Source organism: Glaciecola sp. G7-5 (assembly GCF_055808975.1).
On sequence record NZ_CM147892.1, the window covers coordinates 2,595,218 to 2,652,888 of the forward strand.

48 protein-coding genes, 2 tRNA genes and 1 pseudogene are annotated in these 57,671 nt (G+C 42.2%); 40 read left to right on the top strand and 11 right to left on the bottom strand.

Translation table 11 applies throughout. From position 1 onward, the window contains the following. The first annotated feature begins 9 nt into the window (after window positions 1-9). Together AC0L6H_RS11435 and AC0L6H_RS11440 are read left to right on the top strand one after the other, a co-directional pair. Window positions 10-94, top strand: a tRNA-Leu gene (locus tag AC0L6H_RS11435). A gap of 30 nt (window positions 95-124) precedes the next feature. After that, a tRNA-Pro gene (locus AC0L6H_RS11440) sits at window positions 125-201 on the top strand. A gap of 21 nt (window positions 202-222) precedes the next feature. On the opposite strand, the gene AC0L6H_RS11445 is transcribed toward AC0L6H_RS11440, so the two are convergent. After that, window positions 223-351, bottom strand: coding sequence for a hypothetical protein (locus AC0L6H_RS11445; RefSeq protein ID WP_473389077.1), 129 nt, complete (start codon window positions 349-351; stop codon window positions 223-225). Window positions 352-634: 283 nt separating this feature from the next. Here AC0L6H_RS11445 and tig point away from each other — a divergent pair, with 283 nt between their 5' ends. The 6 genes from tig (at window position 635) to AC0L6H_RS11475 (ending at window position 9,107) form a co-directional block, all read left to right on the top strand. Next, on the top strand, window positions 635-1,939 hold the full coding sequence (tig, locus tag AC0L6H_RS11450) for a trigger factor (protein ID WP_473389078.1): 1,305 nt from the start codon (window positions 635-637) through the stop codon (window positions 1,937-1,939). 88 nt (window positions 1,940-2,027) lie between these two features. Next, a complete protein-coding gene (gene clpP, locus AC0L6H_RS11455) occupies window positions 2,028-2,651 on the top strand; it encodes an ATP-dependent Clp endopeptidase proteolytic subunit ClpP (protein WP_473389079.1) in 624 nt (207 codons plus the stop codon). Window positions 2,652-2,701: 50 nt separating this feature from the next. Then, on the top strand, window positions 2,702-3,976 hold the full coding sequence (gene clpX / locus AC0L6H_RS11460) for an ATP-dependent protease ATP-binding subunit ClpX (RefSeq protein ID WP_473389080.1): 1,275 nt from the start codon (window positions 2,702-2,704) through the stop codon (window positions 3,974-3,976). 107 nt (window positions 3,977-4,083) lie between these two features. Then, window positions 4,084-6,438: an endopeptidase La gene (gene lon, locus AC0L6H_RS11465; protein ID WP_473389081.1), complete on the top strand. Its 2,355-nt coding sequence runs from the start codon at window positions 4,084-4,086 to the stop codon at window positions 6,436-6,438. A gap of 300 nt (window positions 6,439-6,738) precedes the next feature. Continuing rightward, window positions 6,739-7,011, top strand: a complete 273-nt coding sequence (locus AC0L6H_RS11470) for an HU family DNA-binding protein (RefSeq protein ID WP_473389082.1) — start codon at window positions 6,739-6,741, stop codon at window positions 7,009-7,011. Between the two features lie 206 nt (window positions 7,012-7,217). Next, on the top strand, window positions 7,218-9,107 hold the full coding sequence (locus AC0L6H_RS11475; RefSeq protein WP_473389083.1) for a SurA N-terminal domain-containing protein: 1,890 nt from the start codon (window positions 7,218-7,220) through the stop codon (window positions 9,105-9,107). Window positions 9,108-9,247: 140 nt separating this feature from the next. On the opposite strand, the gene AC0L6H_RS11480 is transcribed toward AC0L6H_RS11475, so the two are convergent. Next, window positions 9,248-9,421, bottom strand: a complete 174-nt coding sequence (locus tag AC0L6H_RS11480; RefSeq protein ID WP_473389085.1) for a hypothetical protein — start codon at window positions 9,419-9,421, stop codon at window positions 9,248-9,250. 127 nt (window positions 9,422-9,548) lie between these two features. Further along, a complete protein-coding gene (gene rpsT, locus AC0L6H_RS11485) occupies window positions 9,549-9,812 on the bottom strand; it encodes a 30S ribosomal protein S20 (RefSeq protein WP_473389086.1) in 264 nt (87 codons plus the stop codon). Window positions 9,813-10,031: 219 nt separating this feature from the next. On the opposite strand from rpsT, the gene murJ reads away from it, so the two are divergent. From murJ to AC0L6H_RS11550, 13 genes are all read left to right on the top strand, one after another. After that, window positions 10,032-11,597 carry a murein biosynthesis integral membrane protein MurJ gene (gene murJ / locus AC0L6H_RS11490; protein ID WP_473389087.1) on the top strand — a complete coding sequence of 522 codons (1,566 nt, stop codon included), beginning with the start codon at window positions 10,032-10,034 and terminating at the stop codon, window positions 11,595-11,597. 122 nt (window positions 11,598-11,719) lie between these two features. Further along, entirely contained in the window at window positions 11,720-12,646 is a 927-nt protein-coding gene (gene ribF / locus AC0L6H_RS11495) for a bifunctional riboflavin kinase/FAD synthetase (RefSeq protein ID WP_473389089.1), read from the top strand. A 17-nt stretch (window positions 12,647-12,663) separates the two neighbouring features. Then, the gene (gene ileS, locus AC0L6H_RS11500; RefSeq protein WP_473389090.1) at window positions 12,664-15,489 is read left to right on the top strand and encodes an isoleucine--tRNA ligase; all 2,826 of its coding nucleotides are present in this window, start codon (window positions 12,664-12,666) and stop codon (window positions 15,487-15,489) included. Further along, window positions 15,482-15,985, top strand: coding sequence for a signal peptidase II (gene lspA / locus AC0L6H_RS11505; RefSeq protein ID WP_473389091.1), 504 nt, complete (start codon window positions 15,482-15,484; stop codon window positions 15,983-15,985). Before ileS ends, lspA begins: the two co-directional genes overlap by 8 nt. Beyond that, window positions 15,975-16,439, top strand: coding sequence for an FKBP-type peptidyl-prolyl cis-trans isomerase (gene fkpB, locus AC0L6H_RS11510; protein WP_473389093.1), 465 nt, complete (start codon window positions 15,975-15,977; stop codon window positions 16,437-16,439). Before lspA ends, fkpB begins: the two co-directional genes overlap by 11 nt. Before the next feature lie 9 nt (window positions 16,440-16,448). Further along, on the top strand, window positions 16,449-17,393 hold the full coding sequence (gene ispH, locus AC0L6H_RS11515; RefSeq protein WP_473389094.1) for a 4-hydroxy-3-methylbut-2-enyl diphosphate reductase: 945 nt from the start codon (window positions 16,449-16,451) through the stop codon (window positions 17,391-17,393). 243 nt (window positions 17,394-17,636) lie between these two features. Beyond that, a complete protein-coding gene (locus AC0L6H_RS11520) occupies window positions 17,637-18,284 on the top strand; it encodes a prepilin-type N-terminal cleavage/methylation domain-containing protein (RefSeq protein WP_473389095.1) in 648 nt (215 codons plus the stop codon). Beyond that, on the top strand, window positions 18,284-19,171 hold the full coding sequence (locus tag AC0L6H_RS11525; protein ID WP_473389097.1) for a PilW family protein: 888 nt from the start codon (window positions 18,284-18,286) through the stop codon (window positions 19,169-19,171). The genes AC0L6H_RS11520 and AC0L6H_RS11525 overlap by 1 nt, the downstream gene beginning before the upstream one ends. After that, window positions 19,168-19,731, top strand: coding sequence for a pilus assembly protein PilZ (locus AC0L6H_RS11530; protein ID WP_473389098.1), 564 nt, complete (start codon window positions 19,168-19,170; stop codon window positions 19,729-19,731). The genes AC0L6H_RS11525 and AC0L6H_RS11530 overlap by 4 nt, the downstream gene beginning before the upstream one ends. Window positions 19,732-19,744: 13 nt before the next feature. Beyond that, complete coding sequence (locus AC0L6H_RS11535) at window positions 19,745-23,836, top strand: PilC/PilY family type IV pilus protein (protein ID WP_473389099.1); 4,092 nt, start codon at window positions 19,745-19,747, stop codon at window positions 23,834-23,836. A gap of 50 nt (window positions 23,837-23,886) precedes the next feature. Next, entirely contained in the window at window positions 23,887-24,354 is a 468-nt protein-coding gene (locus tag AC0L6H_RS11540; RefSeq protein WP_473389100.1) for a type IV pilin protein, read from the top strand. 262 nt (window positions 24,355-24,616) lie between these two features. Further along, complete coding sequence (locus AC0L6H_RS11545) at window positions 24,617-27,259, top strand: TonB-dependent receptor plug domain-containing protein (protein WP_473389101.1); 2,643 nt, start codon at window positions 24,617-24,619, stop codon at window positions 27,257-27,259. A gap of 138 nt (window positions 27,260-27,397) precedes the next feature. Further along, window positions 27,398-28,933: a tetratricopeptide repeat-containing sulfotransferase family protein gene (locus AC0L6H_RS11550; RefSeq protein ID WP_473389102.1), complete on the top strand. Its 1,536-nt coding sequence runs from the start codon at window positions 27,398-27,400 to the stop codon at window positions 28,931-28,933. On the opposite strand, the gene AC0L6H_RS11555 is transcribed toward AC0L6H_RS11550, so the two are convergent. Together AC0L6H_RS11555 and AC0L6H_RS11560 are read right to left on the bottom strand one after the other, a co-directional pair. After that, window positions 28,913-29,476, bottom strand: coding sequence for a GspH/FimT family pseudopilin (locus tag AC0L6H_RS11555; RefSeq protein ID WP_473389103.1), 564 nt, complete (start codon window positions 29,474-29,476; stop codon window positions 28,913-28,915). The genes AC0L6H_RS11550 and AC0L6H_RS11555 overlap by 21 nt on opposite strands. 91 nt (window positions 29,477-29,567) lie before the next feature. Beyond that, window positions 29,568-30,248 (bottom strand): GspH/FimT family pseudopilin, encoded by a 681-nt coding sequence (locus AC0L6H_RS11560; RefSeq protein ID WP_473389104.1) that lies wholly within the window; start codon window positions 30,246-30,248, stop codon window positions 29,568-29,570. A 103-nt stretch (window positions 30,249-30,351) separates the two neighbouring features. Here AC0L6H_RS11560 and nadE point away from each other — a divergent pair, with 103 nt between their 5' ends. Continuing rightward, window positions 30,352-31,194: an ammonia-dependent NAD(+) synthetase gene (gene nadE, locus AC0L6H_RS11565; RefSeq protein WP_473389106.1), complete on the top strand. Its 843-nt coding sequence runs from the start codon at window positions 30,352-30,354 to the stop codon at window positions 31,192-31,194. 6 nt (window positions 31,195-31,200) lie between these two features. Next, on the top strand, window positions 31,201-31,542 hold the full coding sequence (locus AC0L6H_RS11570) for a P-II family nitrogen regulator (RefSeq protein WP_473389107.1): 342 nt from the start codon (window positions 31,201-31,203) through the stop codon (window positions 31,540-31,542). Window positions 31,543-31,665: 123 nt separating this feature from the next. On the opposite strand, the gene AC0L6H_RS11575 is transcribed toward AC0L6H_RS11570, so the two are convergent. Next, window positions 31,666-32,151 carry an FKBP-type peptidyl-prolyl cis-trans isomerase gene (locus tag AC0L6H_RS11575; RefSeq protein WP_473389108.1) on the bottom strand — a complete coding sequence of 162 codons (486 nt, stop codon included), beginning with the start codon at window positions 32,149-32,151 and terminating at the stop codon, window positions 31,666-31,668. 61 nt (window positions 32,152-32,212) lie between these two features. Beyond that, window positions 32,213-33,175 carry a tRNA-modifying protein YgfZ gene (gene ygfZ, locus AC0L6H_RS11580; RefSeq protein ID WP_473389109.1) on the bottom strand — a complete coding sequence of 321 codons (963 nt, stop codon included), beginning with the start codon at window positions 33,173-33,175 and terminating at the stop codon, window positions 32,213-32,215. A 190-nt stretch (window positions 33,176-33,365) separates the two neighbouring features. On the opposite strand from ygfZ, the gene AC0L6H_RS11585 reads away from it, so the two are divergent. Next, a complete protein-coding gene (locus AC0L6H_RS11585) occupies window positions 33,366-33,644 on the top strand; it encodes an FAD assembly factor SdhE (RefSeq protein WP_473389110.1) in 279 nt (92 codons plus the stop codon). 608 nt (window positions 33,645-34,252) lie between these two features. Beyond that, window positions 34,253-35,179, top strand: coding sequence for a MaoC family dehydratase (locus tag AC0L6H_RS11590; RefSeq protein ID WP_473389112.1), 927 nt, complete (start codon window positions 34,253-34,255; stop codon window positions 35,177-35,179). 25 nt (window positions 35,180-35,204) lie between these two features. Here the strand turns inward: AC0L6H_RS11590 and nadB are convergent, their stop codons facing one another. Beyond that, window positions 35,205-36,851, bottom strand: coding sequence for an L-aspartate oxidase (gene nadB / locus AC0L6H_RS11595; protein ID WP_473389113.1), 1,647 nt, complete (start codon window positions 36,849-36,851; stop codon window positions 35,205-35,207). 208 nt (window positions 36,852-37,059) lie between these two features. On the opposite strand from nadB, the gene rpoE reads away from it, so the two are divergent. The 11 genes from rpoE to AC0L6H_RS11650 all read left to right on the top strand — a co-directional run bounded on the left by rpoE (window position 37,060) and on the right by AC0L6H_RS11650 (window position 47,165). Then, window positions 37,060-37,638: an RNA polymerase sigma factor RpoE gene (rpoE, locus tag AC0L6H_RS11600; RefSeq protein ID WP_473389114.1), complete on the top strand. Its 579-nt coding sequence runs from the start codon at window positions 37,060-37,062 to the stop codon at window positions 37,636-37,638. A 179-nt stretch (window positions 37,639-37,817) separates the two neighbouring features. Then, on the top strand, window positions 37,818-38,438 hold the full coding sequence (locus tag AC0L6H_RS11605; protein WP_473389116.1) for a sigma-E factor negative regulatory protein: 621 nt from the start codon (window positions 37,818-37,820) through the stop codon (window positions 38,436-38,438). A 5-nt stretch (window positions 38,439-38,443) separates the two neighbouring features. Further along, a complete protein-coding gene (locus tag AC0L6H_RS11610; protein WP_473389117.1) occupies window positions 38,444-39,556 on the top strand; it encodes a MucB/RseB C-terminal domain-containing protein in 1,113 nt (370 codons plus the stop codon). A gap of 10 nt (window positions 39,557-39,566) precedes the next feature. Continuing rightward, the gene (locus tag AC0L6H_RS11615) at window positions 39,567-40,055 is read left to right on the top strand and encodes a SoxR reducing system RseC family protein (protein ID WP_473389119.1); all 489 of its coding nucleotides are present in this window, start codon (window positions 39,567-39,569) and stop codon (window positions 40,053-40,055) included. Between the two features lie 345 nt (window positions 40,056-40,400). Then, a complete protein-coding gene (lepA, locus tag AC0L6H_RS11620) occupies window positions 40,401-42,197 on the top strand; it encodes a translation elongation factor 4 (protein WP_473389120.1) in 1,797 nt (598 codons plus the stop codon). Next, window positions 42,197-43,066 carry a signal peptidase I gene (gene lepB, locus AC0L6H_RS11625; RefSeq protein WP_473389121.1) on the top strand — a complete coding sequence of 290 codons (870 nt, stop codon included), beginning with the start codon at window positions 42,197-42,199 and terminating at the stop codon, window positions 43,064-43,066. Before lepA ends, lepB begins: the two co-directional genes overlap by 1 nt. 50 nt (window positions 43,067-43,116) lie before the next feature. Next, complete coding sequence (rnc, locus tag AC0L6H_RS11630) at window positions 43,117-43,791, top strand: ribonuclease III (protein ID WP_473389123.1); 675 nt, start codon at window positions 43,117-43,119, stop codon at window positions 43,789-43,791. Then, complete coding sequence (gene era / locus AC0L6H_RS11635) at window positions 43,788-44,693, top strand: GTPase Era (protein ID WP_473389124.1); 906 nt, start codon at window positions 43,788-43,790, stop codon at window positions 44,691-44,693. The genes rnc and era overlap by 4 nt, the downstream gene beginning before the upstream one ends. A gap of 66 nt (window positions 44,694-44,759) precedes the next feature. Beyond that, complete coding sequence (pdxH, locus tag AC0L6H_RS11640; RefSeq protein ID WP_473389125.1) at window positions 44,760-45,401, top strand: pyridoxamine 5'-phosphate oxidase; 642 nt, start codon at window positions 44,760-44,762, stop codon at window positions 45,399-45,401. Between the two features lie 56 nt (window positions 45,402-45,457). Continuing rightward, the gene (locus AC0L6H_RS11645; RefSeq protein WP_473389126.1) at window positions 45,458-46,237 is read left to right on the top strand and encodes a TatD family hydrolase; all 780 of its coding nucleotides are present in this window, start codon (window positions 45,458-45,460) and stop codon (window positions 46,235-46,237) included. Between the two features lie 250 nt (window positions 46,238-46,487). Further along, complete coding sequence (locus AC0L6H_RS11650; RefSeq protein WP_473389127.1) at window positions 46,488-47,165, top strand: choice-of-anchor E domain-containing protein; 678 nt, start codon at window positions 46,488-46,490, stop codon at window positions 47,163-47,165. A gap of 77 nt (window positions 47,166-47,242) precedes the next feature. Here the strand turns inward: AC0L6H_RS11650 and AC0L6H_RS11655 are convergent, their stop codons facing one another. Next, window positions 47,243-47,941 (bottom strand): AhpA/YtjB family protein, encoded by a 699-nt coding sequence (locus AC0L6H_RS11655; RefSeq protein ID WP_473389129.1) that lies wholly within the window; start codon window positions 47,939-47,941, stop codon window positions 47,243-47,245. 70 nt (window positions 47,942-48,011) lie between these two features. Between AC0L6H_RS11655 and AC0L6H_RS11660 the strand changes: the two genes are divergently transcribed. Both AC0L6H_RS11660 and serB read left to right on the top strand, forming a co-directional pair. Beyond that, window positions 48,012-48,968: a chemotaxis protein CheV gene (locus AC0L6H_RS11660; RefSeq protein ID WP_473389130.1), complete on the top strand. Its 957-nt coding sequence runs from the start codon at window positions 48,012-48,014 to the stop codon at window positions 48,966-48,968. Between the two features lie 130 nt (window positions 48,969-49,098). After that, window positions 49,099-50,199, top strand: coding sequence for a phosphoserine phosphatase SerB (gene serB / locus AC0L6H_RS11665; RefSeq protein ID WP_473389131.1), 1,101 nt, complete (start codon window positions 49,099-49,101; stop codon window positions 50,197-50,199). Between the two features lie 74 nt (window positions 50,200-50,273). Here the strand turns inward: serB and AC0L6H_RS11670 are convergent, their stop codons facing one another. Next, window positions 50,274-52,742 carry a PilZ domain-containing protein gene (locus AC0L6H_RS11670; RefSeq protein ID WP_473389133.1) on the bottom strand — a complete coding sequence of 823 codons (2,469 nt, stop codon included), beginning with the start codon at window positions 52,740-52,742 and terminating at the stop codon, window positions 50,274-50,276. Window positions 52,743-52,919: 177 nt separating this feature from the next. Here AC0L6H_RS11670 and radA point away from each other — a divergent pair. After that, window positions 52,920-54,301, top strand: a pseudogene (gene radA / locus AC0L6H_RS11675) (DNA repair protein RadA). A 94-nt stretch (window positions 54,302-54,395) separates the two neighbouring features. Here radA and AC0L6H_RS11680 read toward each other — a convergent pair. Continuing rightward, window positions 54,396-55,568, bottom strand: a complete 1,173-nt coding sequence (locus AC0L6H_RS11680; protein WP_473389134.1) for a thiolase family protein — start codon at window positions 55,566-55,568, stop codon at window positions 54,396-54,398. Between the two features lie 258 nt (window positions 55,569-55,826). Here AC0L6H_RS11680 and phaC point away from each other — a divergent pair, with 258 nt between their 5' ends. Then, window positions 55,827-57,608, top strand: coding sequence for a class I poly(R)-hydroxyalkanoic acid synthase (gene phaC, locus AC0L6H_RS11685; protein ID WP_473389135.1), 1,782 nt, complete (start codon window positions 55,827-55,829; stop codon window positions 57,606-57,608). Window positions 57,609-57,671 lie beyond the last annotated feature (63 nt).

The window sequence follows — 57,671 nt, forward strand, 5'->3', positions numbered from 1 at the left end:
AACAGTTTTGCGGGAGTGGTGGAATTGGTAGACACGCTGGATTTAGGTTCCAGTGCTTCACGGCGTGAGAGTTCAAGTCTCTCCTTCCGCACCATCTAAAGTTTATACATATCAAAAGAAATCTCGGTGAGTGGCGCAGCTTGGTAGCGCACTTGGTTTGGGTCCAAGGGGTCGTAGGTTCGAATCCTATCTCACCGACCATTTTTTTTATAAATCGTTAACTCAGCGCTCTCCGACGTCAACTAAGCGCTCTCCGACGTCAACCAAGCGCTCTCCGACGTCAACCAAGCGCTCTCCGACGTCAACCAAGCGCTCTCCCACGTCAACCAAGCGCTCTCCCTCGTCAACCAAGCGCTCTCCCTCGTCAACCAGGCGCTCTCCCTCGTCATCTCAGCGAAGGCTGAGATCTCCTAAAAACATCCCCAATTTCGCAATATATAGGTTTTTTTCACTTAAAGCCTTATAACTTCTCGACTATACGAAAATCACTCTGTATAATCTGGCGTCCTTTTTTTAAACTCATGCACCTTTTGAAGTTGTTTGGGTGCCATGCATAGGCGAAAATTTTTTCACTAACTTTTTCGTTATGATAGATAACACAAAAGCGCAAATAGCGCATAGTTGAGGTAGAAGAATGCAAGTGTCAGTCGAGACGACTCAAGGCTTAGAACGCCGTCTTACCATTACCGTTCCAGCAGAATCAGTAGATACTGCTGTTAAGTCGCGTTTACAACAATTAGCAAAAACACAACGTATTAACGGTTTTCGTCCAGGTAAGGTGCCAGTTAGCGTTATTAAAAAGCGTTTTGGTAGTGCAGTACGTCAAGAAGTTGCTGGCGATGTTATGCAACAGCATTTTTATCAGGCTATCATGCAAGAGAAAATTAATCCTGCAGGCATGCCTAACTTCGAATTAACCAAAGACGTAGATGGGGAAGCTCTTGAATTTGTAGCAACTTTTGAAATTTACCCTGAAGTTGAAGTTAAAGGTTTAGAAGAACTTAAAATCGACAAGCCCGTAGTAACGATTGGCGACAAAGATTTAAGCGAAATGATGAAAACCTTACAGCAGCAGCACGCTACTTTTAAAGAATGTAAGCGTAAAGCCAAAAAAGGCGATAAGGTCACTATCAGTTTCGTTGGTAGTATCGATGGCGAAGAGTTTGATGGTGGAAAAGCTGATGACTTCCCACTAGAACTTGGCAAAAGCCAAATGATACCTGGTTTTGAAGAGCCGCTAATTGGCGCTAAAACAGGCGATGAAGTGGTTGCTGAAGTGACTTTCCCAGAAGATTATCATGCTGAAGCACTAAAAGGTAAAGCGGCTAGCTTTGCGATTAAAGTTACGAAGGTTGAAGGCCTTAACTTGCCAAAAATTGACGAAGAGTTCGCTGAATTATTTGGTGTTAAAGAAGGCGGCGTAGAAGCGCTTGAAGCTGAAGTTAAGAAAAATATGCAGCGCGAACTAGACCAAACCTTGAAAACTAGCGTAAAAGAAGCTGTAATTGATGCCTTATTGGCCGATAACGAAGTTGACGTACCCAAAGCATTGCTAGATCAAGAAATCAACGCTTTACGTGAACAAGCGAAACAACGTTTTGAGCAGCAAGGTAATGGGCAAAATTTGCCAGAGTTGCCGGCGGACATGTTCACTGAAAACGCTAAACGTCGTGTTTCAGTAGGGCTGTTGATTGGACAAATCATCAAAGAAAATGATGTGAAAGTTGACCAAGCACGCGTTGACGCTTTGATCGAAACAACCGCTTCTGCATACGAAGATCCAAGTGAAGTGGTAGAGTATTACAAAAATAACCAAGAGTTATTGCAACAAATTCAAAATCTTGCCCTTGAAGAGCAAGCAATTGATACCATATTAGAAAAAGCAAAAGTCAAAGAAGTGAAAAAGTCGTTTGATGAAGTTATGAACAAAAAAGCGTAATTTTTTACGTATTTGTTGACTTGACAGCTTATCAACTGATTAAATGCTCGGACTTTCCGGGCATTTTTTTTAACTAAAAAGAGACAAAATGATAAATAATATTTCCGACCCGTCTAATGCACTCGTTCCTATGGTAATCGAACAAACCGCTCGTGGTGAGCGTTCGTTTGATATCTATTCTCGATTATTAAAAGAAAATGTCATATTTTTGGTAGGCCAAGTAGAAGATCACATGGCAAACCTTATTGTCGCGCAGATGCTGTTCTTAGAAGCAGAAAATCCAGAAAAAGACATTTTTCTTTATATAAACTCCCCAGGTGGTTCTGTTACTGCGGGCATGGCTATTTATGATACTATGAACTTCATCAAGCCAGACGTAAGTACGGTTTGTATTGGACAAGCGGCTAGCATGGGCGCATTTTTGTTGTCAGCAGGCGCAAAGGGCAAACGCTATGCACTGCCTAATGCACGTGTCATGATTCACCAACCTTTAGGTGGATTCCAAGGCCAGGCGTCTGATTTTGAAATACATGCAAAAGAAATTCTGTCTATTAAAGAGAAGATGAATCGTTTAATGGCAGAGCATACCGGTCAAAAATATGAGAAAGTGGCAAAAGACACTGACCGAGATAATTTTTTGAGTGCGAAAGAATCAGTTGACTACGGTTTAGTTGATAGTGTTTTAAATAGCCGTGCAGACGTTGGCAAATAATACCTAACGCCCTTATTACAAGGGCATTTGAAAAGTGGAAGGCAAAATTTATGAGTGATAATAGTACCAAAGAGGGTGACAACAAATTATTGTATTGTTCTTTCTGTGGTAAAAGTCAGCACGAAGTACGTAAACTTATTGCTGGTCCATCGGTTTTTATTTGTGATGAATGCGTCGAGCTATGCAACGATATTATTCGTGAAGAAATCAAAGAGATTTCTCCCAAGCAAAAAGCTGATGCATTACCTACACCTACAGAAATTCACGCCCACCTTGATGATTATGTTATAGGGCAAGAACATGCTAAGAAAGTCTTGTCGGTGGCGGTTTACAATCATTACAAACGACTCAAGAATGGTGACGTTCATGAGGGTGTTGAATTAGGCAAAAGTAATATCTTACTGATTGGACCGACGGGCAGTGGTAAAACACTATTAGCAGAAACGCTAGCGCGCCTGCTTGATGTGCCGTTTACAATGGCCGATGCTACCACCTTGACTGAAGCGGGTTATGTAGGTGAGGACGTCGAAAATATTATTCAGAAACTGCTGCAAAAATGCGATTACGATCCTGAAAAGGCGCAGCGCGGTATCGTGTACATTGATGAAATTGATAAAATATCACGTAAATCTGATAACCCTTCTATCACTCGTGATGTTTCTGGTGAGGGCGTGCAACAGGCCTTACTAAAACTCATTGAAGGTACCATTGCATCGGTTCCACCTCAGGGCGGACGAAAGCATCCACAGCAAGAGTTTTTACAGGTTGACACCTCCAAAATCTTATTTATCTGTGGTGGCGCATTTGCCGGCTTAGATAAAATAATTGAACAACGCAGTGCAAAAGGCACCGGCATAGGTTTTGGTGTTGAGGTAAAAGGCGATAAAGAAGCGAAAGGTTTATCGGCTTTGTTCAAAGACGTAGAGCCACAAGATTTAGTTAAATATGGTCTTATTCCTGAATTTATCGGACGTTTACCTGTTGTGACGAGTCTTGAAGAGTTAAGTGAAGACGCCTTGATTCAGATCCTTCAAGAGCCTAAAAATGCAATTACTAAACAGTATGGCGCGTTATTAGCTTTAGAAGGAGCCGAGTTAGAGTTTAGAGAAGACGCTTTAAGAGCGATCGCAAGTAAAGCTATGTCACGCAAAACAGGTGCAAGGGGTTTACGCTCTATTGTTGAAGCGGTGCTTTTAGATACTATGTATGACTTGCCCTCTAATCCGAATGTATCTAAGGTTGTCATTGATGAAGCGGTTATTAGAGGTGAGTCAGAGCCTTTATTAATCTATGAAAACGCAGATAAGAAGGCGGCTTCAGAATAATCTGGAAAGGGCCGAGCAGGCCCTTTTTACTTTTTTCACAATTCAACTTTAAACTTTAGCTGACAATCCCCATATACAACCACAAAGCAATTAGTTAAGAGAGAAAAATGACCACCAGTAGTGTACTCAAGAACATGCCCGTGTTGGCATTACGTGATGTAGTAGTGTATCCCCATATGGTAATCCCGTTGTTCGTTGGTCGTGAAAAGTCTATTCAGTGCTTAGAAGCGGCAATGGACAACGACAAGCGTGTTTTTTTGGTTGCTCAAACCGATGCCGGAATAGACGAACCTAGCACTTCTGATGTGTTTGAAGTCGGCACTGTTGCCACCATTCTACAACTGCTCAAACTGCCTGATGGCACTGTTAAAGTATTGGTCGAAGGTAATGTAAGAGGCAAGGTTGATAACTACGTAGATACCGAGCCATTTTTTGTGGCTGATGTGTCGACACTTAACGATGAGTTGCTAGATGACACTGAGCAGGAAGTGCTAGTGCGCTCTGCTGTCTCGCAATTTGAAGGCTATGTTAAGTTAAATAAAAAGATCCCGCCTGAAGTATTGACCTCTCTCAACGGTATTGAGGATGCTGCGCGTTTAGCCGACACCATGGCTGCGCACATGCCGCTTAAGTTAAATGAAAAACAAAAAGTCCTCGAGATGCAAAGCATTGTTGAGCGCATTGAGTTTTTAATGGCGCTGATGGAAGGTGAGATTGACTTATTGCAAGTCGAAAAGAAAATTCGCACGCGTGTCAAAAAGCAAATGGAAAAGAGTCAGCGCGAATATTATTTGAATGAGCAAATGAAAGCTATTCAAAAAGAATTGGGTGAGTTAGATGATGCACCTGATGAATTTGAAGCGCTGAATAAAAAAATCATTGCTGCCAAAATGCCTGACGAAGCAAAAGACAAAGCAACGGCTGAACTCAATAAATTAAAAATGATGTCACCAATGTCTGCAGAAGCGACTGTCGTGCGCTCGTACATAGAATGGTTGGTGTCAGTTCCGTGGTTCAAAAGAAGCGCGGTTAAACGCGATCTTCAACAAGCTGAGAAGGTCCTTGATAACGATCACTTCGGCTTAGAAAAAGTGAAAGAACGTATTTTAGAGTATTTGGCCGTTCAACAACGTGTTAAAAAATTAAAAGGACCGATTTTATGCTTAGTCGGCCCTCCCGGTGTTGGTAAAACGTCCTTAGGGCAGTCAGTTGCCAAAGCGACTGGGCGTAAGTATGTGCGTATGGCATTAGGTGGCGTTCGTGACGAAGCTGAAATACGCGGACATAGACGCACCTACATAGGTTCATTGCCAGGCAAGCTAATCCAAAAGATGTCAAAGGTTGGGGTGAAAAACCCACTCTTTTTATTAGACGAAATTGATAAAATGTCATCTGATATGCGCGGCGACCCATCTTCAGCGTTGCTAGAGGTACTTGACCCTGAGCAAAACTCATCTTTTAGCGACCACTACTTAGAAGTGGACTATGATTTGTCAGACGTCATGTTTGTGGCGACGTCAAACAGTATGAATATTCCTGATCCACTGCTTGATAGAATGGAAGTTATTCGTTTATCGGGTTATACCGAAGATGAGAAACTTAACATTGCCTTGCGTCATCTTATTGCTAAGCAAATGGAGCGCAACGGTCTTAAAAAGAACGAACTTAAAATTGAAGACTCGGCCATCATAGGCGTTATTCGTTACTACACTCGTGAAGCCGGCGTGAGAAGTTTGGAACGAGAAATTTCAAAAATTTGCCGTAAAGCTGTCAAAAATATCCTACTCAAAAAAGAGAAGGGTACCGTAGTGGTGAACCAAGACAACCTTAAAGAGTATTTAGGGGTACAGCGATTTGATTACGGTAAAGCGGATAAAAACAATCAAATTGGCCAAGTAACAGGACTTGCGTGGACGCAGGTTGGCGGCGACCTTCTAACGATTGAAACAAGTGCCGTTCCTGGAAAAGGAAAAACCACGGCAACCGGTTCACTAGGTGACGTTATGCAGGAGTCGATTAAAGCGGCCATGACCGTGGTGCGTTCGCGTGCAGAAAAACTTCGCATCAACGCTGACTTTCATGAGAAACGTGATATACACGTGCATGTTCCAGAAGGCGCCACGCCCAAAGACGGACCAAGTGCGGGCATAGGAATGTGCACGGCATTAGTGTCTTCTCTTACAGGTAACCCAGTGAAATGTGATGTTGCTATGACTGGTGAAATAACCCTTAGAGGTGAGGTGCTTGCGATTGGTGGTCTGAAAGAGAAATTACTAGCGGCCCATCGCGGAGGCATTAAGACGGTTATTATACCGATTGACAATGAGAGGGATTTAGAAGAAATTCCGGCAAATGTCATCGGTGATTTAAATATCCACCCAGTAAAATGGATTGATGAGGTCTTAGATATCGCATTAGAAAACCCAGTAGATAGCTTTAGTGTGGATACGAAGTCACAATAGGTTATTTAAATGCATTTTTTGTTATTTTTTTCAATAAGCTATTCACATTCATCTCAGTTGTGCTACCTTATTGGGGTAAGCGTTGAAAGCCCAAATATGCAAATATAAAGGGATGGCAGGCGGTTTCTTATTCATAATTATCGTTTTAAATCAAGTGGTAATTTACCTAGAGTAAATTACCATGACAAACTCTAGACGGGCTTTAACGATGTACTGCGCTATTCAAGGATTTAGAATAGCTTACCTCGTAAGTCTGTCGTTTTTTTTAAGTAATATAATAACAACGAAGGGGATCCCATAGTGAACAAATCTCAAATAACTGACCTAATCGCAGAACAAGCTGATATATCTAAAGCTGCTGCTGGCCGTGCATTAGATGCATTTACTGATTCAGTAACGGCGGCATTGAAAGATGGCGATCAGGTTGCGCTTGTTGGTTTCGGCACATTTGCTGTTCGTGACCGTGCAGCGCGCAGTGGCCGTAACCCACAAACTGGTGAGACTATCCAGATTGCAGCTGCTAAAGTACCTGCATTTAAAGCGGGTAAAGCACTTAAAGATGCGTGTAACTAATTAGTCAACAAACATCAAAAGTAGTATTTGAAAGGCGATGAGCGATCATCGTCTTTTTTTTGCAAGTTATTTATGACTTCGTGCAGGGTTTTCCTCGCGTATCGGGGCAAGGGTCGGTATAATCTAGCGTCGAAAAATTTAATCAATAAGTTAGTCATATATAGATTGTAAGGCTACTTCTACTTAACAAAAGGTTGTTGTTAAACATGTTACAAAATATTCGTGAGGGCATTCAAGGTCCTTGGGCGATCGGAATTGTCGCGCTTATAGTCGTTAGTTTTGTATTCACTGGCGTGGGAAGTTACATCTCTTCAAATAATACGAATGCCGTTGCAGTCGTAAATGGTGAAGAAATTGCAGCAGGTACCCTCGAAATTGCCTACAATAACGAACGTGCTCGTTTTGAAAGTCAATTTGGCGAAGCGGCTAACTCATTGTTTAATAGTGAAAGTTACGTAAATCAGTTCCGAAGCGATATACTAGAAAGACTGATTAATGACGAATTGGTCTCACAAAAAGCAGATGAACTTGGCTTGCGTGTAGGTGCCGCTGAGATTAAAAAATCCATTGCCACCTTGCCAGAGTTTCAAGTTGCTGGTGCATTTGATAACGCGATGTATTTAAGTGCGTTAGAACGTGCAGGCTATACACCTAGCGAATTTGCTGAGTATCTACGTGGCCAAATGACACGGCAACAATTGGTCCAAGCTATCAATGGTTCTAGTTTCAGTTTAGAGCATCAAGTAACGCAAATGCTCGCGCTTCAAAACCAAACACGCGACGTGAAAAGCTTGACGATAGATGTTGCCGCTTATCAAGATTCGATTGAGTTAAGCGAAGAAGAAATTCTTAATTACTACAACAACAACTTACCTGACTTTGATACCCAAGAACAAGTGAAACTCGCTTACGTTACTTTGTCTGTTGACGATCTAATGCCAAAGGTTTCGGTAAGTAGTGACGAAGTTGACGAATACTACGAACAAAATATTGCTTTATACACTAGTGAAGAAATCCGCAGAGTATCGCACATTTTGTTTGAAAGCAGCGAAGATGCTGACGCAGCGAAAGCTAAAGCAGAAGCTGTACTTGCTCAAGTTAAGTCAGGTGGCGATTTTGCGACCTTAGCCGAAGAAAATTCTGATGATATTGTGAGCGCAGAAGAAGGCGGTGATTTGGGTGAAATTAACCGCGCCGACTATGAAGGTGCGTTTGGCGATGCTGCCTTTGCACTTAACAACGCTGGCGATGTGTCAGATGTTGTAGAAACTGAATTTGGTTTCCATATCATTAAGCTGACTGAGTACACTGCACAAGAAGTTACGCCTTTAGAAGACGTGCGTGCTGAGATTGAGTCTGAAATACGCACGTCTAAAGCGACCGATGAGTTTTTTGTATTGCAACAAGAGATGGCTAGATTAGCGTTCGAAGAACCTGATTCCTTAGAAGCTGTCGCCGAAGCTACAAATAGACCTATTATCGAAACGGCATTTTTTGAGCGCAACAACCTACCGCCAGCGGTCAATTTTCCGCAAGTTGCTGACCTTGCTTTTTCAAGTGAGTTGATTGATCAATCAGTTAACAGTGATATTTTAGAGTTGCGGGATTCTTTAGTGATGGTGACAAGAGTCGCAGAACATAAACCACAAAGAACAAGAACGCTTGAAGAAGTGCAAGCTCAAATTGAAGTCGCGTTAAAAGCTGAAAAAGCGCAGGAACAAGCGCTTGTTTATGCACAAGATATACAAACAGCAATGTTCAATGGTGAAGATCTTAATGACTTGCTTGCTAAGCAGGATTTGTCTTGGGAAACACACACCGCATTAGCTAGATCATCTAACGAACTACCACCTGCTATGCTCGAAGCAAGTTTTGAGTTAGGACCTGTACAAGGCGCTAATAGTAAGGTTGTGACGCTAAACAACGGTAATGTTGGCGTGGTGCTATTAACCGCGGTGAATAACGATACTGCGTCTTCAGAGACTGATAGAGCGAATATAGAACAAGGCTTAAAGCGTTTGCAAGGCCAGCAAACCTATCAAAACTTTGTTGCAGCGCTTCGTGCGAATGCAGATGTGAAGATAGTAAGAAACTAATGCTAAGTGCTTAAAGAAGGGTATGATTAACTTCTCTTAAGCTATGAGTCTAAAAAACCGCATTCTCTATACTAGGTTTACATGCTTAGTTTGAAATGCGGTTTTTTGTTTTCTTTTTTAGCCAATATTATGTGGCGATGTTAGGCGCGGGTAATGGCCCAGATGAGGGCAAAAAAGCCAACAATAACGGCGCTTAGCACGGCGATATAGACAAACCCTTTGCGTCCATCTTCAAAAGAATAATTGTTGACGTGCAAATAAGTATACCAAATTACGCATAAGGCAAGAGGAAAGAGGAAAATATACTTAATCATGAAAAGGCTCTTTTAATATGTAATGAATAAAGTATACGCTCAAAGCTAAATTTGAGCTTAAAAAAAGGCCTTTGAATTTATTCAAAGGCCTTTATATCTTGTTAGAGGTCCCAAAAGGCTCTCTAGGTTAGGCCATAGCCTTAATTTGTGCGTTTAAACGTGACTTATGACGAGAAGCTTTATTCTTATGAATAAGACCCTTCGCAGCCATTCTATCAAGGATAGGCACTGCAGCAGCATAAGCACTTTGTGCTTCTTCTTTATTGCCTGCGTCAACAGCAGCAATAATTTTTTTGATGCAAGTACGAGTCATGGAGCGACGGCTTGCATTATGCTGGCGGCGCTTCTCAGCTTGAATTGCACGTTTCTTAGCAGACTTAATGTTAGCCAAGGTGTAACTCCTAAAATATTCATGTCAAAATTGAGGGTGCGGATTATCTAAGTTATCCGTCTATTTGTCAACGAATATAGAGGATAATTGCAAAAAAAACTCAACTAATCTTAAATGTCGTTATACTATCAACATATTCTGATTCACGAAAACCATCACAGTAAATGAAGCTACTATTTTGTCTTAGCCCAGATGGGCGCACCAAGCAACGAGCGGTGCATGGCTAAAAAACTAATTAAAGCAGGTGTTATCGTCAGCTCTATGACTTTACTGTCAAGAGTACTAGGCTTAATAAGGGATGTTGTTGTCGCAAATTTACTTGGCGCAAATTCAGGCGCTGACGTATTTTTCCTCGCGAATAAAATCCCTAATTTTTTACGTCGCTTATTTGCAGAAGGCGCATTTGCACAAGCATTTATTCCTGTACTAACCGAAGTGCAAGCGCAAAACGATCATGCTCGCTTAAAACAATTTATTGCTAATGTATCGGGCACTTTAGGTGCGATCGTTTTTTGTACGGCGATTATCGGTGTGCTTGCTTCGTCGGTTCTCGCGGCGGTGTTTGGGGCAGGTTGGTTTATTGATTATTTAAATGGGCAGCCGGGCGGTGAAAAGTATGAGCATGCAAGCATGCTTATTAAGATTACTTTTCCCTATATTTTCTTTATATCCTTAACGGGTTTTGCCGGTGCGATACTCAATACCTTGGGCAAATTTGCGGTGGCGGCGTTTACGCCCGTCTTGTTAAATATTTCTATAATTGCATGTGCATACTTTCTCGCCCCTTATTTATCATTAGGTGCATATGCCTTAGCATGGGGCGTGTTTATAGGCGGCGCGGTACAGTTGTTTTTTCAACTTCCTTTTCTATTCCGGGCAGGTTTACTCGTTAGGCCTAAATGGGGCTGGAAAGACCCTGGGGTGGTTAAAGTTCGCACCTTGATGATTCCTGCGCTTTTTGGCGTTTCAGTAAGTCAAATAAACCTTCTTCTCGATACCTTGATTGCCAGTTTTCTGCAAACAGGTTCAATTAGTTGGCTTTATTATTCTGACCGTTTACTTGAATTTCCCCTTGGTTTATTCGGAATAGCGATCGCCACCGTTATACTACCTGCCTTATCTAAAAACCATGTGACTAATGACAAACAAGCCTTCGCTAGAAACATCGACTGGGCCTTTCGTATTATTGCAATGTTAGGTATACCCGCTAGCGCAGCGCTTATCGTTTTAGCCATGCCATTGATGTTAGTTATATTTCAACGGGGTGCCTTCACCGTTGATACCGCCTATATGGCATCAGTCAGTTTAATTGCGTACGCAACAGGTCTATTCGGATTTATGCTAGTTAAAATCTTTGCGCCTGCCTTTTATTCTCGCCAAGACACGAAAACACCGGTCAAATATGGGATTATGACCATGGTCGCTAACATGGTATTTAACTTAATATTGGCCATCCCTTTCGGCTATGTGGGTTTGGCCATGGCAACAGCACTATCGGGTACGATGAACGCGGTTTTGTTGTATCGCAGACTGTCTTTTTTGGGCGTGTATAAGGTGCCAACCCAAACGTGGTGGTTTCTTGGGAAAATAACATTGGCAGCGCTGCTCATGACATCTGCGTTAGTGTATTACTCTACAAATGTAACTTGGATAGAGAGCACTTTTGTAAAGCGTCTTGAATACTTGTGTATTGCTATTGGGATAGGCGCACTGACTTATGGGCTTTCATTGCTGCTTCTTGGTATTCGTCCTCATCAGTTAATTGGTAAGGAAGTTAAAAAATAGCACTGAGTTATTCACAGCAGATGTGCAAAATAAGCTATCTTTCTGCCTTTAAAGCGTTGGTATTGAAGTGCTTGTCGTTTATAATCTTGCGCTTTGTTGTTTAAGTAAAGTTGTTTATTAGCGTGGAATTAATCAGAGGTTTACATAATATTCGTGCCCAGCATCATGGCTGTGTGCTTACTATTGGTAAATTCGATGGTGTTCACTTAGGCCATCAGGCGGTGCTACAAAGTGTTTTGGAAAAAGCTGAGTCGCTAAACTTACCTGCTGTGGTCATGGTGTTTGAGCCTCAACCTGAAGAGCTATTCGCTCCGCAAAACGCACCTGCTCGCTTGTCATTGTTAAGAGACAAGTATGTTGAGCTCGAAAAGCTAGGCGTGCATCGTCTTTTATGTGTGCGATTTTGCGCGGCTTTCTCGAGCATGTCACCGCAAACATTCATAAAAGACTTATTGGTGAATCAACTCGGGGTTAAATTTTTAGTCGTTGGTGATGATTTTCGCTTTGGTGTAGGTCGCAGCGGTGATTTTGATATGCTTGAGCAGCAAGGTCAGCAATTAGGATTTGATGTGGTGAGTACGCAAAGTTTCACTATGTTAGAAAACCGGATCAGTTCTACGGCGATTAGAACCGCTCTTAAAAACGGCGATTTTGCACTTGCCAAGGCGATGTTAGGACGGCCATTTTCGGTTGTGGGCAAAGTGGTGCATGGTGAGAAAAATGGCAGGAAAATAGGTTTTCCTACAGCCAATATTTTACTAATGCGTCACAAATCTCCGCTGAGTGGCGTTTTCGCAGTCAAAGTAAGTTATCGAGATAAGATATACAAAGGCGTTGCCAATGTAGGCCATAGGCCCACCCTAAACGGTACAAGAATGCAACTTGAAGCGCATTTGTTCGACTTTGTAGGCGATTTATACGCACAACACATCAGTGTTGAGTTTGTTAGCAAAATACGTGACGAAATAAAATTTATCGATTTTCAGGAATTGACAAAACAAATAAATAAAGACGCTGAGCAAGCCAAACGTTTGCTCGCCAATCAATGATTTAACGGAATACTATAATGACCGATTATAAAGCGACCCTTAACCTGCCAGATACTGCTTTTCCAATGCGTGGTAATTTGGCAAATCGCGAACCTGAAATGCTAAAGAAATGGGACAGCCAAGATCTTTACCAAAAAATTAGGCAGGCGAAAGCGGGTAATAAGCCTTTTATTCTGCACGATGGCCCCCCCTATGCTAACGGGGACATACATATTGGTCATGCAGTAAATAAAATTCTAAAAGACATTATTGTCAAATCAAAAACATTATCTGATTTTGACGCACCTTATGTGCCTGGATGGGACTGCCATGGTTTACCCATTGAATTAATGGTCGAAAAAAAGGTTGGCAAGCCTGGCAAGAAGGTGAGTGTAAGTGAATTTAGGGAAAAGTGTCGTCAATACGCCCAAAGACAAATAGAAGGGCAAAGCAAAGATTTTCAGCGCCTTGGTGTGCTCGGTAATTGGAAGCAGCCCTACAAGACGATGGATTTTTCGAGTGAAGCCAATATTATCAGAGCGCTATCTAAAATAGTTCAATCTGGCCACTTAGAAAAAGGTTTTAAGCCTGTCCATTGGTGTACCGATTGTGGTTCAGCCCTTGCTGAGGCGGAAGTTGAATATCAAGATAAAGTGTCACCAGCAATCGACGTTGCTTTTGCTGTGGTAGAAGCCGGCGCGATGGCTAGTGCTTTTGGAATAGAAGAATCTGAATTTGTCCGCATTCCAACGAAGGTAGTCATCTGGACAACTACGCCTTGGACCATTCCTGCAAACAGAGCAATCAGTTTACACCCAGAATTGGAATATGCCTTAGTGGATATGACCTTTGCGTCAGGTACTAAACGTTTAGTGCTCGCTGCAGACTTAGTTGATCAGTGTGCGAGTCGTTATGCTGCCGATTCATACGAAGTAGTGGCAAAATGTGAAGGCAGTGCGCTTGAAAACCAGCGCGTTAAGCATCCATTGTTAGATATTACCGTGCCCCTAATTTTAGGTCAGCATGTGACAACGGAATCCGGCACAGGCTGCGTACATACTGCGCCTGCCCATGGTGTGGACGATTTTATTGTAGGCAAACACTATGACATTGAAGTCTATAATCCAGTAGGACCCAATGGAGTCTATTTAGACGATACCCCTTTATTTGCAGGGCAACATGTATTTAAGGCTAATCAGTCCATCGTTGACGCACTCCAAGAAAATGATGCACTGGTGCTCAATGTTAAGTATGAACATAGTTATCCTCATTGTTGGCGTCATAAAACACCGATCATTTTTAGAGCCACTCCACAATGGTTCATCAGCATGGACAAAAAGGGCTTACGCAAAGCGTCTATTGAGCAAATAAAGCAAACCCAGTGGATTCCTGCATGGGGAGAGAATCGCATTACCTCAATGGTCGAAGGTAGGCCAGATTGGTGTATTTCACGCCAGCGTACGTGGGGGGTCCCCATTTGCTTATTTATTCATGTCGCGACAGGCGAAATTCATCCTAACTCTGAAGCTATTATGGAAACAGTGGCACAAGCTGTAGAAGAAAAAGGAATTCAAGCATGGTGGGATTTAAGCGATGAATCTTTGATTGGTGAAGACAGCAAAAATTATGTCAAGGTTACAGATACTTTAGATGTGTGGTTTGACTCCGGTGTAACCCATTATTTTGTGGTGGATAAACGCGAAGATATTCCGGCTTCTGCGGATTTATATTTAGAAGGTTCAGACCAACATCGCGGTTGGTTTATGTCTTCTTTGATTAGCTCTACCGCAATGCATGGCCATGCACCCTATAAGCAGGTATTGACCCATGGGTTTACGGTAGATGCAAACGGCAAAAAAATGTCAAAATCGGTTGGCAACGTTATTGCGCCCCAAGAAGTTACCAATAAATTGGGTGCAGATATTTTGCGCTTATGGGCAGCCTCAACTGATTACCGAGGAGAAATGACGGTAAGTAATGAAATTCTCAAGCGCTCTGCGGATGCATACCGACGTATTCGCAATACTTGCCGCTTTTTGCTGTCAAACTTAAACGGATTTGATCCCGCTACTGATTTAGTTGCCCCCCAAGATATGGTTGCCTTAGACGCATGGGCGGTAGCCAGAACAAGCCAAGTTCAAAAAGAAATTTTGGAAGCTTACGAACAGTATGACATGCTAATTGTATGTCAAAGTTTAATGCAGTTTTGTTCTATTGATATGGGTAGCTTTTACCTAGATATTATTAAAGACCGTCAATATACAGCTAAGTCTGACGGCCTTGCACGTAGGTCATGTCAAACTGCGCTTTATCATATAATGGAGTCTTTAGTTTGTTGGATGGCACCTATCATGAGCTTTACAGCACAAGAGTTATGGGAAGTCATGCCTGGTGAAAGAGACCAGTATGTATTCACTGGTAAGTGGTACGAAGGTTTGCCAAAGGTTGATAATAAGGGCTTAGATAACGAGTTTTGGCAACAAATAATGCTGGTTAAAGCTGACGTAAATAGTGCCTTAGAGAAAGCTAGAACAAGCAAGTTGATTGGTGGCTCATTAGAAGCGAAAGTGACATTATTTGTGAATTCAAGTACTGCCTCATTGTTAGCTAAGTTAGAAGATGAACTGCGCTTTGTACTTATTACGTCAGAAGCGCACGTGCAAGCATTGACGGAAAAGACAAGTGATGCCCTAGAAACACCAAATGCCGAGTTATTTGTTTTGGTAGAAAAGTCAGAGGCTCAAAAATGCACTCGCTGTTGGCATCATAAAGCTGAGGTTGGAAAGGATCCTAAACATCCAGAACTATGTAACAGATGTATTGAAAATGTAGATGGTAATGGAGAAGCACGACATTATGCGTGATTTAATTAAAAACACGGGGCTACGGTTTTTGTGGATTTCTGGTGTCATTATTGTATTAGATCAATGGAGTAAATACGCCGTTGTGAATGCGATGAGTTTGTATGACTCTATTCAGCTCACCGGTTTTTTTAATCTAACCTATGTGCACAATTATGGTGCTGCCTTTAGTTTTTTGTATGATGCAGGTGGATGGCAAGTTTATTTCCTCTCTGCTATTGCACTGATTGTCAGTGCCCTCATTCTATGGTGGTTACGCCAAGCTACACACGAGCAGTTTCTGCTCCCAGTGGCGTTTTCCTTTATTCTTGGTGGTGCTATAGGCAATGTTTACGATCGCATTGCACACGGCTATGTGATTGATTTCTTAGATTTCTACTACGGTAGTTATCACTGGCCAGCGTTTAATGTAGCAGACTCAGCCATATTTATAGGCGCGGCACTTTTAATTATTGATATGTTTAAAAATAAAGAGGCGCATAAAAGCAATGGCGAATGATAGCCCAACTAAAACAACAGATGCGAAGGTCATTGGTGATAGTAGCGAAGTTATTTTGCACTTTGACTTAACTTTAGAAGATGGCACCGCAGCTGATAGTACCAAAGTAAGTGGTAAACCCGCTAAAATGGTTATGGGAGACGGCAGTTTAACACCCAATTTTGAAGCCTGCCTACTCGGACTTAAAATCGATGACAAGAAGTCTTTTACCTTGGCGCCCGAAGACGCTTTTGGTATGCCTAATCCTGATAATATTTATCATGTAGACAGAACTAAATTTGGCGCTGACATGGAACTAAAAGAAGGCATGATAATGGGCTTTGCACAACCTGATGGTAGCGAACTACCTGGTATTATTCGAAGCATTGCAGGGCATTCTGTTACCGTCGATTTTAACCACCCATTAGCAGGACAAACCGTTGTTTTTGCGGTTGAAATCATTGACGTAAAATAAGAGGTATTTATGCAAATTCATTTAGCTAATCCAAGAGGTTTTTGCGCTGGTGTTGACCGCGCAATTACGATTGTAGAACGCGCTCTTGAAATTTTTGAACCGCCAATATATGTACGCCACGAAGTCGTGCACAATAAATTTGTGGTCGATGGTTTGAAGGAGCGAGGCGCAATATTTGTCGATGAGCTAAATGAAGTCCCCGATGACGCAATCGTGATTTTTTCAGCACACGGTGTATCGCAATCTGTTAGAAACAAAGCCACTGAAAGGGGATTAAAGGTCTTTGATGCGACTTGCCCCTTAGTGACCAAAGTGCACATGGAAGTAATGCGTGCCAGCAAAAAAGGGACTGAATGTGTCTTAATTGGACATCATGGCCATCCCGAAGTAGAAGGTACCATGGGTCAATATAGCAACCCTGAAGGCGGTATCTACCTAGTTGAGTCTATCGAGGATGTTGCAGCGCTAAGTGTTAATAACCCAGAAGAACTATACTACTGCAGTCAAACCACCTTATCAGTCGACGATACGGCAGAGGTTATTGACGCACTTCGTACAAAGTTTCCTAAAATAGATGGTCCTCGCAAAGATGATATTTGTTATGCCACACAAAATCGACAAGACGCTGTCAGAGATTTATCACAAGATTGTGACGTGCTATTTGTTGTTGGCGCACAAAACTCTTCAAACTCTAACCGACTCCGAGAACTTGCCGAGAAAATAGGTGCTAAGGCTTATTTAATTGCAGACAAAGATTGCATTAAAAAAGAGTGGTTAACGGATGTAAAACATGTTGGCGTAACCGCGGGTGCTTCAGCGCCTGAGGTGCTAGTTCAAGGTGTTGTTGATAAGTTAATCGCGTGGGGCGCCACAACAGCCCTTGAGCGTGAAGGACGACCTGAAAACGTTGAATTTGCAGTACCCAAAGAATTACGTATTAAACAAATATCCTAATCCATAGGGTTTAATTTTTTTTACTATAACTAGTACTAAGCTTATACCCTAATTTAATCAAACGTTTATCAAAAACCTACATTTTGCCTTTTGCAAAGTGCTTGTTTTTTGTACCTAAAATAACTGGTCTTATGGCCCGTTTCCATTCGAAATTAATACCTTACACTTATTCATAATAACCAAACATTGCGGAAATTCTGTAAGGTGTCGATATCCCTAATATACATTAATTTTAAATACGTCATGAGTAATAAAAATATCCGACATTTAAATAAGCTTTCACTGAGCACTCGTCAACGCGGGGTTGGCTTGATTGAGGTATTGATTACCCTTGTGATTTTAGCTGTAGGTCTACTTGGCGTTGCGTCATTACAGTTTATTGGGTCTTTTTCAAACAAAGAGGCCCTTGCACGCACGCAAGCGGTTTTAGTAACTGAGCAAATGACCGAACGCTTGCGCGCCAGTACGGTTGCTTCGAAAATAAGTGACGGTTTTGTGGTACACAATAATTACGTCGACAGTGACAACTACAATTTCAATAATTTATCTTGCACAGGCTCAACCCCTGCGTACGACTGCCATTGTCTAGAGATCCCCGCAGATATTCCAAATTGCCAAGAAAATGAATGTGTCGCCGCCGATTTAGCGGTATTTGATGCTTATCAAATGTCATGTTCGGTGGTTAGAGAAAATCCAAATGCAACGCTAGAAGTTACTTGTAGCGACACTGATACAAGTGACGCAGACGCTTGCACAGCCGGATCTATTCATAAAATCATGGTGAAATGGCCCGCAGCAAGTTGGCGAGATGACTTCAAAAAAGCCAATGTTAATTGCAATACAACTAGCTCTGCTGAATATGACTGTGTTGTAAAAGAGGTCGTACTTTGATGATGTACAACAATTTGAAACAAACTTTATACAAAAGCCAGAAACAAGCGGGCTTCTCGCTTGTTGAAATTATGATTGCTTTGGCACTGGGTTTGGTTATTTCTGCTGCCGTCGTCCAAATCATGATCAGTAACTCATTAACCGATAGGCTTAATCGTGCGGTTGCTAGCACCCAAGAAAGTGGTCGCTATATTGTAACTAGATTACGTTCAGAGCTACTAATGGTAGGGCTATATGATTCCTTGAGTCCCAACTTGAATACCAGTGTTGATATAGCAGAGGAAGAAGCCTTTGTTCGTAACCATCCTATTCCTATCCCTGGCGATTTTAATGACCGCGCGGCATTAGGCAGCATACAAGGAGCGGACGGCGAAAACGACACCTTAGTGGTTAGCTTGCAAGCGGCTCAAGACTGCCGAGGATTTAAGCTCGGCTATGATGACGATGAGGAATTTTATGTTGTTAACGAATACTTTGTCAGCGATGGAAAGTTGAAATGTCGGGGCTTTGATGGTCGCGTGGTACGGGGACAAAAAGCGCCTGTCGGACACAATGCACATGCCGCCTATACTATTTTAGATGACGTACTATCCTTTCAAGTTACCTATGGCATTGCAAACCCAAATAGTAATGATGGAGAAACTTTGCCTACTCGCTATATAGATGCTTCGGATTTAGCCGATGCCTATGACAACAATCAGCAAGTCGTCAGCCTACGCATGGCTATTGTGGTCAAGGGTGAAGGAGAGATTTCACTGGATAGGAGACTAAGTTTTAAACTGTTAAATGAGGATTCGATAACCGCGCCAGATTACGGTCTTTATAAGGCCTTTGAAACAACCGTCACACTCAGAAATATGCGTAATTTTGTAAGGGGAAGTGCATGAAAAATCAAACAGGTTTGGTCATGGTATTCGCGTTGTTGGTGTTGCTATCAATTACCATTTTAGGCGTTTCGTCGGTATCTAGCAGTCTTTTGCAAGGTAAAATGGCAAGCTCAATTGAACGCAAATCGGTTTCTTTTGATGCCGCAGAGGCGGCCATCGCTGGCGTTGTATTTGAGTCTGAAGATGAATCTATATTGGTAAATCCACTTCTCACCGATCCACTTTCAGAAGCAAGACAATTAGCTGCTATCAATTTAGATAACGAAACCTTGAGTTGTTTTGAAAATGGTCGCACCAACCGGGCAATTACGAGCGCGGGGTTAGGTTTTAACTCGCGCCATACAGCGACTGGTCGATATAGTGACAATCCGCCAGTAGACAGTTGGTCAAAGACCGCCTTTGTACGAGAGCAAGCATGCAGGGGCTCAAGCAATGTTATTGGCGGCAGCAATATCAATTGCCATGTATTCATAGTAAGAGGCTGTGGTCAAACGCAAGGCAGCAGCTATGTGGTAGCCAATACCCTAACCGCAGCGGTATTCGCACCAGCATCTAATTAACGAGGGTATTTCGATGAGCAGTAAAAAGTTTGGACTCTCAATTTCAGCATGTTTGCTGAGTTTTATGATTAGCTTCAGCGCCTTTGGCGATGATTTAGAAATCTATTTAGGTTCTAGCGACTCGGTGGTGACCTACAAACCAAACGTCCTTTTCATTATGGATACTTCAGGGAGTATGGGTGGTCGCGACGGTACCGATACAACTCGTATGCAAAAAGTGCAAGATGCGCTTAGAGATGCCCTCGGCGGTGCAACAAATATTAATGCAGGTCTAATGCGTTTTTCTGACTACGGTGGCCCCGTTTTATATCCAATCAAAGATATCGATGCGCCCGTTTCCCCAGAAATTATAATTCCTACTACTGATAGAACAGACGATGCCAGCGAAGTCAATGGTTCGATTAGTCTCAATCATAATACGATGCTAATGTCTCAAGGCATTGACACTGTATATTCTGGCTTTCGCTATCAGGATATCAATATTCCTCGTGGTGCTGTAATTACTAGCGCTGTTTTGCGTTTCACCTCAGGGGGATTAAATAACACTATTACAAATTTTAAAATTGCGGGTGAAGCAACCGGCAATGCAGCCACTTTTGGCTCAAATACAAACAACATTTCTTCTCGAGCTACGACTAGTAATGAAGTTATTTGGGATGATGATAACGCTTGGCCAAGTTGGGGTGAGCTTATAAACACGCCTGATATATCGCCAATCATTCAAGAAATCGTCAATCGCTCTGATTGGTGTGGTGGCAACAATCTTGCTTTAATCTTTGAATCAATCGATATGTTACCAGGCTCAAATCGCCAAGTATATTCAAGTGATGATGGCAGTAGTCGTTCTCCCCAACTAGTACTAACTTACGACGAAAGCACTGCAACCGGTTGTGTTCGAGATAAATTTATTTACCAAGTTGACGAACAAGACGACAATGCTGAAGAGCGTTGGGACGGCCGTCAGAGTACGGGTGATGAATTAACCTTTAGGTCGAATAATAATCGCTACGCGGCAGTGAGGTTTAAAAACCTTAATTTGCCACAAGGTGCAACGATACTAAATGCGTACTTAGAGTTTACTGCCTATCAAAACGGCACAAGTTCAGGTGCAAGAATGACCATTCAAGGGGCAAACCAAAATAGTCCTTCTGATTTTCGTTCCTATCCCAGGTACACCTTACGAGATACACCAAAAACGTCCGCCTCAGTGACATGGTCAAATATGCCTTCGTTTTATCGCAACGGCGTGTATCAGAGTCCTTCTGTTACCAATATTGTTCAAGAAATTGTGGATCGTTCTGGCTGGCAACCGGGCAATAAAATGATGTTTATCATGTCTGATTTTAACAGTGCCAGTAGAGGGGCTTATACTTATAGAGGCAAGAATTCAGGCGCGGTACGTTTAATTGTGGAATTTGAAGGTAACGCCACACCAGGGACGACCTCAACGGTCCGTCAACATCTAATAGGCAAGGTTGACGATTTAAGTGCCAACGGTTATACACCTATTGTTGATACCCTTTATGAAGCCACACTCTATTACGGTGGGCTTGATGTAGATTATGGACGCAAACGCGGCGAGAGCAATGTATCGAGTAATGTGCGCAGAGCGACACGTGTCAGTCATCGTTCATCTTATGTGGGCGGCGATCCTGTTAGACCCTCTGGCTGCGAAGAAGATAACTTAAGTAGTTCAGATTGCAGCGGAGAATATATACCCCTAGGGGCTACCTATATTTCTCCAATCGAAGATTTGCAATGCCAGACCAACAACCATATTGTTTTGCTGTCTGATGGAGAGGCAAACAACAACCACTCCGTGTCCAAAATACAATCATTATTAGGCCGTTCTTGTACCGGCAGTGGCGGCGAAAAGTGTGGTTTAGATTTGGCCAAAAGCATCAGTGATACGGGTGACTCGCCCATCGACGCGCGAGTAATAACACATACCATTGGTTTCTCTGCTAATTCACGAGCAAATAACTTCCTTAATCAAATTGCCTTGCAAAGCGGCGGTGGTTTTTATGAAGCAACCGATAGTGAACGGCTGCTGAGCGCTTTTGAAACTATCCTTAGGCAAGTCAAAGATATTAACTCGACTTTTGTCTCACCGGGCGTAGCGGTAAACCAATTAAACCGCCTCTCTCACCGAGATGAACTTTACTTTGCCTTATTTAAACCTGCTGAAGGTACTTTGTGGCCAGGCAACCTTAAAAAATATCGTATTGAAGGCGATAAGGTACTTGATAAAAATGGCAATAGCGCCGTTGATTCAGCGACCGGATTTTTCTCAGAAAATAGCCATAGTTATTGGTCAACTCTGGCTGATGGAAACGATGTGCGCGATGGTGGTGCCGTGAGTAAGCTTGATTTGGTGCGCAATATTTACTTCTTTGACGATTCCCCCGGTACTATTTTTACCAACTCGAAGGTACTTAATGAAGGCAACTCAAATATTAGTGAGCGCGACCTAGCGGTCGACACTTTGCCTGATTCTTCAACTTTACGCACTGAAATCTTGAAGTGGGCACGTGGTGTTGATGTGCTCGACGACGATGGTGACGGTTCAACCAGCGACGTACGTATGCAGATGGGTGACCCTATACATTCGCAACCGGTTATTGTTAACTATTCGGCCAATGATAGTGCGATATTTGTGGCAACTAATCACGGTTTCTTGCATTCCTTTGATGCAGAAGATGGTAGCGAAAACTTTGCTATCGCACCCAAAGAGTTACTAAGCAACTTGTATGACTTTTATAGAGATAGCTCTACGTTTAATCATAAATATGGCCTTGACGGGGACCTCGTTATTCGCAGTGTAGGTACCAAAACATATTTATATTTAGGCATGCGCCGCGGCGGAAATAATTACTATGTCTTTGATGTAACATCTAAAACGAACCCTAAATTAGTATTTACTATCAATGGCGGGGAAGGTGAATACGCAAACATGGGCCAAACATGGTCGCGACCGATTATCACAAAAGTGAAAATTGGCAATAGCATAAAAAATGTAATGATAATTGGTGGCGGATACGACGAATCCCAAGATGAAAAAGAAGTTCGCCTACCTGACTCTGTAGGAAACAGCGTTTATATGATAGATGCAGACAATGGCAGTTTACTGTGGTCTGCTGGGCTTAGTGATGCTGATTTAGTGTTAGATGACATGAAATACAGCATACCGGCGAGAATATCTGCGGTTGATAGAAACAAAGACGGTCTGGCTGATCACATGTATGTTGCCGATATGGGTGGTCAATTATTTAGGTTAGATATATATAACGGTGAAAGCCGCAGTAACTTAGTCCAAGGTGGTCTATTAGCCACGTTTGCAGGCGATACTGAAGAAGATAACCGTCGTTTCTACTACGGCCCTGATGTTTCTGAAATATTGCTAGGAGAAGAGCAATATTATGCGGTAGCAATTGGTTCTGGATTTAGGGCTGGGCCTTTAAATACCACAATTGATGATCAATTTTACTTGATAAAAGACACAGGTATTTTCAATACCGATAATCAAGGCAAGTTCCTGTTACCTGACACAGCGTACAGCGAAGATAGTTTATATGATGCTACTGATCATTTGTTAACCTCTAGCGATGAAACTGAGCGCGAACTTGCTAGTGAAGCCTTTCTTGATAAAAAAGGATGGCGTATTCGCTTAACCAATGGCGGTGAAAAGGTCTTAGCGTCACCATTGATATTAGACTACAAAGTATTTTTCACTACCTATTTACCGGCATCAGCCAGCGACAGCTTGTGTGCGCCGCCAACCGGCAACAGCAGAGCATATTTAGTTAATATGACAAACGGTAATGCGGTTTCTGATTTGAATCAAAATGCACAAAAGGAATCAAGCGACCGCTATGCACAACTTGCGCAAACAGGTATCGCGCCAGACACAAAAATTTTGATAGAGAATATCGTAAAGCCGGTGGTGTGTTTAGGTGCAGAATGTGTAGCGGCGGTGATTCAGTTAGATGAAGATGGCAATGAAATAGCCTGTGGTACTGATTTTGAATGCTTAGCACAAAATATTTATGGGCGTTTTGAGCGTGTCCAAAAAGATATTTGGAAGACGGAAATAGAAAAGCCCTAGTTGCAAATACTATTTAGTTTATATATTGACACTTTACCAAGGAATTACCCATGAGAATGAAACAAGAGAAAGGTTTCACCTTAATAGAATTGATGATAGTTGTCGCGATTATCGGTATTATCGCTGCGGTCGCGTATCCAAGTTATCAGGGCATGATTGCCAGTAGTGCCCGCGGCGCCGTGCAAGCTGATTTAATGGCCTTCGCTAGCGCTATGGAAAGACATAGTGCTTCTAATTTTAGCTATAAAGGTGCCGGTCCTTCGGGAGCTGATACTGGTGCTCCTGCTATTTTTAAAGCCTATTCACCCGCTTCTGAACCAGAAGAGAATAAAAGCTATACCTTATCGATAGACAGCGTAGATAACAATGGACAAAGCTATCTGCTAAAAGCGGTGCCAGTTAGCGGCTCTGTTGTCGCAGGTACTGGCAATTTGTATATTTATAGCGATGGTCGCAAGGGCTGGGATTTCGATGCCGATGGCACTCTAGAAAGCAGCGAGTTCTGCTGGGCCTGTTAAGCTTTTGTTGGCGCCTTTGCTAGCAAGTATCCAAAAACCTTCACATATTCACGCATCCTCAACTTACTACCTCAAGGATGAGGCTTCTGCTAACAAACGTTTGCTTTTATTGGCGTTTATTCTAATTAATATTGAAAAATGGCACAAAAATAGGTATACCTAGTGACGTTCGTTTCGATGTTTTTGGAGTCTGCATTCAGTTTGTTGCCTTCATAGCCGTCAGCGTCTAATAATCACACAAAAATAAACTCAGGGAAATGCCATGCAAAATAAACTATCTAGCGTATGTAGAGGTGTCCGTATTGGGCTCACAGCTACTGCCACAGCAAGTCTAATGTTCACCCTTCCAGCAATAGCACAAGATTCTGGCGCTGAAGAAAACGTCGAAAAGATCGCCGTAGTAGGTAGCCGCGCGGCGCCTCGTTCAGTGGGCGACTCGCCAGTACCAATTGATATTATCGGTGCTGAAGAATTATCAAAGTCGGGAAATACCGACATGCTTGAAATTCTAAAAGGAACTGTGCCTTCTTTGAACGTTCACGCAAACCCAATAAGTGACGCTGCCTCCTTAGTAAGACCAGCCAATTTACGAGGCCTTTCTGCAGATAGCACTTTGGTATTGCTAAACGGCAAACGCCGTCACCGCTCCTCAGTAATCGCCTTTTTAGGTGGTGGTATCAATGATGGTGCCCAAGGTCCAGATATCAGTGTCATTCCAAGCATAGCGCTTAAACAAGTCGAAGTATTGCGTGACGGTGCTGCTGCACAATATGGTTCTGATGCAATTGCGGGTGTAATTAACTTTGTATTAAAAGATAATAGTGATGGTGGCTCTATATCTGTTCGTAGTGGTGAATACTATGAAGGTGATGGTGCAACTACGCAAATTTCTGGCAATGTAGGCATGCCTTTTACAGATAATGGTTTTGCCAACTTGAGTTTTCAATATAAAAATGCTGATGCCACAAGTCGAAGTGTTCAACGCCCTGATGCTGCTGCTTTCGCTGCAGCGGGTTTAGATGTTGATAACCCTGCTCAGATATGGGGCGCACCAGAAGTTAAAGATGACATTACGCTTTTTGGTAACGTTGGCCTAGACTTGGGTAATGACAAAGAATTTTATATGTTTGGTAACTACTCTGAGCGCGACGTGAAAGGGGGATTTTATTATCGTAATCCAACAACCCGTCCAGGTGTATATGGCGGTATTGTCAGAAATGTAGATGGTTCTGCATCTTATCGTCCAGGGGATGACAACCCAACTGGCCAGGCAGCATGGGACGCAGCTCCAGCAACTATTCTAGTTGGTTCACTTGATGGTTTATCTCAGCAATTAAACTGCCCGGTGGTTGAAATCGGTGCCAATGGTCTACCAAACGCAACGGCTCTAGGTCAACTTTCTGCAGCGAATTGTTTTGCCCATAATCAGGCGATTCCTGAAGGGTTTACACCTAACTTTGGTGGCAATATTACCGATACTTCATTGACCATCGGAACCAAAGGTGAGTTTAATGGCGGTTTTGTTGACGGCTGGATGTATGATTTAAGCGGAGCAGTTGGACGCAGTGAATCGCAGTTCTTAATCTTCAATACACTCAACTCTTCCTTAGGTCCAGATACTCCACGTGATTTTTCACCAGGTAAATACATTCAGTTAGAAAAAACCTTTAACTTCGACATGGTTAAATTAGTAGATATTGGCTTAGATGATTTAGCTAATATAGCTGGTGGTCTTGAATGGCGCGAAGAAAGTTTTGAGATCATAGCAGGTGATGAAGCATCATTTGTCGCGGGTCCTTTGTTTGAGCAAGGCTTTAGTATTGGTTCAAATGGTTTCCCCGGGTTTAAGCCATCAGATCAAGGCGTGTCGACGCGCAGAAACTATGCAATTTATGGTGACGCTGAAGTGCCATTTAGTGAAGAGTTCTTAATGGGCTTGGCAGTGCGCTTCGAAGACTATGATTCATTTGGCTCTACGGCTAACTTTAAAATAAGTGGTCAGTATCACGCCACTGATGATTTATCTCTTCGTGGTTCATACAGTACTGGCTTTAGAGCGCCAACAGTAGGTCAGGCAAACGTAAGTAATGTACAAACTAACTTAAGCAGTGGCGTGTTGGTTGATTCAGCCTTACTTGCACCAACCAATCCTATTTCGGTTGAGTTAGGCGGTACCGAGCTTGAGCCAGAAGAATCTGTTAGTTATACCTTTGGTGCAGTGTACAGAGCCGGTGACGTTTTCGTAACTGTTGATTACTACAATATTCAGGTAGAAGATAGAATCTCTCAATCAGAGAAAATCAATTTAACAGATGCGAACAAAGCGACCCTCAAAGCCGCTGGTGTACCAAACGTTGATGGGCTTGCACAAGTAAGCTTCTTCACTAACGATTTTGATACAACAACGCAAGGTATTGATGTAGTAGCAAACTACTCGACTGAACTCATGGGCGGTAGTGCTAAATTTAGTTTGGCCTACAACTGGAATGAGACTGAAGTAGATAGATTCTCTGAAATTACCGGTGCCTTTAAAGTGAAACGTTTAGAAGAAGATTTACCAAACCATCGTGCAACCGCTACATGGGCGCAAAGTATGGATGATTTCTCCTTCTTTACACGGGTTAATTACTTTGGCGAGTACCAAGGTGTGCACGTTGACTTTGATGCAACAGCGATTACAGCAGATGCTGCGGTTACAGTTGATTTTGAAGCAAATTACTACTTGAACGATGCTATTACCTTGACTGCTGGTGCACAGAATATCTTTGATCAAGATGCAGAACGAATTGATATTCCTGCCGATGTTGGTATTCCGAACAACAACTGGGGTGGTGTATTTTATGAAACCTCTCCGTTTGGTATCAACGGTGGTTATTATTACGTTCAAGCTACCTATAACTTCTAGTAGCTGAGCTAATACTAAGGCATTCAACAGCATGAATGCCTTATAATTACAAAACCTTGTATTGCCGACGCTTTGGGTCCAATACAAGGTTTTTTTATGCTAAGCTTTTGCCCCAGCGATAACGAATAAATAGATCCTATGAACAATGCTCCACTCCCTCCCAAAGCCACTTTGTCTATAAAGAAAGCCCAGCTATACCTGCGCCAAAGGAACTATTTAGAAGCTCACAACTTACTTGAAACACTCATTCAACAGTATCCCGCTAGTGGTGAAGTGAACCTTTTGTTGGGCAATTTATATCTCAGCGTTGAGGACTTCGATAGTGCGATCACGCATTTGTCTCATGCTTGCCAATTGTTACCCAATAACTTCCATGCGCTTTTTAGTTTGATGGAAGCCTTTGAACAGGTAAATGCGCATCAAGATGTCAACACCGTTAACGATTTTATGCTAAAACAATTTCCTAAGACCCCTGAAGTACTATATAAAGCGGCTCAGTATTTTAGTGAAATTGGTCAGGTAAATGAGGCGAGTAAGTATTGCAGATTGTGTATAGCTGAGTGTGAAAGACAAACGGCTGATAAGCTTCTGCAGGCATACGCTTGGATGTTGTTGATTAAAGTTGATTCTAAAAGCCACAGCGCTGACACCATTGCGCGTTTACAGACGCTTCATACAAAAGATACTGAGAATAAAGAGCTTAGTATGCTCGTGAACTATGGTATGGGTGAAGTGTTTCATCAATTAAAGCAGGCCAGTAAAGCCTTTACCTGTTGGCAAATAGCCAACGATATTCAATATCGCTTGGCCGACTTCAAAACAAAAGACATGCGCCGTTTTTACGCGCAAATAATGGCTTCAGATAAAATTGCGCGCAAGGGCTTTGCTGCGCACCAGAGCCATAACAAGGATGTAAGTGACACTCTTGTTCCCATATTTATTGTTGGCTTGCCTAGAACGGGATCAACCTTACTCGAAACCATGCTTTGTGAACATAGTCAAATTGATACTGTGGGCGAAAGTACAATCGTGAGCGGACAAATAGCGACTTATTTAGCGCAATATTTTAAGGCTGATTATCCGACCTTTATGGAAGCGCTGTCTTTAGCGCCTGAAAATGGTGAAGAGCCTATACAACGTGCTCGCAAAATTTACTATCAGTCAATCGCAAAACGACAAATAACGGCACGCTATATCATTGATAAGCTTCCTGCTAATTTTCAATCGCTAGGACTCATAAAACGAATCTTTCCTAACGCTAAAATTATCCATATACAACGCGATTTTAATGATGTCGCCTTATCTATTTTTCGACATCATTTTGCTAGCAACGAACCTTACTTTTGTAACCTAGCAGAAACAAAGGCCTATAACGATTTGTATTCTATGCTGATGAAATATTGGCAAGATGTTTGGGCTGAGCAAATTTTTAGTTTAGATTATGAAGACTTGGTTACGCAGCCAAAAGAATCAATATCTGCCGTCTTAAATTATTGTGGCTTAGCGTTCGACGCTGCTTGTGTTGAAGAGCGTCAGCAAGATCCAAAGTCAGTAAAGCCGATAAAGACCTTAAGTGCAAATCAAGCACGTTTAGCTGTTACAAGCTCCCATGTTGGGCTTAGTAAGATGTATCATAGCTTGTTGGAAAAAGGCTTAAATGCTACTGCAATCTAAGTTCACGTTGCGTGTCCTTTCATGAATACCGTCACCATTATGATCAATACTGAGCCTTATACGCCCTTGCAGGCTGATATATAAGGAGCGCGCGAGCGTATTATCGTTTGTGGTTGGACATAAGATTAAACTAGCTGGCGATGCGTTATCCCCATTTTCGTAGAATTTGATGGGTGATCTTGGACCCTTTAATTTATGTGCTTGAAAAAGAGGATCGCTTGCTGCGAGCAGAGGCTCTTGCTCATCGCGAATATTGTTGTTATTCGTATCCACAAATACAATCAGTGGATTGCGCCAAAATCCTGAGCACTCGCTATAATTTTGTGAAGGGCATACTTTTGTGGTTTGGTAAGAGCTAATCGCATGATTTCTAGCAAAGCGCACGATGGCATTTATGTGGTTAAGATTGGCCGCAATTTTATGTGTATCAATAATGCGTTTTGCTTTTGGTGCTGCAACAAAAACCACGACGTAGAAAACAGCGATTGCGACAAGCAATTCAAGTAGGGTAACACCGCGCTGCGATAAGATATTGCTGGTCATAAGGATGCTGGTTTTCGCGTATTTTTAAGATGTAAACAACATACGCAAGATTCAAATGCAACGCCACTGTCTTAAAGGCTAGAATATTTCGTTAACTACAGCTTAAATCATCCCCGTTGGTGTCTTCAAATATATCATTGCCATCGCTATCGATACTAATTCTGACTCGCCCTTGGGCATTAATGTTTATAGAACGAGCCAGCGACTGGTCGCCACTTCGGGGACATACTTTAATACTGGCGCTTGCACTGGCCGCCCCTGAATCTAAAAACGCAACAACGGCGTTGGGACCTTGCATATTGTTGCCACTTGAAATTGCAGTAGAACTCATCAACAGAGGTTCGGAGCTATCGCGAGTATTGTTGCCATTATTATCAATGAAAACTATTTTTGCTTGATTCCAATTGGTGCTGCAAGTGGCAAAATTAGCGGAAGGGCATACGATAGCGGTGCTACTTTGATCAATTGCGGTATAACGGGCAAATTGTATAATGCCGCTGAGTTCATTTATTTCGGAGGTAGTGCGATTTTTTGCAATTATTTTTTGTACGTTAGGTGATACCACCGTCAATACAATCGCGACAACGGCAAGCGCAATCAGCATTTCTAGCAATGTCATGCCTCTTTGTCGCGCGCGTTTAAGCAACTTTGCGTCATTATTTCTTAACGCATTTGACATACTCGCACTAAATATCACTTCACTACTCCTAATCAATACAGGTAAACTATAAAACAAATGCGTGTAGGCATCGGTATGCCATGCTACAGACACTTGTGAAAACTCATACCTTGTTGCGTCTTTTGTTCGTGTTTAGAATTTCCCCAACTATTTAGTTATATCGACCATGTTAAAAATTAATCAACCGGAGCGTGTAATGACCAAACAAGCTATTATTGACGAAATGCGAGTAGTACCTAATATCAATCCTGATTTTGAGGTTAAACGTCGCGTTGATTTTATTAAACGCCAACTGCAGGCGTCGGGTCTATGCTCTTTAGTCTTAGGCATTAGCGGCGGTATCGATTCGTGCACACTTGGTCGCTTGGCCCAAATAGCGGTAGATGAGTTAAATGAAGGCTCAGGAAAATTCAGATTTATCGCCGTTAGACTTCCTTATGGTACCCAGCTTGATGAGGATGATGCGCAAGCAAGTATCGACTTCATTAGTCCTAGTGTCGCGGTAACAGCAAACGTCAAAAGTGGCGCCGATGCAATACATCAAGTGGCTCTTGATGCGCTACTTGAAGCTGAAAACTTTGATCGCAACGAAATTAGCGCAAGTCTTGATGATTTTGTTAAGGGAAATGCAAAAGCGCGCACACGTATGGCGATTCAATATGATATTGCAGGCTTAACCAAGGGCTTGGTCTTAGGGACAGATCATTCAGCAGAAAATATTACGGGATTTTATACGAAATTTGGCGATGGGGCCTGTGATTTAGCACCCTTATTTGGTTTGAGTAAACGTCAAGTCAGGCAAATTGCGAGTTACCTAGGTGCTCCTGAGAATGTTATAACGAAAGCGCCAACCGCTGACCTTGAAAGCCTTAAACCGCAATTGGCGGATGAAGTGTCACTTGGCTTGTCATATGATCAAATTGATGACTTTTTAGAGGGAAAGAGTCAAGATAGCTTAGCAGACGAACGTTTAATATCTATTTATCATAAAACACAACACAAACGTGTTCCTATTCCTACCATTTACGATGAAGAGTAAGCTAGCATGAAAAAAGTAGAAGCAATTATAAAACCCTTTAAACTTGATGATGTAAGAGAAGCACTAGCAGCAGCCGGTGTATCTGGTTTGACGATTACTGAGGTAAAAGGGTTTGGACGCCAAAAAGGCCATCAAGAATTGTATCGCGGCGCAGAATATCAGGTCGATTTTTTACCTAAAGTAAAAATAGAAGTCGTGGTCAATGACGAGATTGTCGACAGAGTAGTAGAGAGTATTATTGATGTCGCCAAGACTGGTAAAATTGGCGATGGGAAAATCTTCGTTTATGACGTTTTAAGAGCCGTCAGAATTCGGACCGGTGAGGAAGGAGAAGACTCCCTCAGTTAGCATTCAAGAGCGCAACAGCGAAGTGTCACTCCTTGGTCTTTGTTGCGCATGCAAGAATTTGTTCTCTTACGCGTTTGACTCCCTTCGTCAAACTCGTGCATGCGCACAATGCGTGCTATTGGACTAGTGCGTGTGGCCGCAGCCCCCAGCGCCATGCACATGTCCATGACTGAGTTCATCTTGAGTCGCTTCACGGACATCTTCAATACTGACATCAAACAGAAGTGTCATGCCGGATAGGGGATGATTTCCATCAACAGTCACAAATTCGTCGTCTTTATCAATAATAATGACAGATTGCTCGCCTTGATCCGTGGTCGCTCGAAAGCTCATACCTACTTCTACATCCATGCCTTCAAACATATTACTAGGCACTTCTTGCACTAGTTGGTCTTGTCTTTCTCCATAAGCCTTTTCTGGCCCAACGCTAATTTCAAACTTTTCGCCTTTTTGCTTGCCGTAAAGTGCTTCTTCAAGCCCTGCAATCATGTAATGTGAACCTTGGATAAAGGCCAATGGCTTTGATGACTCAGACTCATCAATGAGATCACCATTTTCAGTTTTAACAGAATAGTGAAGGGTGACGACGTGATTGTCAGCTATTTGCATAATTTTCCTTTTGGTAATGTTGATAATAGTTAGCTTGGATTTATGTGCTTACGATATTTAGTTATGCTTGTAAATTGTAAGGCATTGGCATTAAGTTTAGCGCAGTTCCGCACGCTTTTAAACGTACCTTAGTGCCAAGTTCTGTATCATTTGGCATGACTGCCAATAGTTTTAGGCTAATGCCGTGATCGCTTCGCTGCTTTGCACTGCGCACCACAACGCCGCCTCGGCGCCATGAGTCTCCTATCTGAACTTCTAGGTCGTCACCTGCATTTACCGCAATATTTTCTGATATTTCAGCACTCAGTAAAAAGCTTGCGCGTTTGTTTTTTCCTAAAAACTTGGTACGTGCGACGACTTCTTGGCCCATGTAGCAACCCTTATCAAAGTCGATTGCGTTAATACATTGAAAATTTAGCATTTGCGGTATAAATTGGCCAATGGTTGCTTGTTGAATATTAGCAATACCCGCTTCTATCTCAAGCATATTCCAAGAGTCACAAGCAATAAAATCCTCGTTGCCGCTAATGTCTCGTAGTTTTTGCTTACCTTTGTCAGTTAAATAAGCCAGGTAACGTAAACTCGTGTCATTAAAACAAATGGCTTGGCCAAACTCATTTTCCTGCGTACTCATTGGCGTCTCGCTCAATGATGGAAATAGTTCCTTTAATAAATTGATGTTCTTTTCACCAGCAATCCCCACCGGATGGAGATCATCACACATTGTAATTTCGACTTTCGAGAATACACCATACTTTTTTAATTGGGCTTCACTTTCTCGCGCCGCATCTTTATGCATACCTAACAAAAACGCGTCGTTAGTTTGGCTTACGACCATAGCGCTGAACATCTTGCCTTTAAAGTCACAATGAGCGGCGAGTCGCGCGCTGCCCATTTGAAGGTTTTTGGTGGCAATTGTTATTTGCCCATGCAGGTACTCAAAACGCTGCTCGCCGGCAATCTTGAGTATGCTCAGATCATCTAGTGATGCCATAAAAGAATGTAGCATTGCAGAATTGGACAAAGGGCGTGCTCCTGTAAAAAAATAATAGGCTGATAGCAATTCGTATAAGACTATTGGATCTATGGGCTTTCACATAAGTTTACAATAGCTTGCTATAGATTTACTGATTATAGCAACAATTATTAGAAGATCAGTTTTGTGGTGCTTGTCTTAGTGTTAAGCTTATGATCAGAATTGGAACCTAAAGGAATTGACTTTGCAAGCTAGTGCATTTGAACCAAAACGACTCGCACGTTTACGTTGGGCATGCAGACGAGGTATGCTCGAGTTAGATGTGTTGCTACTCCCCTTTGTTGATCAAGCTTTTGATACACTAAGCTTTGAACAGCAAGAAACCTTTGAACGCCTATTAACGTGTGATGACCCTGATTTGTTCGCTTGGTTTATGGGGCATCAGAAGTGTATGGACCCAGAATTGGCTGCGATTGTTGAAATTGTACTCAATCGCGTGAAAATTAAGGCAGAATAGCCTTATTGGGTGAGTGAGGTAAATGCCGATATCGATTGATTTGCGGGCATGCAAGCGTTTTGCTGGGCTTGTTGACGCCTTGCTGCTCCTTTGCTGTACATTCACTATGATATTATTTTCGCAAAAGTACGCATCGGTCACTATGAATATAACGTTGTTTGCGTTAGCGTGTGTTTGTGCCGTATTTTTTGCTAGCGAGCGGACAAAGATTTCTTTTTTATTGTTGCACGAAGGGCAAGTTAACAAGTGTCGCGGTGTGTTTGAAAAGAAAGATACTCAAAAGTTTGGCGAAAGCACCTACATTCTGAGCGAAGAACACTGCGTATATTCCGGACTCGGATGTTTCTTAGCATTTCAGCGAGAGCAGGCTCAGCAGTCTTGGTGGACTTTTTCTGGACCGAGCCTTAAATGGATATTCGTGCCGAAGTACCTGTTGGCGGCGACCCAATACAAAAGCCTGTGTAGACACCTTATTTGGCAAAGATCTTAATTAGTCTTAATACCTAGGCTGACAAAAGGCTGCAGCTAAATTAAGCTGGTATCAAGCAAAAGGCACGACATTACTTTACTGAGGTTTGCAGATATTATAACGCTCAATGGATATTAACATGCTCGGACTCTATGCAAAGGCGCTCACTCATCGCCCCTATCGCGGCAATGCTGAAAATGAGTCAAAACTAGCTTTGCACGATCAAATCGTACTCCCAAAGCTTCCTGAAATTGTGCGCGAACAACAAGTGAATATCGATGCCAATCATTGTTATCAGTACAATCGTTTAACCCAGTGGCAACCGAATTTGGCCGCGTTGGTGCACCCAAATTATATACAAACTCTGTCTTTAGCTATGCAGTTAAGGATGATGGTGGATAAACATTTTCCCTTCTCACCGATGGGGATGGTGCATCTTGCCAACCATATACAAGTGCTTAAATTACCCTCTCAACATACTCCATTATGCTTAAAAACAAGCTTTGGACAGGTTTATTATCATAAGAAAGGTTGGTTGTTTGAACTGCTTACCTCAGCAAGTTCTGCTTTAGCTGAAGACGATTCGAGGCCTTTTATTCGCGCTACTAGTTTTTATTTGGCGAGGGCAAGACACTCAACGCAGCCGTCAGAGGCTTGTCCAAATCCTCCTAAATGGTTACACCTTCTTGATGATAAAAGCTTGGGATCTGAACTTAGTCATGAAAATATGAGTTTTTCAAATGACATTGGGCGCAAATATGCTCGCATTTCTGGCGACTACAATCCAATTCATTTGCATCCTTTAAGTGCGAGAATTTTTGGCTTTAAAAAAGCGATTGCACATGGCATGTTTTCAAAAGCGTGGGTGCTATCTAAACTTGCCAAAACACATCACTTTTACAAAGGAGAATTTGAAGTCGACACTTTATTTAAACAGCCCATTGCCTTGCCAGCAGAAACGGAATTGAGCAGTGAATTGATAAATACGCATCAACTTATTTTGTCTTTACACTCACAACAATCTCGCAAAGGGCGCTGCTTCCTTAAAGGAGAAGTAAGGTTTTAAACGCGAAATTACATTTGGGCACTGACTAAGGCATATTATTTTTATTAATAATGGTTGGTCCTGAATTTTCTAGTAAATTTGGATAATCTAGGTTGTAGTGTAAACCACGGCTCTCTTTGCGTTGCATAGCGCAACTAACAATTAGTTTAGCGACACAAAGCAAGTTTCTCAGTTCAAGCATATTATTGCTTACTTTGAAGAAAGAATAGTATTCGTCGATTTCTTGTTCTAATAGAGTGATTCGACGCAAGGCCCGTTCTAATCGTTTATTTGAGCGTACAATGCCTACGTAATCCCACATGAATAAACGTAATTCGTGCCAATTATGCTGAATAATTACCGCTTCGTCAGAATCAATCACACGGCTTTCATCCCACGCTTGGATGGGTACAAAATCGTTGCTAGAGGGGTTTTTATTTTTATCTAGTAAGCCACTGGCAATAATGTGTTTAGCGCAAGCATGAGCAAATACAACACATTCAAGTAAGGAGTTACTTGCCATGCGGTTAGCTCCATGCAATCCAGTGTAGGCAACCTCTCCAATCGCATATACATTCTCGAGGTTTGTCCTTGCGTCAAGATTAGTAACAACTCCGCCACAACTATAGTGAGCCGCCGGTACAACAGGAATCGGTTGACGTGTAATGTCTATCCCTAAACTTCTGCATTTTCGGTAAATATTTGGGAAGTGCTTTACGATAAAGTCATTGGATTTATGGCTAATGTCTAAATACATGCAATCAGCACCAAGGCGCTTCATTTCAAAGTCAATCGCACGAGCAACAATGTCACGTGGCGCTAGGTCACCACGTTTGTCAAACTGATGCATAAACGGGGTGCCGTCACCGTGGCATAAAAAAGCGCCTTCGCCACGAAGCGCTTCGCTAATAAGAAAGTTGCCTGCTTCGGGGTGATACAAACAGGTTGGATGAAACTGGTTAAACTCCATATTGGCAATATCACAACCTGCGCGCCATGCCATAGCGATACCATCGCCACTGGAGACATCGGGATTAGAGGTATATTGATAGACTTTACTACCGCCTCCTGTTGCTAAGGCGACAAAGGTGGCGCGTATTGCTTCTACCTTTTCTTTGTTACGGTTCCACACATAAGCGCCAACACAATGCTTATCGTCTTTGTTGGTTTTGATTAAGTCGATGGCATTGTAGCGTTCAAATAGATGAATATTAGGGTGGTGTTTGACGCTATCGGAGAGTGTGCCTTGCACTGCTGCGCCCGTGGCGTCGGCCGCATGCAGAATACGGCGATGGGAATGCCCACCTTCGCGGGTCAAATGAAATTTAGTTTCTCCTAGCGCATTTTTTTCTTGATCAAAAGGTACACCCTTGCCAATTAACCACTGCATACTTTCTTTCGCGTTTTGTGCGGTAAATCTTACTACGTCTGGGTCACAAATCCCGGCGCCAGCTTTCAAAGTGTCTTGAATATGGTTTTCTATAGAGTCGTTATCGTCAAAAACTGCCGCGATGCCGCCTTGCGCGTAGCGGGTGCTTCCTTCATCAATATCGCTTTTGCTTAGAACAATGACATTGCAATGGTCAGCAATGTTTAAGGCAAGACTGAGGCCGGCAGCGCCGCTCCCAATGACTAATAAATCGCACTTATGTTCAACTTGTGCTTGGTTTGACGACGGTAGCGTATTGGGCATAGTAGTGAAAGAACTTCCTAAAATAGTTGGTCTCGTTAGTAGATAATACTAAATCTATTCAATAAAAATACTATCTTGAGACCTTTTTCTATATTAAATTTGGTAAAGTGCGAACTTAATCAAAAAGCTAGGGTCAATTAAAGGGTAATAGACCTTAGGAATGTGCCCGCCGCCATCATGGTAGTAGCTTACAGGAGATATGGCATTAATGAGCGAGCAAGTAACAGATCAAGCGTTAGTAAAACAAGTGCAAAGCGGCAACAAAAATGCATTTAATTTACTCGTGGTACGCCATCAAAATAAAGTCATGAATATAGTGGCTAGGTATGTCAAGAATTCGGGTGATGTGGCCGATGTGACGCAAGAAGCGTTTATAAAAGCGTACAGAGCACTACCAAATTTTAGAGGGGAAAGTGCGTTTTACACTTGGCTCTATAGAATTGCGGTAAATAGTGCGAAAAACTATTTAACTTCGCAAAGTCGAAAGCCGCCCGCAAGCGACGTTGACGCGCAAGAAGCAGACTTTTATGATGGTAGTGACGCATTAAAAGAAAATGCGTCACCCGAAAAAACATTATTGTCGCAAGAGTTACAAGCAAAATTATTTGGCGCGATAGATAATCTACCTGACGACTTACGCGCGGCAATTACCCTTCGAGAGATTGAAGGTTTGAGTTATGAAGAAATAGCCGGCGTAATGGAGTGCCCGGTGGGGACAGTTCGCTCTAGAATTTTTAGAGCAAGGGAAGCAATAGACAAGGTAATAGTACCGTTAATTGAAAATTGAACTTTGTTTTTACAACATTTTGTGTACACTAGAAAAGTAGTTGTTTTTGAGTGTGACAAAATAATTAAGCCTAATAATTTCATTGGCTTAGTTAACAAAAGCAAAAATTTAATACAACAAAATGAACAAAACACTAATTTGTTACTCGAAGAAGTGAGTTTGTCCAGGAAATTGGGTGTATGACACAAGATTATGAAAACCTATCGGCCATGGTCGATGGTGAAGCAACAACAAACGAGCAGGGCAATTTTGCTAAAGCAATCATTAACGATGATGCACTTAGTGCAAAATGGCGTAGTTATCATTTAACCCGCGATCTGCTGCGTAATGACATGTCATCTGATGTTAGCTTTGATATTAGCGACAGTGTTGCAAGAGCATTAGAAGATGAACTTGCGATAGTTGCGCCTAAGCCCGGTTGGCGCGAACTGCCTATCGTATCTGCGGTGTTACCGATTATGCGACAAAGTGGTCAACTCGCTATGGTTGCCTGTGTTACCGCCTTGGTTATATTTGGTGTCCAAACCTACAATAAACCTGAAGTCACAGACCCCTTTACAACGGCGGTGCCGATTTTAGGTCCACAGGGTGGTTTGGCACCGGTGAGTCTTCAAAGCGCGACAAACGCTCAACAAAGTCGTATGGACCAATTGCTAGAGCAAAGACGCCAAATCAATGCTTTGATACAAGACCACGTGCGTCAACAAAGATTACGAAACGTTAGCCCTGAAACTGTAAACAGCACTCCAGTAGATGCACAAGAGCAAGGCTTAGACGACAACGGTAACAACAAACAGTAAGTATTATGAAACCCACATCAATGCAAAAACAGCCGCCAATGACAGCCTCACTGGCGGCTGTTTTATTATTCACTTTGTTGTTTTCGAGCCTAACAAGTGCTTTCCAATCTCAAACTGACGTTGAAACAGAAAGCCCCAAAGACGAGCCTTCTTCAACCAGTGAGGCGAATACAGACGACGCTACAGTCCCTTCACTTGCCAATGATTTTGATGTGTTGTCTGCGTATGCGTGGATGAGGCGCCTCTCTGATACCATCAATGAACGTTCTTTTGAGCTTAGTTTTGTTGTTTCTAGCGCAGGACGAGAGACCATGCCGTATGTATGGCGAAATGCCGTGTTAGCAGATGGTAGCACGGCTGAGCAACTAAGCTTACTGAACGGGCCCGGTTTTGAACAAATTCGTATCAACAATAAAGTCAGTATTTTTGAACCCGGGTTTTCACCTTTAAGTATTCGGTCTAGCGCTATCGATGGACCTATACCAAAAGCATTTATCCATACTCCCGACATTTTAAATAATAGTTACGACATCTTATTGATGGGACGTAACCGAGTTTCTGGTAGAATGGCGCAGCAAATCAGGGTCATCAGTAAAGATAAATCACGATATCAGTATCATTTATGGCTCGATGAACAAACGGGCCTTTTGCTAAAGCAAAATATGTATGATTTAAAAGGGGCTTTGCTGGAGCAAATTCAAGTGACACAACTTAGTATTAGCGATGATGTATTAGATCATTTTGCTAATATTCAAGCTGATCAGTTGCCGCCCGTTGCAATCACTCAAAGCCCTAGAAACAAAGCATTGCCATGGGCATTGAGCTTTTTACCCGTAGGCATGCAGATTGTAAGTGAAAATTTACGACGTATTTCTGCGACAGGCCAACCCGCTGAATATATGATGGTCAGCGATGGTTTGGTTGATGTATCGATATACGTAATGAAGGCGACCGACGTTCAGCAAGAAGATGTTGCGCTCAATACTGAAGCAACGTCTATTGTATCGATTTCAAACGGTCGTATTCAGGTCACTGTCGTGGGCGAAATACCCCTGGAAACGGCGAGTAAAATGGCCAACTCTATCGTGTTGGTCAGCGACGTAACTACGAACAAATAGTGTAGGCAAGATGATTGAAGAAAGCGGTAGAGTCGTTGCTGTAGAAGGCAACTATGTGTGGATAGAGACTCAAGTGAAGACCACCTGCGCTGGCTGCAAAGCAAGTGATGCCTGTCCAACAAGCACGATTGCAAAAGCCTTCACGCCAAAGGCAAACCATGTCTATATGGAAGTACCTTGTGCCTTAAGCGTTGGTCAACAAGTCAAAATAGGTATCCACGAACAAGCGCTTTTGATGGCTTCAACGATGGTCTACATCATTCCTTTATTGCTGCTTATTGTTACCGCGGCTGGCACAATGCTTATTTTTCCTGATTTACATGAACTGATCGTTTTGGCCCTTGCCAGTTTAGCGGCGGCAGGCGGGTTTTGGTGGGCCTCAGCGTATACTAAACAAACGTGTAATAAACATAAATTTGCACCTGTGTTTTTGGGGGCGACAATCAATCCGGTCCTTACTCACAAACATGAAATCCCCATGCATAAGATTGATTCTTAAGGGCTAGACTTGGTAATTTTATGATGCACTCAGTCTAAGGGCCGTAATGCGTTATGTATTTTACTTATCTGCATAATCTAAATTCGAGATTATATTGTATCAAAATGCTTATAATGCGCTGCATTTGTCGCAATTTGCTTCACAAAACGGTAATATCCGCGTTCTTTCTAGTAGGTATGAATAATACAATTATCGTAAGCTGAAAAGAATTCGTATTTGTAACACTTTTTATGCGTTTGCCAATGGTTATAGCAACAAGCTGGCAGACAATCAGTATTTCGTCAATCTATTGCACTGTAAAGACTGCAGAAGGTAGATTTGACCATAGTAGGTAACTCTTTTTTTATGCAACTTAAGAATATTCGTAATTTCAGCATTATCGCGCATATCGACCATGGTAAATCGACCTTGTCTGACCGCTTAATACAAGAATGTGGTGGCTTGACTAGTCGTGAAATGGCGGCTCAAGTGCTCGATTCAATGGATATTGAAAGAGAGCGCGGTATCACAATCAAAGCACAAAGCGTAACGCTTTACTACGATGCTAAAGACGGTGAACGATATCAGTTAAACTTCATTGATACGCCAGGACATGTGGATTTTAGTTACGAAGTGTCTCGTTCACTGGCAGCATGTGAAGGCGCACTACTTGTTGTTGACGCTGGACAAGGGGTAGAAGCACAAACCTTGGCTAACTGTTACACCGCAATAGATTTAGATATGGAAGTTGTTCCCATTCTGAATAAAATTGATTTACCACAAGCTGAGCCAGATCGCGTCGCTGAAGAAATCGAAGATATCGTTGGTATTGATGCTGTTGATGCGGTGCGTTGTTCAGCGAAAACAGGCGTGGGTATTTACGATGTACTTGAAGTTATCGTAAAACAAATACCACCGCCGGTGGGTGACAAAGATGCTCCCCTTGAAGCCCTTATTATTGATTCTTGGTTTGATAATTATCAAGGGGTCGTTTCGCTTGTTCGTATCGTGAACGGTGAGCTACACGCTAAAGACAAGATTAAAATAATGTCTACTGGCGGCGTCCATCAAGCCGATAAAATAGGTGTTTTTACACCTAAACAAACTGAAATGCCTGTTCTTAGGACCGGTGAAGTTGGCTTTATCATTGCTGGCATTAAAGAAATACACGGTGCGCCTGTTGGTGACACTATTACTACCGCTAAAAATCCAGTCGCAAAAGCACTGCCTGGCTTTAAGAAAGTAAAACCGCAAGTCTATGCAGGTCTATTCCCAGTAAGTTCTGATGATTATGAAGACTTCAGAGATGCACTTTCAAAACTGAGTTTAAACGATGCTTCCCTTTTCTACGAACCGGAAAGTTCTACGGCATTGGGTTTTGGTTTTCGTATTGGTTTCCTTGGCATGTTGCACATGGAGATTATCCAAGAGCGCTTAGAGCGAGAATACGATCTCGATTTAATTACAACGGCGCCAACCGTGGTTTACGAAGTAAAAACGACGAAAGGCGAAGTTTATAAAGTCGATAGCCCATCAAAACTACCACCAGTTAACGATATCGAAGAAATTCGCGAACCTATCGTGACTGCAAACATTCTTGTGCCCCAAGAATATTTAGGTAATGTCATCACCTTATGTGTTGAGAAGCGCGGCATGCAAACATCAATGGTGTATCACGGCAAACAAGTCGCGGTGACCTACGATTTACCAATGGCGGAAGTTGTACTAGACTTCTTTGATAGGCTTAAATCCACCAGTCGTGGTTTTGCGTCCTTAGATTATAATTTTACACGCTTCCAATTGGCTGACATGTGTCGTCTCGATATCCTTATCAATAGCGAACGCGTTGATGCCTTAGCGATTATTACGCACAAAGACAACGCACCACATCGTGGTCGTGATTTAGTCGAGAAATTACGTGAGTTAATTCCACGCCAAATGTTCGACATTGCAATTCAAGCCGCGATTGGTAATCATATTATTGCTCGCAGTACTGTAAAACAATTGCGCAAAAACGTTATCGCCAAATGTTATGGCGGTGATATTAGCCGTAAAAAGAAACTGTTACAAAAACAGAAAGACGGTAAGAAGCGCATGAAACAAGTGGGTAATGTTGAATTACCCCAAGACGCATTTTTAGCCATACTTAAGGTAGACAATTAATGGCCACATATTTTTCTATTATTCTCGTACTCGTCAGCGCAATCACCGGCTTGGTTTGGTTGACATATGCGCTCTTTTTCGCGCCTAAAAAGGCAGCCTTAGTTGATGCCAATGGCAAAGAAATTAATGAAGTTGTGCCGGTTGACCATGAGATGCCAGCAGCCGTGGATTTTTGCAAGCAAATGTTCCCCATATTTTTTGGCGTCATGATTTTCAGATCCTTCATTTATGAACCCTTTCAAATACCGTCAGGTTCTATGTTTCCGACCCTTCTTGTTGGTGATTTTTTGTTGGTCGAAAAATTTGCTTATAGTTTAAAAGACCCAGTTACACGTACAGAGCTAGTTAATACGGGAGAGGTTAAGCGCGGTGATGTAGTGGTTTTTAAATATCCGCGTGACGAGAAGGTTGATTACATCAAGCGTGTCGTAGGCTTGCCAGGAGAAACCATACATTATCGTAGTAAACGTATTTTTATTCAGGGTGTTTGTGAAACAGAAAAACCTTGTCCTCCCGAACAAGCAGTTGACCTAAAATCTCTAGGATTTAGTAACGAAGCAGAGCACGGCGCGGCTCTTAAGATGTTCATGGAGTCTTTGGGCAACGTTGAACATAGAATATTGCAAAACCCTCGCAGAATTGAAGCAGCGAGCTCTCACGTTGTCCCTGAAGGCCATTATTTTGTGATGGGCGATAATCGAGACAGCTCAGCAGACAGCCGTGAATGGGGCTTTGTGCCTGAAAACAACATAGTAGGTAAAGCCGTCTTTATCTGGATAAGTTTTGAATTTGAACGTACATCTGACGATTTTCTGCCTTCCTTTGTACCCACGGGGATTCGCTTTGAGCGCATCGGTGCAATAAAATAAGATGCTAACTTTGCTTTCACCCAGCCAATCATTGCTAGTCGAGGTAGCGCTTGATTGACCCTTACATTAAATTAGTCAGGCAAATTGACTATAGGTTTGAAGATGTTGCCTTGTTACAGCAAGCGCTCACGCACAGAAGTGCAGCGAAAAAACACAATGAACGCTTAGAGTTTTTAGGGGATGCGGTGCTTGGTTTAGTTATTGCGCAGCGGGTATACGAGAAGTTTCCAAATTTACCAGAAGGTAAACTAACCAGAATGCGCTCTAACCTAGTGAAAGGAGAAACCTTAGCGAAGGTAGCGCGTGAGCTTACTTTAGGTGAACTCATTAAACTGGGCCCGGGCGAAATGAAAAGTGGTGGGCGTAGACGAGATTCAATATTAGCAGATGCTGTTGAAGCCGTTATTGGTGCTATTTATGTTGAAGCTGGGTTAGACGCAGCAACATGTACGATTGATAAGCTGTTTCATGAGCGCATTAAAGCGCTTGACCCCAATATCCAAATTAAAGACAGCAAAACGCAATTACAAGAATACTTGCAGAGCAAACAGTACGACCTGCCAGAATATAAAGTGATTGATATCAAAGGTAAGGACCATGCTCAAATTTTCACTGTCAAATGTGATGTTAGCGCCCTTAAGGTCCATAAAATAGGTGCCGGGAAAAGCCGACGCATCGCGGAGCAAGAAGCCGCAAAACAAATTTTGGAGAGTCTGGCCTTATGAATGAAACATATTGCGGCATGATTGCTATTGTAGGGCGTCCAAACGTGGGTAAATCAACGATTTTGAACCGCATATTAGGGCAAAAAATCAGTATTACATCGCGCAAACCACAAACTACGCGCCATCGTATAATGGGTATCGATACGCTTGATAATAAACAAGCAATATATGTAGACACACCCGGCCTACACGCAGAAGAGAAAAAAGCCATTAACAAGCTCATGAATAGGGCGGCGTCTAGTTCTCTTAATGATGTTTCGATGGTGCTTTTTGTCATTGAAGGCACGCGCTGGACTGATGACGACGAACTTGTGCTGAACAAAATAAAGCAATCAGGTCTGCCTTGTTGGTTGGTTGTGAACAAAATCGACATGGTGAGTGAACAAGGTAAATTGATGGACACCTTAAAAGAGCTTAACAGCAAGCACGATTTTGCGCACTTGTTACCTGTCTCTGCTAAACAAGGCAAACAGATCGACAATTTACGCCAGTTGATTTTTGATAATTTGCCTGCTTGTGAGTTTTATTATCCTGAAGATTTCGTTACAGACCGTTCTAGCCGCTTTATGGCCGCTGAAATTATTCGTGAAAAGCTAATGCGTTACACCGGTGATGAACTTCCTTATGCGGTAACCGTAGAAATAGAACAGTTTAAGCTTACGCCAAAAGGCGTTTATCATATCCATGGGCTTATTTTGGTTGACCGTGCTTCACAAAAACCCATGATTATTGGGAAAAATGGCTCCCATTTAAAAACAATGGGCGCTGAAGCACGTAAAGACATGGAAGCATTGTTCGACAATAAAGTGTTTCTAGAGCTTTGGGTCAAAGTTAAATCGGGCTGGGCGGATGATGAACGAGCCCTACGATCCTTAGGCTATGAAGAAGACTACCGGACGTAATAACTGGCTATTTGAGCTTACAAAATACGATAAAAAGATAAGTCGTTGTCGCATAGGGAGCGCATCATGAAACCATTGCAAGATTTTCGCAAAGAATACACCAAAGGCAGGCTTGATACTGATGTGCTCAGCACTAATCCCATGGACCTGTTTTCTCGCTGGTTAGAAGATGCCATTGCGGCAGATTTACCTGATCCCAACGCCATGACTGTGGCAACTGTTGATAGCAGCGGACAGCCGAGTCAGCGTATCGTGCTGCTTAAAGATGTGAGTGACGAAGGCTTTGTGTTTTATACCAATTTAGGCAGTCGTAAAGCACAAGAGCTCAAGCAAAACAATAAAGTGAGTTTGCATTTTCCGTGGTATTTTTTAGAGCGCCAGGTAAGAGTGTGCGGTATTGCAGAGCCATTATCACGTACAGCCGTTGCTAAATATTTTTTCTCTCGCCCAAAAGATAGCCAGCTTGGCGCTTGGGCAAGTAAACAAAGTAGCCCCATATCAACGCGCCAGCTGCTTGTTAGTCAATTTATGCAAATGAAGGAAAAATTTGCCAAAGGAGATATTCCTTTGCCTGATTTTTGGGGCGGATATTTAGTGAAGCCACAACAAATTGAGTTTTGGCAGGGCGGCGAGCATCGCCTTCACGACCGCTTTGAATATAATAAAGATGAACATGGACAATGGTCTAATCAGCGCTTAATGCCTTAGTGTATGAGGCAAATTCACTAGACCTGCCTGACTTCGTTATCAGCTAAGGCTTTTTCATGATTGACAGCCATTGCCACTTAGACTTACCAGCTTTCGACAGCAAGCTTTCGCAGGTAATTGAAAATGCTAAATCACTCGGTGTAGATAAATTTCTCGTACCGGGCTTGAGTATCAAGCAATTTCAGACCCTCCTAAATATAAAAGCAAAACATGCTGAAATAGATATTGCCCTTGGATGCCATCCTTACTTTTTAAAAGAACTTTCGCATAAAGCGTTTGAGAAAAGCATTGAAGAACTGACTGACCTTGCAAAGCAGCACTGCGATGACTATGTGGCTATAGGTGAGTGCGGCCTAGATGGATGCTTAGACATTTCATTTGTATATCAATATAAAGTGCTACAAGCACAAGTTGTCCTTGCACAATCGCTTAAAAAGCCGCTTATTCTTCACCATAGACAATCTCATAACGAATTAATAAGAATATTAAAGGCAACTAAATTTGAGTATGGGGGAGTGATACATGCTTTTAGCGGCAGTTACGAAACTGCGCAAACCTATATAGATCTTGGTTTTTCATTGGGAATAGGTGGCACGATTACTTATGCGCGAGCGGTAAAAACTCGCAATACCGTTCAACGCTTAGGTCTTGCGCATTTGCTTCTGGAAACTGACTCACCTGATATGCCGATATCGGGTTATCAAGGACAAGTAAATACCCCTGAGCGTCTCCCCTTAATCGCCAAGACCTTAGCTGATTTACTTGAAGAAACCTTGGATGAAGTCATCAGCAAAACCGATCGTAATTACCGCCGCGTGTTTATGCCCTTAGCTTAATAAATAAGATGTCGTGTGCCTATTGCGACATTCGCCTAGTTATAAAAGAGTTGTTAAGAAACTTCTTATGGGGTGTTTGTCATGATTTTTTACAGCAAACATTTTGTTTATTGTGAAAAATTCATAAGTAGTTGTAAATTAATAAAATAAAAAGTTGGCACAGCCATTGCTATACCCTCAGTACTAGGAACGTTTAGTCACTCCCGGCTAATGTTTGTTTAATCCTATTTATACTTGAAGGAAATTCACGATGTTAAAGAATATTTTATGTGGCGCTACCCTTTTATGTGCAGCTGGTTTTGCAAATGCAGCAAGTATCACTGTTAGCGAAGTTGTTACTATCGCAGATACTAACTTTCAAACTACTGTTAGCTTAGCTAAGTTTGATACCATGGGCGGTACTCGCGTACTAGACTCAGTCGCCTTTTCAATTGACGGCGAAATCATCGGTTCTGCTGAAGTTGAGAGTAGAGACGCACAAGCAGCGACTATCGTGACTAATTTATCTGCTGAGCTTATTCTTATTGATGCAATGATGAATCAATTGGTTGTGGCGATGCCAACAATCGTAAATACTTTCAGCGCAACAGCGTATGACGGTACCCTAGATTACGGCGGTACTTCAGGTTTTACCTTAAATAACATTACCGCGAGCACAACAGCAACTTCAGCGGCGTTTACTGATGCTGGCACCTTAGCGGCATTCACAGGCCCAGGTTCAACCTCATTCGTATTTGATGCAAACGCAACAAGCTCTGCAACAGGCGCTGGTAACTTGGTAACTGGTTTTACCACGCAAGCAGGTGGTCTGGTATCAGTAATCTATACTTACTCTGACATCACAGTGCCAGTATCGGCTCCTTCACACATTGCATTGATGGGCTTAGGTCTATTAGCATTTGCTGGCTTAAGAAAAGCGCGCAAATAAGCTTTATAGCAAGAACACACATTCAAAAAAATCACCGCTAAGCGGTGATTTTTTTTACTTCTTTTTTGTGTTTACCTTTATATCAGATCATCTTCGCTGTCGACCAAACGATAACTTTTACGCAGTTTATAAATCAAGCGTGTACTCAATGTTGCAGCAATAATACTGAGCACAATAATCAACAGACTCTGCAAAAGTTGGTTCTTGTTAAATGCTCTATGATGCTCTGTAATTGCTTGTTTATCTAGTACCAGCTTTAGGTAACCAATTACATTGCCTTCATATACAATATCTTCTACGAATACTAAGGGCTCTAAATCACTGTTTTTAAGGATGTCGACTACAGATAATCGATCATCTTGTTTCGCAAGACGTACGCCGAGTTCGTCGTATAGTACAGCACCTTTTACAAATATTCCTTGATTGACCACCTCTATATAGTGATCAAGCATCGTTTGGTCTTTTTGGGCCAAGGGCGCTGCCACAAGTCTAGCGGCTTGCACAGTTAGGCTACGCCCTAGTTGCTCGGACTCTACGCGGTACCAACTAGCTGCATTTTGTGTGTGCATCATATAAAGGTTAGCGCCAATCGCAACGAATAATATGAACAATATAAGCGTAGAAATACGCTTAAATATTGAGTAATTGTGATTGCTGCTACGAATATTCATGATAACAATAGGTGATGTTCTATTAAATTTGGGATGGGTCGACCATAGTGGAAAAGGCTTAATTTGCCAAGCATTTGTTGAAATCTTTAGTCTTACAAACCGCATATTTTAATCGTGTTTTTATAAAAATGGTCGATAAACACTAGTAGCTGTTTATTCTTGTTGAGAAAGTGCAATGTCAAAACTAATGTCGTCAATAGACCAACGAACACAGTTGGTGGGCGAAAACAGATTAGAATTACTTTTATTCAAATTGGGCACGCGCCATACTTTTGCCTTAAATGTATTTAAAGTGCGTGAGGTGATCACGGTGCCGGCGATGAACCAAATACCGGGTTCGCATTACAATTTAAAAGGAGTAACAAACTACCGTGGTAAGTCAATTCCCGTAATAGATTTGCGAGATGCGATTAAAATGCACAGTAATAATCCAGAGTATCAGCCTGAAAACGTCATCATCACTGAATATAACCGCAGTGTACAAGGTTTCTTAATTGGTCAAATCATGAATATTGTGAATACCTCCTGGAGTGATATTCAAGCGCCCCCGAGTTCTGTTGGGAAAAATAATTATTTAACTGCAATTACGCGCTATGACAACGGTGAAAACCAAGAATTAGTCGAAATTATAGATGTTGAAAAAGTCCTTTCTGAGATCGTACATTACGATACAACTATTTCTCCTGAAGCCTTAGATGAAAAAGTTAGCAATCAATTACGCGGGCAAAAAATTCTTGTTGTTGACGATTCTGCGACTGCAAGATGGCAAATACGCGAAACCCTAGCGCCTTTGGGCATTGAAATAATAGAAGAGAAAAATGGCTTGTTAGCTTTAAATCGCTTAAGGAGCTGGGCCGATAGCGGTAAAAAAGTAGAAGATGAAATTCTCATGATGTTTACTGATGCCGAAATGCCTGAAATGGACGGCTACAGACTAACCGCTGAGGTGAGAAGCGACGCGCGCATGGCGAATTTATTTGTTGCCTTAAATACATCCCTAAGCGGAAGCTTTAATGAAGCAATGGTAAAAAAAGTAGGATGTAATCGGTTTATTTCAAAGTTTCAACCTGATTTGTTGGTTGATGTATTGCAACAGCGCATGCGCGAGGTCATCAATAATAAAGAGAACTAAGTAAAATTTCCCACTAATTTACTTACCCGACTTGCTTATTCTGATAACATTATGAAAACTCTTTTTATAGAAAATCGAGCAATATCCAGTATTGCTCGACGCACAGAATTGCAACAGGGAACGCCTTCTTTTGAACAAACAAGCTCCAAAGCCAACTCAAACTCAAGCTAATATTCACTTTTCTACGCGTTACCTTCGCGAGCAACTGAGCAGGGGAAATACGTTAGCTATTCAGGCTGATACCCAATCGACTTTCCTTGAAGAGGAAAAGCTCGTTTCTTATATCGAACAAAAGTCGATTGATACAAATAATGTTGAAAAAATTGTCATCGTTGGTCAAGCCATCAATATTACAAGCTTAGAAAAAATGGTGAGCAAATATTTTGCAGATGCATCTTATGTATTAATACAAGCACATCACTTGAGCGATGAATTCCCACAACAGGCTGTAGAGCTCAGTATTTATGGTTCCAGTGCAAGTAATACGCACATAAGCGCAGCAGAAACTAGGCCTTCGTGTGTCGTCGCCAACGAAACGCTAAGGCAACTTGCCAATGATTTCTTTGTCGATGCGTTTAGGGTCACTAAAACGCGTTTAAGTACTCCTGGCTTGTTGGTCATGGATATGGATTCAACCATAATTAATATGGAGTGTATTGATGAAATCGCTGCTTTGGCTGGTGTAGGCGAAAAAGTGAGCGCGTTGACTGAACGAGCGATGCAAGGTGAATTAGATTTTAACCAAAGTCTATACGCACGGGTGGCTTGTTTAAAAGGAATCGAGCTTAACGAGCTCGACAAACTAAAGAGTCGATTACCCATAAACCCAGGCTTTGCTCGTACGATTGAAATCTTGCAAGCACATGGTTGGGTAACCTGCATTGCTTCTGGTGGTTTTACCTATTTTGCAAACTATCTAAAAGATAGCTTTGAGCTGAACTATGCCCATAGTAATGTATTGTCGGTTGAAAACAATGTGCTAGGCGGGTCTGTTGAAGGTGATATTGTTAATGGCGAGATGAAAAAACAGATCCTATTACAAAGAACACAAGAGCATAATTTTGATATGCAACAGACGATTGCGATTGGCGACGGCGCAAATGATTTATTGATGATGGAGGCCGCGGGAATAGGGGTTGCCTATAAAGCCAAAGCTAAAGTACAAATAGCAGCCGATGCCAACATTAATTATTGTGGCTTTGAAGGCTTACTATATTGTTTAGCGCCCTAAGGGCGATTTCAGCTTTATGTAAACGCTTTGCAAAAGCGGCCAAGTAGAAATGACGACTAAAAAGCCAATGCAATTTAGTCGTTTAGTTTGTTTTCTACATCATAACGGTACAGAACTTCAGAAGTAATGTCAGTTAAGAATAAAGCACCGGCGATGTCCCACATGCGCTCTTCAAAATAGGTAGCTTTATGAATTGCGTGTTGACTTAAATAGAGTAATTCATGCTCAATTTTTTCTAAGTCAGGCTTAAGGGCTTTATTTATCGTCACGCTAAAGGCAATGAATTCGCCATTTTGCTGAGCTTGTTTAATAAAACTTTGTTTCGCTCGGTGAGTCGACAATTCATATTGCCATTTGGCTCTTACGATATTTATAGACGGCTCGCTTTTGCTAGGCGTGGCGATATAAATTTCAGTTTTAATGGCTCGCGGATCAATCTTTAACACTTTCAAAGACTGATTTACGTAATCTTTTCCCACGTTATTGTCTTGGTATAGCCAAGCCAAGTTCACGAGCGCTAAGCTTTTGTCGTGATGTAAGAAATCCATCCATTTCGATCTCACTTGACTAACCGTTGCCATCGCAGGTAAGAAGCCTTGTTGTTTTTTCTCAACGTAAGCACAAAATTGCGGGCTGTTCTTTGAATGCAAGTTTCTAAGTGCAGACACAATTCCTGTTACCGGCTCTTCTACATCGACTTGTACAAGCTTGTCACCATTGTTGGTAATAAGCTGCATAAAGAAGTTTTCAGCCACGCTCATCTCGTCTAAAGAAACTGCCTGAACATGCAATACCTGTCTATCAATATTAATATGAACGACTCTATATTGGAGATTCTTTAACTCAAAATTTTGCGTGATTTGTTGTAAGCGCACAAAAGACAGTTCTACTTTACTGTTTAGTCGCTGAGTAAATGGCTCTTCTAGCTCAATTTTTAGTCCGCTTACCGATATATCTTCAGAAATACCACGAATGTATTGGCTGTTGCTTTTCAGCATGATCTGCGTTCGTAAAATATAACGCGCTTGCCTACGGGACTCTTCTTGTTTGTGCCTATATGATTTCACTAACATAGGCGGCTTGTTACGTGCGTGTCCAAAAGCCTTGAGCAACTTAATTTTATGCTTAAATATACGTTTGCTTTGATAACATTCTTGACCAGAACCACAGGTAATATCGGTAATACTAACCATATTACTAATCGCACTAAGCTGAGATTGTAGTCTCGGCGTCAAGGGTTTATTCAGGCGGTCAATTTTCTTGCTAACACCATCAGGAATCGACGTAGGTGAAAATGCGCCTGCCGGGTTGATGTCTGTACAAGTTACCTGATATACACGCCAGCTTACTTTTCTTGAGCCATAGCCGAGGAAGGTTGAAGCTAATTCGGGATATTGCTCCAGTTCTTCTTGGGTGGCTGAATAAAAATAGACTTTTTGGTCTTTAACATGGTTAAAGCAATAAATCGTCATTAGTGGATAGGCACTGCTGTCATGCAGCAACTGGTGTATCCTACTTGGATTGATTAAAAAGCCGATTAAATTATGGCCACGCTCATCAGTCCAATAGTCCAAAATATGTTTGTTGTGCGAATTCATCGACGCCATCGAAGCGCGATAAAAATCATGTTTATCACGAGTCACAAATACCGGAAGGGTAGGCGTGATATTAGCAAAGCTCTGTTCGTACACTTTGCTCGCCATCGACATTTCGACATTGTCTAAATTGACTTTGTAGCGATGCTTGTTGAGTTTAATCAAATCACTTACAAAGATATCAAAAGGACTATCGCCGTCGCTTTGTCTGTATAAGTGAATATTTGCTTTATCTGCTTGGCCACTTATTCTTACGACTTGATAAGAAATCGACTCACGACTCAGACCATGTTGTTTATTGACGCCTCTAAAGACAATCTGTAGTGGTTCAAACGCTTTGATTTTTTCAATCATCTTAGCGTCTTTTAACTTGATTCTAAGTCCCGACTCCGAGATGTCTAAGGTACTCGCTTGCGCGCTGCTTTTGTCTGCAAAGAAAACCTCGATGCCTACAACGTAGTTAAGACGCTCTTGTTTGCGGATAGGGAAATTGAGTAACTCTTGGCACGGAACAATGTAATTATCGTCAGGCAATACGAGTTCAGAACTAACGCTGCGTTTCTTTTGCGCGGCTAAAAACTGTTCTTTTTCTCTGTGCGCTTCTTCCAATACACCTTCATATACCCCAAAGGTATATTCGCCATAACGTTTTACCAGCTTTTCTAAACGCAGGATTCCGTTAATATTTAAGTAGTGAGCAATTCCATGATGATGGAACAAGCGGCATTCATCCTTTACGACAGTGCGTAAATCGATAGACCTTATACAAGGTTTTGCTAAGCGCTTTATTTCCATCTTCACCAAAAAGCGTAAATCAGGTGATACAGCTTTGGTCTGCCGTTCAAATTCGCTATTGAAGATGGGCTCGTTAACAAGTGGCGCAAGGCCCTGTATGACTTGCTTGTATGGAGACAAGTCTGGGCCATTGTCGGGTTTTCTACCCCCCAATGATTGCCCTTGGATGATTACGTTTTTGTGCATAGTTATAGGTATCGGAAACATCTCTTAATTTCTTTATAGCTATTTTAAAAATTTATTATTTTTATACTGTTGATCCTATCGGCTAGTTTAATTGAAGTTGGCATGTAGTATCATCATCTTTTTTCGAAAAAGGACTCATCTTTTATGGCAAAGGCGTCAAAAACCCAATTTGTTTGCACCGATTGCGGCCATAGCACAGCCAGGTGGCAAGGACAGTGTATCTGCGGTAGTTGGAATACGATGCAAGAAATGCGTATAAGCCCATCGTCAGGAGCAACATCCTCTGGGAAACGGGTTTTAGGGTATGCTGGCGGTCATAGTGCTGGTGCAAAAAAATAAATGACGTGGCCTCGGTTGATGCCCAAAAAAGCCCCAGTGGCATAGGGGAGCTTGACCGAGTGCTCAGTGGCGGTATCACAACAGGCTCGGTTAATATTATATCGGGTGACCCAGGTGCAGGCAAAACGACCCTTTTATCAGATCTTGTCGCAAAAATGTCCATGCGTATGTCATCGTTGTATTGCACAGCTGAAGAATCCTTATCGCAATTTAAGAATCGAGTTGAACGCTTAAAGCTTGAATACAACAATGATAATTTATTTTTGCTAAGTGAAACCAGCGTCGAAAGCATCATAGAGGAACTAGATAAGCATCAAATTAAGTTTGCGGTCATCGACTCTATACAAGCGGTAGTGACCGATGCTGCAAACGGTAGCCCAGGCTCGCCTTCTCAAGTAAAAACTGCAGCGCAAGCCCTAACTCAGTATTGTAAGCAAAACAACGTCACCATGTTTATTATTGCCCATGTGAATAAGAACAATGAAATAGCCGGCCCACAAACGCTGGTGCATATCGTCGACGCCTTACTTCATATCGACACTAACGATGGCCAGATTCGCACATTAAGAGCTAATAAGAACCGCTTTGGTGACGTAGATACTGTCGGTATTTTTCGTATGTGTGAGCGCGGCATGCTGAGCGTTGACAATCCCAGTGAAATTTTCTTATCGGGCTCTAGTACTCAATCTCCCGGCTCGACGATTACCTGCATTCGTAAGGGGAATCGTAATCTCCTATTGGAAATACAATGTTTAACGACTGACAACGAAGCTGAGTATCCTCAGCGAGTGTGTGTAGGTTTAAATATGAACCGCATAAAAATGCTAACCGGCGTATTGCGCAAACATACAAAAACGAAAATATTCCACGACACTTTCTTTAATATCGTGGGCGGCTTAAAAATTGATGAATCTGAAACCTGTATTGACCTTGCTTTGGTTGCTGCTTTACTGAGTAGCTTAAACGACTTCGTTATTCCTCGCACCAGTTGCATCATGGGAGAGTTAAGTTTAAATGGTGATGTACGTCCTATCGACAGTGGCGTACCTAGGGTGAAGGAGGCTGCGCAGCACGGCTTTACAGAAATTTATATTCCCCATCGAAACTACCATAAATCGATGGAAGGCCTCGGCGCAAAGGTAGTGCCGGTAAAGACCATTCATGAACTGATTGCTGTTATAAGTTAATAAGGCCATAGCAGGAGGGGGCAAAAAATGGCGTTTGATGACTTCTTTCAAACGCCGGTTTTTTTTAGTGCTGAAATAGCCTAAAGAGAATATCTTAAAGCATCTCTACTGCTAAAGCGGTAGCTTCTCCACCACCTATACATAAAGCCGCGACACCTTTTTTCAGACCTTGTTGTTTAAGCGCATGCAGGAGCGTAACAACGATGCGCGCACCTGATGCACCAATTGGGTGGCCTAAAGCACAAGCGCCACCTTTCAGGTTTACTTTTGCACTGTCTAGACCAAGCTTATTAATGGCAAGCATGGTGACCATTGCAAAGGCTTCATTTATTTCAAATAAGTCAACATCCTCTTTTGTCCAACCGGCTTTGCCTAGGACTTTTTCAATCGCACCAACAGGAGCGACGGTAAAGTCTTCCGGTTTTATTGCATTGGTCGCGTGAGCAACAATTCGCGCTAAAGGGTTAAGGCCAAGCGCTTTGGCTTTCGCTTCAGACATCACAAGTAAGGCCGCGGCACCATCAGAAATAGAACTTGAGTTCGCAGCGGTTACCGTTCCGTCTTTTTTAAAAGCAGGGCGTAGGCTTGGAATTTTATCAATACGCGCGTTCCCTGGGCCTTCGTCAGTATCGACGGTAATATCTCCTTTCCTAGATGAAACCGTTACTGGGCATATTTCATCGACAAAAGTACCATCGTTGATGGCAGTTTGTGCTTTGCTAAGCGAGGCAACCGCAAATTCATCCATTTGTTCGCGGGTGATGCTTTCGTCGTCCGCTGTATCCTGAGCAAAACAGCCCATTGCTTTGCCATCATAGGCATTTTCTAAGCCGTCCATCATCATGTGATCGAAAGTTTGGCCATGGCCCATGCGATACCCGGCGCGGGCTTTTGGTAATAAGTAAGGTGCACTGGACATATTTTCCATTCCGCCAGCAACGACTGCACTAGCGCTGTGGGCTTTAATTAGGTCAGACGCCAACATGATGGCTTTCATGCCCGAACCGCATACTTTATTGATGGTAGTCGCGCCAACACTCAAAGGTAGACCTGCGCCAAGGGTCGCTTGGCGTGCTGGAGCTTGGCCAAGACCTGCTGGCAAGACACAGCCCATGATGACCTCATCTATAGCATCAGCGGGAATACCATCAAGGGCTGCTTTTATTGCCACCGCACCTAAGGTTGGTGATGTCACTCCAGAAAGGGCACCCATGAAACCACCCATGGGGGTGCGTTTTGCTGCAACAATTACGACTGATTCACTCATGCTTTTATTCCTTACAATTATTTAAAAATTATTTTTTTAGTTAGCCAATATACAGTAACTAGCTAGTGTATATAGTATAGCGTGATTTTATTTTATGCGCTTACTGGCGGTCAATGTATAAATCCTATGCAGTGCGCTTATTCTAGGTTAAGGTAATCTAAACACTTGCTTGCTACAATGGTCTCAAAGACTAGACATTCAGTGACTAGCGACATAATCTAAGTGTACTAACGCGCGTTTCAAAATAGAGGGACCAATATGGAAAATAACGAAAATGAAGTAATGGCTTATTTAGAAAAATATGCAAGCGTATTCAATACAATGGCTCAAGAAATTTTGACTCGAAGTAAAAATGACAAAATCCCGGCCGCTGATCCTCAAAATTTATTTGATCCTCAAAAACTGCAAGGTTTTTTTAATAACAACGTAAAGCTTGATTCGAATAAGTTAATCGCGCAACAAATGCAGTATATGCAGCAACAAACTAACTTATGGCAACAAGCCTCTAAAGCAATGATGTCTCAAGAACTGGCAAAAGATACGCCCGCAAACACCTCAAAAGACAAGCGCTTTTCGCATCAAAACTGGCAAGAAAATCCTGTTTATAACTATATAAAAGAGTCTTATTTGCTCAATGCTGACATGCTCAATGGTATGGTTGACGCAATCGAATTTGCCGATGAAAAACAAAAAAATCAAGCTAAGTTTTACACGCGCCAATACGTGAATTCCTTATCTCCTTCTAATTTTGTTTTAACGAATCCAGAAGTGTGCGAAGAAATTCTAAAAACGAAAGGACAAAACCTTATTAAAGGTATGCAAAACTTTTTGGAAGATTTAGAGGATAGCCCACTAGAAGCTTTTAAGATGCGCCAGACCGACAGTGACGCGTTCACTTTGGGTGAAAATTTAGCGAATACACCGGGTAAAGTCGTTTTTGAAAACGAACTCATTCAATTGATTCATTATGAACCTATCAAGGCACGTCAATATGCGACGCCGGTCTTAATCACTCCTCCATTTATAAATAAATATTATGTACTTGACCTCGACCAAAAGAAATCTATGGTCAAAGGCCTACTTGAAAGCGGTTACGCGGTGTTTATGATTTCGTGGATAAACCCTGGGCCAGAATTAGCAGAGTATACATTTACCGATTACATGATTAAGGGGCCTTTAGTTGCAATTGAGCAAATTAAGACGATAAGCGGTCAACCACAAGTGAACTTAACCGGCTTCTGCGTAGGCGGCACACTATGCTCTACGTTGGTTGCCTATTTACGTGCGATTGGAGATGAATCGGTTGCGTCACTCACCTTACTAACAACGCTTTTAGATTTTAGTCAACCGGGCGAGGTGGGTAATTATTTCTCAGAAGATATGCTTCCTATGATTGAACAAAACGCTGACAATAAAGGGGTTTTTGATGGACGTATTATTGGCATGAGTTTTAGTTTATTGCGCGAAAACAGCCTGTTTTGGTCTTTCTTTATTGATAACTACCTAAAGGGTAAAGATCCCGCACCCTTCGATATTCTTTACTGGAATAGTGACTCAACTAATATTCCATCGGCTTGTTTCAAGCAATATTTACGAGCGACTTACTGGGAAGATCGATTGAAAGTGCCTGGTGGATTGACCGTCAACGGTGTAGGCATTGATCTAGGTAAGATTGACATTCCCACTTACTTCCTCTCTACCGTCGCTGACCACATAGTGTTGTGGAAAAGTGCATTCGAGGGTACCAAGCTAGTGAAGGGGCCAAGTCGCTTTGTGTTAGCAGGCTCCGGTCACTTGGCAGGCGTCATTAACCCAACCGTTGGAGGCAAGTATCCGCATTGGTTGAACGACCAACTCGCCGACACCCCTGAGCAATGGCTTGAAAATGCGACACAACAAGAGGGGTCATGGTGGCCTGACTGGCATAAGTGGTTACAAAATACTTCAGGCAAGAAAATTAAGTCACTAAAACCAGGCGCTGCTGACTCGCATCCGCCTCTAATGGATGCACCAGGTACTTACGTCATGAAACGTTTATAGCCTGCGCTTAGCGTTAATTTAGTTAAGTCAGTTGTGTTTCTTTTTATTTAGTCTATTCTTATG

Excerpts from the sequence above, each read along its gene's own strand:
- clpX (WP_473389080.1), top strand. The coding sequence starts at position 2,702 with ATGAGTGATAATAGTACCAAAGAGGGTGACAACAAATTATTGTATTGT.
- AC0L6H_RS11540 (WP_473389100.1), top strand. The coding sequence starts at position 23,887 with ATGAGAATGAAACAAGAGAAAGGTTTCACCTTAATAGAATTGATGATA.
- AC0L6H_RS11575 (WP_473389108.1), bottom strand. The coding sequence starts at position 32,151 with ATGCAAATAGCTGACAATCACGTCGTCACCCTTCACTATTCTGTTAAA.
- lepA (WP_473389120.1), top strand. The coding sequence starts at position 40,401 with ATGCAACTTAAGAATATTCGTAATTTCAGCATTATCGCGCATATCGAC.
- rpoE (WP_473389114.1), top strand. The coding sequence starts at position 37,060 with ATGAGCGAGCAAGTAACAGATCAAGCGTTAGTAAAACAAGTGCAAAGC.
- AC0L6H_RS11650 (WP_473389127.1), top strand. The coding sequence starts at position 46,488 with ATGTTAAAGAATATTTTATGTGGCGCTACCCTTTTATGTGCAGCTGGT.
- AC0L6H_RS11545 (WP_473389101.1), top strand. The coding sequence starts at position 24,617 with ATGCAAAATAAACTATCTAGCGTATGTAGAGGTGTCCGTATTGGGCTC.
- AC0L6H_RS11550 (WP_473389102.1), top strand. The coding sequence starts at position 27,398 with ATGAACAATGCTCCACTCCCTCCCAAAGCCACTTTGTCTATAAAGAAA.
- AC0L6H_RS11475 (WP_473389083.1), top strand. The coding sequence starts at position 7,218 with ATGTTACAAAATATTCGTGAGGGCATTCAAGGTCCTTGGGCGATCGGA.
- clpP (WP_473389079.1), top strand. The coding sequence starts at position 2,028 with ATGATAAATAATATTTCCGACCCGTCTAATGCACTCGTTCCTATGGTA.
- AC0L6H_RS11555 (WP_473389103.1), bottom strand. The coding sequence starts at position 29,476 with ATGACCAGCAATATCTTATCGCAGCGCGGTGTTACCCTACTTGAATTG.
- AC0L6H_RS11605 (WP_473389116.1), top strand. The coding sequence starts at position 37,818 with ATGACACAAGATTATGAAAACCTATCGGCCATGGTCGATGGTGAAGCA.
- AC0L6H_RS11590 (WP_473389112.1), top strand. The coding sequence starts at position 34,253 with ATGCTCGGACTCTATGCAAAGGCGCTCACTCATCGCCCCTATCGCGGC.
- AC0L6H_RS11655 (WP_473389129.1), bottom strand. The coding sequence starts at position 47,941 with ATGCGGTTTGTAAGACTAAAGATTTCAACAAATGCTTGGCAAATTAAG.
- nadE (WP_473389106.1), top strand. The coding sequence starts at position 30,352 with ATGACCAAACAAGCTATTATTGACGAAATGCGAGTAGTACCTAATATC.
- AC0L6H_RS11645 (WP_473389126.1), top strand. The coding sequence starts at position 45,458 with ATGATTGACAGCCATTGCCACTTAGACTTACCAGCTTTCGACAGCAAG.
- murJ (WP_473389087.1), top strand. The coding sequence starts at position 10,032 with ATGGCTAAAAAACTAATTAAAGCAGGTGTTATCGTCAGCTCTATGACT.
- AC0L6H_RS11480 (WP_473389085.1), bottom strand. The coding sequence starts at position 9,421 with ATGATTAAGTATATTTTCCTCTTTCCTCTTGCCTTATGCGTAATTTGG.
- AC0L6H_RS11680 (WP_473389134.1), bottom strand. The coding sequence starts at position 55,568 with ATGAGTGAATCAGTCGTAATTGTTGCAGCAAAACGCACCCCCATGGGT.
- AC0L6H_RS11615 (WP_473389119.1), top strand. The coding sequence starts at position 39,567 with ATGATTGAAGAAAGCGGTAGAGTCGTTGCTGTAGAAGGCAACTATGTG.
- AC0L6H_RS11570 (WP_473389107.1), top strand. The coding sequence starts at position 31,201 with ATGAAAAAAGTAGAAGCAATTATAAAACCCTTTAAACTTGATGATGTA.
- ispH (WP_473389094.1), top strand. The coding sequence starts at position 16,449 with ATGCAAATTCATTTAGCTAATCCAAGAGGTTTTTGCGCTGGTGTTGAC.
- lspA (WP_473389091.1), top strand. The coding sequence starts at position 15,482 with ATGCGTGATTTAATTAAAAACACGGGGCTACGGTTTTTGTGGATTTCT.
- AC0L6H_RS11535 (WP_473389099.1), top strand. The coding sequence starts at position 19,745 with ATGAGCAGTAAAAAGTTTGGACTCTCAATTTCAGCATGTTTGCTGAGT.
- AC0L6H_RS11525 (WP_473389097.1), top strand. The coding sequence starts at position 18,284 with ATGATGTACAACAATTTGAAACAAACTTTATACAAAAGCCAGAAACAA.
- era (WP_473389124.1), top strand. The coding sequence starts at position 43,788 with ATGAATGAAACATATTGCGGCATGATTGCTATTGTAGGGCGTCCAAAC.
- phaC (WP_473389135.1), top strand. The coding sequence starts at position 55,827 with ATGGAAAATAACGAAAATGAAGTAATGGCTTATTTAGAAAAATATGCA.
- AC0L6H_RS11530 (WP_473389098.1), top strand. The coding sequence starts at position 19,168 with ATGAAAAATCAAACAGGTTTGGTCATGGTATTCGCGTTGTTGGTGTTG.
- AC0L6H_RS11660 (WP_473389130.1), top strand. The coding sequence starts at position 48,012 with ATGTCAAAACTAATGTCGTCAATAGACCAACGAACACAGTTGGTGGGC.
- AC0L6H_RS11610 (WP_473389117.1), top strand. The coding sequence starts at position 38,444 with ATGAAACCCACATCAATGCAAAAACAGCCGCCAATGACAGCCTCACTG.
- lon (WP_473389081.1), top strand. The coding sequence starts at position 4,084 with ATGACCACCAGTAGTGTACTCAAGAACATGCCCGTGTTGGCATTACGT.
- pdxH (WP_473389125.1), top strand. The coding sequence starts at position 44,760 with ATGAAACCATTGCAAGATTTTCGCAAAGAATACACCAAAGGCAGGCTT.
- tig (WP_473389078.1), top strand. The coding sequence starts at position 635 with ATGCAAGTGTCAGTCGAGACGACTCAAGGCTTAGAACGCCGTCTTACC.
- fkpB (WP_473389093.1), top strand. The coding sequence starts at position 15,975 with ATGGCGAATGATAGCCCAACTAAAACAACAGATGCGAAGGTCATTGGT.
- ileS (WP_473389090.1), top strand. The coding sequence starts at position 12,664 with ATGACCGATTATAAAGCGACCCTTAACCTGCCAGATACTGCTTTTCCA.
- AC0L6H_RS11520 (WP_473389095.1), top strand. The coding sequence starts at position 17,637 with ATGAGTAATAAAAATATCCGACATTTAAATAAGCTTTCACTGAGCACT.
- lepB (WP_473389121.1), top strand. The coding sequence starts at position 42,197 with ATGGCCACATATTTTTCTATTATTCTCGTACTCGTCAGCGCAATCACC.
- nadB (WP_473389113.1), bottom strand. The coding sequence starts at position 36,851 with ATGCCCAATACGCTACCGTCGTCAAACCAAGCACAAGTTGAACATAAG.